At 39.7% G+C, this 57671-nt stretch carries 48 protein-coding genes and 1 tRNA gene (1 of these 49 running past the window's edge); 12 read left to right on the top strand and 37 right to left on the bottom strand.

Translation table 11 applies throughout. The annotated features are described in order from the left end of the window. On the top strand, positions 1-171 hold the 3' portion of the coding sequence (locus BVC88_RS18390) for an agmatine deiminase family protein (protein ID WP_075352195.1). It extends 903 nt beyond the left edge of the window; 171 of the gene's 1074 nt are visible here — the last part of the coding sequence; its start codon lies beyond the left edge, outside the window; its stop codon occupies positions 169-171. A gap of 96 nt (positions 172-267) precedes the next feature. Here BVC88_RS18390 and BVC88_RS18385 read toward each other — a convergent pair whose 3' ends face one another. Genes BVC88_RS18385 through BVC88_RS18375 form a run of 3 tightly spaced genes read right to left on the bottom strand, consistent with a single transcriptional unit; the run spans position 268 to position 3325 of the window. Next, on the bottom strand, positions 268-960 hold the full coding sequence (locus BVC88_RS18385) for an ABC transporter ATP-binding protein (RefSeq protein ID WP_075352194.1): 693 nt from the start codon (positions 958-960) through the stop codon (positions 268-270). Then, a complete protein-coding gene (locus tag BVC88_RS18380) occupies positions 957-2213 on the bottom strand; it encodes an ABC transporter permease (RefSeq protein WP_075352193.1) in 1257 nt (418 codons plus the stop codon). Before BVC88_RS18380 ends, BVC88_RS18385 begins: the two co-directional genes overlap by 4 nt. Continuing rightward, positions 2210-3325 (bottom strand): efflux RND transporter periplasmic adaptor subunit, encoded by a 1116-nt coding sequence (locus BVC88_RS18375; RefSeq protein ID WP_075352192.1) that lies wholly within the window; start codon positions 3323-3325, stop codon positions 2210-2212. Before BVC88_RS18375 ends, BVC88_RS18380 begins: the two co-directional genes overlap by 4 nt. Positions 3326-3465: 140 nt before the next feature. On the opposite strand from BVC88_RS18375, the gene BVC88_RS18370 reads away from it, so the two are divergent. Beyond that, entirely contained in the window at positions 3466-4314 is an 849-nt protein-coding gene (locus BVC88_RS18370; RefSeq protein WP_075352191.1) for an alpha/beta hydrolase, read from the top strand. Between the two features lie 36 nt (positions 4315-4350). Here BVC88_RS18370 and BVC88_RS18365 read toward each other — a convergent pair whose 3' ends face one another. The 7 genes from BVC88_RS18365 to BVC88_RS18335 all read right to left on the bottom strand — a co-directional run bounded on the left by BVC88_RS18365 (position 4351) and on the right by BVC88_RS18335 (position 12711). Continuing rightward, positions 4351-5391 carry a serine hydrolase domain-containing protein gene (locus BVC88_RS18365; RefSeq protein WP_075352271.1) on the bottom strand — a complete coding sequence of 347 codons (1041 nt, stop codon included), beginning with the start codon at positions 5389-5391 and terminating at the stop codon, positions 4351-4353. A gap of 30 nt (positions 5392-5421) precedes the next feature. After that, on the bottom strand, positions 5422-5826 hold the full coding sequence (locus BVC88_RS18360; protein WP_175574448.1) for a type II toxin-antitoxin system VapC family toxin: 405 nt from the start codon (positions 5824-5826) through the stop codon (positions 5422-5424). A gap of 1 nt (position 5827) precedes the next feature. Continuing rightward, the gene (locus BVC88_RS18355) at positions 5828-6094 is read right to left on the bottom strand and encodes a DUF6364 family protein (protein WP_075352189.1); all 267 of its coding nucleotides are present in this window, start codon (positions 6092-6094) and stop codon (positions 5828-5830) included. A 221-nt stretch (positions 6095-6315) separates the two neighbouring features. Next, positions 6316-8835 (bottom strand): replication restart helicase PriA, encoded by a 2520-nt coding sequence (priA, locus tag BVC88_RS18350; protein ID WP_075352188.1) that lies wholly within the window; start codon positions 8833-8835, stop codon positions 6316-6318. 5 nt (positions 8836-8840) lie between these two features. Then, positions 8841-10868: a thioredoxin domain-containing protein gene (locus tag BVC88_RS18345; RefSeq protein ID WP_075352187.1), complete on the bottom strand. Its 2028-nt coding sequence runs from the start codon at positions 10866-10868 to the stop codon at positions 8841-8843. Positions 10869-10921: 53 nt separating this feature from the next. Further along, positions 10922-11908, bottom strand: coding sequence for a GSCFA domain-containing protein (locus BVC88_RS18340; protein ID WP_075352186.1), 987 nt, complete (start codon positions 11906-11908; stop codon positions 10922-10924). Between the two features lie 47 nt (positions 11909-11955). Continuing rightward, positions 11956-12711: a hypothetical protein gene (locus BVC88_RS18335; RefSeq protein WP_075352185.1), complete on the bottom strand. Its 756-nt coding sequence runs from the start codon at positions 12709-12711 to the stop codon at positions 11956-11958. 725 nt (positions 12712-13436) lie between these two features. On the opposite strand from BVC88_RS18335, the gene BVC88_RS18330 reads away from it, so the two are divergent. Together BVC88_RS18330 and BVC88_RS18325 are read left to right on the top strand one after the other, a co-directional pair. Continuing rightward, entirely contained in the window at positions 13437-16571 is a 3135-nt protein-coding gene (locus tag BVC88_RS18330; RefSeq protein ID WP_075352184.1) for a SusC/RagA family TonB-linked outer membrane protein, read from the top strand. Positions 16572-16583: 12 nt separating this feature from the next. Beyond that, the gene (locus BVC88_RS18325) at positions 16584-18074 is read left to right on the top strand and encodes a RagB/SusD family nutrient uptake outer membrane protein (protein WP_075352183.1); all 1491 of its coding nucleotides are present in this window, start codon (positions 16584-16586) and stop codon (positions 18072-18074) included. A gap of 223 nt (positions 18075-18297) precedes the next feature. Here the strand turns inward: BVC88_RS18325 and gloA2 are convergent, their stop codons facing one another. The 7 genes from gloA2 to BVC88_RS18285 all read right to left on the bottom strand — a co-directional run bounded on the left by gloA2 (position 18298) and on the right by BVC88_RS18285 (position 30426). Further along, positions 18298-18687, bottom strand: coding sequence for an SMU1112c/YaeR family gloxylase I-like metalloprotein (gloA2, locus tag BVC88_RS18315; protein ID WP_075352181.1), 390 nt, complete (start codon positions 18685-18687; stop codon positions 18298-18300). After that, a complete protein-coding gene (locus BVC88_RS18310) occupies positions 18687-20756 on the bottom strand; it encodes a S9 family peptidase (RefSeq protein ID WP_075352180.1) in 2070 nt (689 codons plus the stop codon). Before BVC88_RS18310 ends, gloA2 begins: the two co-directional genes overlap by 1 nt. A gap of 102 nt (positions 20757-20858) precedes the next feature. Then, positions 20859-21893: a PDDEXK nuclease domain-containing protein gene (locus BVC88_RS18305; RefSeq protein ID WP_217694773.1), complete on the bottom strand. Its 1035-nt coding sequence runs from the start codon at positions 21891-21893 to the stop codon at positions 20859-20861. Then, positions 21880-23184, bottom strand: a complete 1305-nt coding sequence (locus BVC88_RS18300) for a D-alanyl-D-alanine carboxypeptidase (protein WP_075352179.1) — start codon at positions 23182-23184, stop codon at positions 21880-21882. Before BVC88_RS18300 ends, BVC88_RS18305 begins: the two co-directional genes overlap by 14 nt. A gap of 61 nt (positions 23185-23245) precedes the next feature. Next, positions 23246-24658 carry a SusD/RagB family nutrient-binding outer membrane lipoprotein gene (locus BVC88_RS18295; RefSeq protein ID WP_075352178.1) on the bottom strand — a complete coding sequence of 471 codons (1413 nt, stop codon included), beginning with the start codon at positions 24656-24658 and terminating at the stop codon, positions 23246-23248. 19 nt (positions 24659-24677) lie between these two features. Continuing rightward, entirely contained in the window at positions 24678-27764 is a 3087-nt protein-coding gene (locus BVC88_RS18290; protein WP_075352177.1) for a SusC/RagA family TonB-linked outer membrane protein, read from the bottom strand. A gap of 454 nt (positions 27765-28218) precedes the next feature. After that, a complete protein-coding gene (locus BVC88_RS18285; protein ID WP_075352176.1) occupies positions 28219-30426 on the bottom strand; it encodes a sodium-translocating pyrophosphatase in 2208 nt (735 codons plus the stop codon). Between the two features lie 295 nt (positions 30427-30721). On the opposite strand from BVC88_RS18285, the gene BVC88_RS18280 reads away from it, so the two are divergent. The 3 genes from BVC88_RS18280 to BVC88_RS18270 all read left to right on the top strand — a co-directional run bounded on the left by BVC88_RS18280 (position 30722) and on the right by BVC88_RS18270 (position 33053). After that, on the top strand, positions 30722-31420 hold the full coding sequence (locus BVC88_RS18280; RefSeq protein ID WP_075352175.1) for a response regulator transcription factor: 699 nt from the start codon (positions 30722-30724) through the stop codon (positions 31418-31420). A 9-nt stretch (positions 31421-31429) separates the two neighbouring features. Continuing rightward, the gene (locus BVC88_RS18275; RefSeq protein WP_075352174.1) at positions 31430-32881 is read left to right on the top strand and encodes a sensor histidine kinase; all 1452 of its coding nucleotides are present in this window, start codon (positions 31430-31432) and stop codon (positions 32879-32881) included. Positions 32882-32976: 95 nt separating this feature from the next. Next, positions 32977-33053, top strand: a tRNA-Pro gene (locus BVC88_RS18270). Between the two features lie 61 nt (positions 33054-33114). On the opposite strand, the gene BVC88_RS18265 is transcribed toward BVC88_RS18270, so the two are convergent. Genes BVC88_RS18265 through BVC88_RS18250 form a run of 4 tightly spaced genes read right to left on the bottom strand, consistent with a single transcriptional unit; the run spans position 33115 to position 35549 of the window. Next, the gene (locus tag BVC88_RS18265; RefSeq protein WP_075352173.1) at positions 33115-33573 is read right to left on the bottom strand and encodes a hypothetical protein; all 459 of its coding nucleotides are present in this window, start codon (positions 33571-33573) and stop codon (positions 33115-33117) included. A gap of 4 nt (positions 33574-33577) precedes the next feature. Continuing rightward, a complete protein-coding gene (locus BVC88_RS18260) occupies positions 33578-34207 on the bottom strand; it encodes a Crp/Fnr family transcriptional regulator (protein WP_075352172.1) in 630 nt (209 codons plus the stop codon). Positions 34208-34210: 3 nt separating this feature from the next. Then, complete coding sequence (locus tag BVC88_RS18255; RefSeq protein ID WP_075352171.1) at positions 34211-35098, bottom strand: hypothetical protein; 888 nt, start codon at positions 35096-35098, stop codon at positions 34211-34213. A 1-nt stretch (position 35099) separates the two neighbouring features. Then, a complete protein-coding gene (locus BVC88_RS18250; RefSeq protein WP_075352170.1) occupies positions 35100-35549 on the bottom strand; it encodes a DM13 domain-containing protein in 450 nt (149 codons plus the stop codon). Positions 35550-35673: 124 nt separating this feature from the next. Between BVC88_RS18250 and BVC88_RS18245 the strand changes: the two genes are divergently transcribed. The 3 genes from BVC88_RS18245 to BVC88_RS18235 all read left to right on the top strand — a co-directional run bounded on the left by BVC88_RS18245 (position 35674) and on the right by BVC88_RS18235 (position 36736). Then, positions 35674-35958 carry a hypothetical protein gene (locus BVC88_RS18245; RefSeq protein WP_075352169.1) on the top strand — a complete coding sequence of 95 codons (285 nt, stop codon included), beginning with the start codon at positions 35674-35676 and terminating at the stop codon, positions 35956-35958. Between the two features lie 33 nt (positions 35959-35991). Continuing rightward, positions 35992-36396, top strand: a complete 405-nt coding sequence (locus tag BVC88_RS18240; RefSeq protein WP_075352168.1) for a DUF4174 domain-containing protein — start codon at positions 35992-35994, stop codon at positions 36394-36396. 106 nt (positions 36397-36502) lie between these two features. Next, the gene (locus BVC88_RS18235; protein ID WP_075352167.1) at positions 36503-36736 is read left to right on the top strand and encodes a hypothetical protein; all 234 of its coding nucleotides are present in this window, start codon (positions 36503-36505) and stop codon (positions 36734-36736) included. A 191-nt stretch (positions 36737-36927) separates the two neighbouring features. Here the strand turns inward: BVC88_RS18235 and BVC88_RS18230 are convergent, their stop codons facing one another. The 6 genes from BVC88_RS18230 to BVC88_RS18205 form a co-directional block, all read right to left on the bottom strand. Continuing rightward, positions 36928-38211 carry a cation:proton antiporter domain-containing protein gene (locus BVC88_RS18230; RefSeq protein WP_075352166.1) on the bottom strand — a complete coding sequence of 428 codons (1284 nt, stop codon included), beginning with the start codon at positions 38209-38211 and terminating at the stop codon, positions 36928-36930. Beyond that, complete coding sequence (locus tag BVC88_RS18225) at positions 38211-38909, bottom strand: hypothetical protein (protein ID WP_139316607.1); 699 nt, start codon at positions 38907-38909, stop codon at positions 38211-38213. Before BVC88_RS18225 ends, BVC88_RS18230 begins: the two co-directional genes overlap by 1 nt. A 15-nt stretch (positions 38910-38924) precedes the next feature. Beyond that, entirely contained in the window at positions 38925-41315 is a 2391-nt protein-coding gene (locus BVC88_RS18220; RefSeq protein WP_075352164.1) for a hypothetical protein, read from the bottom strand. A 106-nt stretch (positions 41316-41421) separates the two neighbouring features. Further along, positions 41422-42009, bottom strand: a complete 588-nt coding sequence (locus tag BVC88_RS18215; protein ID WP_075352163.1) for a hypothetical protein — start codon at positions 42007-42009, stop codon at positions 41422-41424. Between the two features lie 57 nt (positions 42010-42066). Continuing rightward, positions 42067-42438 (bottom strand): hypothetical protein, encoded by a 372-nt coding sequence (locus BVC88_RS18210; RefSeq protein WP_075352162.1) that lies wholly within the window; start codon positions 42436-42438, stop codon positions 42067-42069. 59 nt (positions 42439-42497) lie between these two features. After that, complete coding sequence (locus tag BVC88_RS18205; RefSeq protein WP_075352161.1) at positions 42498-43070, bottom strand: TlpA family protein disulfide reductase; 573 nt, start codon at positions 43068-43070, stop codon at positions 42498-42500. 296 nt (positions 43071-43366) lie between these two features. Between BVC88_RS18205 and BVC88_RS18200 the strand changes: the two genes are divergently transcribed. Further along, a complete protein-coding gene (locus tag BVC88_RS18200) occupies positions 43367-45613 on the top strand; it encodes a Tex family protein (RefSeq protein ID WP_075352160.1) in 2247 nt (748 codons plus the stop codon). A 217-nt stretch (positions 45614-45830) separates the two neighbouring features. On the opposite strand, the gene BVC88_RS18195 is transcribed toward BVC88_RS18200, so the two are convergent. The 8 genes from BVC88_RS18195 to BVC88_RS18160 form a co-directional block, all read right to left on the bottom strand. Further along, positions 45831-46655: a CHAD domain-containing protein gene (locus tag BVC88_RS18195; protein WP_139316606.1), complete on the bottom strand. Its 825-nt coding sequence runs from the start codon at positions 46653-46655 to the stop codon at positions 45831-45833. Positions 46656-46729: 74 nt separating this feature from the next. After that, positions 46730-47542 carry a non-homologous end-joining DNA ligase gene (ligD, locus tag BVC88_RS18190; protein WP_075352158.1) on the bottom strand — a complete coding sequence of 271 codons (813 nt, stop codon included), beginning with the start codon at positions 47540-47542 and terminating at the stop codon, positions 46730-46732. Next, on the bottom strand, positions 47539-48132 hold the full coding sequence (locus tag BVC88_RS18185; RefSeq protein ID WP_075352157.1) for a DNA polymerase ligase N-terminal domain-containing protein: 594 nt from the start codon (positions 48130-48132) through the stop codon (positions 47539-47541). The genes ligD and BVC88_RS18185 overlap by 4 nt, the downstream gene beginning before the upstream one ends. A 17-nt stretch (positions 48133-48149) precedes the next feature. After that, positions 48150-49448, bottom strand: a complete 1299-nt coding sequence (locus tag BVC88_RS18180) for an erythromycin esterase family protein (RefSeq protein WP_075352156.1) — start codon at positions 49446-49448, stop codon at positions 48150-48152. Positions 49449-49860: 412 nt separating this feature from the next. Then, positions 49861-50847 carry a HupE/UreJ family protein gene (locus BVC88_RS18175; protein WP_075352155.1) on the bottom strand — a complete coding sequence of 329 codons (987 nt, stop codon included), beginning with the start codon at positions 50845-50847 and terminating at the stop codon, positions 49861-49863. Next, complete coding sequence (locus BVC88_RS18170) at positions 50844-51704, bottom strand: peptidyl-prolyl cis-trans isomerase (protein WP_075352154.1); 861 nt, start codon at positions 51702-51704, stop codon at positions 50844-50846. Before BVC88_RS18170 ends, BVC88_RS18175 begins: the two co-directional genes overlap by 4 nt. A 5-nt stretch (positions 51705-51709) precedes the next feature. Next, positions 51710-53566 carry a DUF3604 domain-containing protein gene (locus tag BVC88_RS18165; protein WP_075352269.1) on the bottom strand — a complete coding sequence of 619 codons (1857 nt, stop codon included), beginning with the start codon at positions 53564-53566 and terminating at the stop codon, positions 51710-51712. Between the two features lie 669 nt (positions 53567-54235). Then, positions 54236-54652, bottom strand: coding sequence for a hypothetical protein (locus BVC88_RS18160; RefSeq protein ID WP_175574447.1), 417 nt, complete (start codon positions 54650-54652; stop codon positions 54236-54238). Between the two features lie 576 nt (positions 54653-55228). Here BVC88_RS18160 and BVC88_RS18150 point away from each other — a divergent pair. Next, complete coding sequence (locus BVC88_RS18150) at positions 55229-55414, top strand: hypothetical protein (RefSeq protein ID WP_075352152.1); 186 nt, start codon at positions 55229-55231, stop codon at positions 55412-55414. 446 nt (positions 55415-55860) lie between these two features. Here BVC88_RS18150 and BVC88_RS18145 read toward each other — a convergent pair whose 3' ends face one another. Further along, the gene (locus tag BVC88_RS18145) at positions 55861-56589 is read right to left on the bottom strand and encodes a DUF6090 family protein (RefSeq protein WP_075352151.1); all 729 of its coding nucleotides are present in this window, start codon (positions 56587-56589) and stop codon (positions 55861-55863) included. A 171-nt stretch (positions 56590-56760) separates the two neighbouring features. Further along, the gene (locus tag BVC88_RS18140; protein ID WP_075352150.1) at positions 56761-57519 is read right to left on the bottom strand and encodes a DUF6090 family protein; all 759 of its coding nucleotides are present in this window, start codon (positions 57517-57519) and stop codon (positions 56761-56763) included. Positions 57520-57671 lie beyond the last annotated feature (152 nt).

Genomic DNA, 57671 nt, shown 5'->3' with positions numbered 1-57671 from the left:
GCAAACGAATCGGTGATTGTACCCACTTTCCGAGATAAGAATGATCAAAAGGCTTTGGATATTCTTACGAATTGTTTCCCAAACAGAAGAGTTGTAGGAATCGATAGTACGGATATTATTTGGGGGTTGGGAAGCTTTCATTGCTTGAGTCAACAGGAACCAGCGGTTTAACGTCATTGCGAGGAACGAAGCAATCTGTTAAAGTTCAGGAGATTGCTTCGTCGTTCCTCCTCGCAATGACGAAGACACTGCCCACTGTAATACTGCCTACTGCCCACTGATCACTCTCCCATCTTCCATCTCAATGATTCGATCAGTACCGTCAGCAAATTCAGGGTCGTGAGTCACTATCAGAATCGTTTGATGAAATTCAGTAGTTAATTCTTTGAAGATATTGAATACAATATCCGCGTTTTTCTTGTCCAGATTCCCGGTTGGTTCGTCTCCCATAATCAGCAACGGATCATTGATTAGGGCTCTGGCAATCGCTACACGTTGTTTCTGGCCTCCAGAAAGTTGATTCGCTTTTTTCAGCGCATGATCTTGCATATCAAAAATCTTAAGCTTTTCCATTGCCCGATGCTCCAATTCTTCTCTTGAAAATTTCCCCAACTTTAACCCGGGGATCAGGACATTTTCCAGGACAGAAAATTCGTTGAGCAAATAGTGAAACTGGAAGACGAAACCGATTTTTTCATTTCTAAGCCGTGAGAGGTAATTCGCATGTTTTCCAGTTATAATCTGTTCATCAATCAATAGCTCGCCTTTGTAATCGGTATCCATGGTAGAGAGGATGTAAAGCAAAGTAGATTTGCCGCAGCCACTTTTACCGACTACCGAGACGAATTCTCCACGATTAATCCTGAAACTCACATTCTTCAATACCTGAGTTTCGATAGGATTGTAGAAAAACTTATCGATATTTTTCGCTTCTAGAACGGGTTGATTTGTCTTTGTCATTTCCCTCTGATTATATCTACCGGATCCACACTGCTAGCTTTTCTTGCCGGGAAAAAACCTGCCAGGTAAGTAGTCACCAAGCTAAAAACACCTCCAATAAAGTAGTATTTGGAACTGAAATCAATAGGGTAGGTTTTCACCGTCGGCAGCGCATCTGTTTCAAATGGGATTCGCTCAATTCCCAGGCAGCTCAAATAACCTAAGAGCAATCCCAAGGCGCCGCCAATAAAACCAATCGATAAAGCAATCGTGATAAAAATGCGCTTGACATCTGAACTATTGAAACCAATGGCTTTGAGGATTGCGATGGTATCCAATTTCTCATAAATCATCATATTAAGGATATTATAAATCCCAAAGCCTGATACCACCAATAAAGTAATACCTACAGCATAACTAATCAGTGTTCGAATGCTTGATCCTGTTTCAAACTGCGCATTGACGGTCTGTATATCGTCTGCTTCTATTTCAAAAATATCTCGATATTCATTCGCAAATTCTGGAGCCTGATTAAAGTCATATAGCTTTACCTGAATATCCGTCAAGTAAGAAGCAGGTTCTCCCATCATTTTTTGGACGGTATTGATGGAAGCAAAACTATTCGCATTGTCAAAATCGGCCAAGCCTGACTGATAATAGCCGACTACCTTTAGCTGTGCTTTATTTCCCTGTGCGGTAGTAACTTGGATTACATCTCCAATATCGGCAAGCATTCTGTCCGCAGCTCCTTTTCCCAAAATAATACTGTTTGTTTGGAGTAAATCAGCCGGATTTCCCACGGTAACATAATCCTGAAAGGCAAATAACTCAGTTTCCTTTTCAGGATCTATTCCATTGACCACTCCGGTCAAATCAATACTGCCGACATTATAAAATACTTGGGAAGCTATTTTAGCACTGACACCTCTTACTCGTGGATCTTCGTTTAGCGTTTTTAAAATAGGTTCTGAGTTATAGATTGCCAATCTCGAATTACTAGGCTTAATGGATCGAATGACATTGATTCCAGTGCCAAACTCAGAAGAAAGATCAATGGGCTGGTTCGGGTTTGGCTTAATCTGATTGTAAAAACGGATATGTGGGGTCCTGTTAAGTACCAGTCCATCCAATAGCGTATTTAGGCCATTCATAAATCCAAGCAGCGCTACAAACATGGTGATACTGAATGTTACTCCGATAGCCGCGACCAGTGTCTGTTTGATTCGAGCAAACATAAGCGCTCTGGCTAATTCTAAAATTAGCGACCATTTCATAAGCCTGGCTTTAAGATTTTGGTCGAGGTATCCAGACCTCTTAGAATTTCGGCAGATTGGTAGTTTTTAATTCCAACTTCCACCCGGATGGAATCCCCATTTTCATTCAGAACATATTGGTCATCGATCAGAAAAGCTCTAGGGATAATTATGGTTTGGGCTTTTTCTGAAAGTACGATATTCGCCTCTAAGGTGAGGTTGGGATAAAGTTGCGGAGGTGCTTTTGTGAATTCGGCTTCTATGGTAAAGCTTTTGGTATTGCTATCCATAATCGGATAGATCCTTGTGACTTCAGCAGTAAAAGTTTCTCCCTTATAACTATCCATTGATACTACTAGTGGCTGCCCAATCTTGACTTTAGCTATATCATATTCGTCGACCTGAAGCTCCAGAAGAAATTCATCAGCACTTCCCAACACTGCCAAAGCAACCTGTGGAGTGACCATTTCTCCTTTTTCCTTGGGAAGAGAATAGACCTTTCCGTTTATTTTACTTTTCAGGACATATTCACTCTCCAGAACTCGGCTGATAGCCAGACTTTTCCCAGCAGTTTTTTCATTGAATTGAATTTCTTTTTTGAGATCCTCATAGCGAAGCAAAGCTGTTTCGTAGGCTGTTTTAGAATTTTGAAAAGTGAGTTGTCTTTGTTCCAGTTCCACCTCCGTGCCTATATTTTGCTTCCAAAGATTTTGTTGTCGATGGTATAAAAGAGAATCATTCAGCATTTTACTTTTTGCAAAGTCGATGTTTAGCTGCAGGTCTCTAAGTTTACTTTGATTGGTCTGGAGATCAGCATAGGCTCTGGCGATTTCCGCATTTTCCCGGCTTAATTTTTCACGCTCAGAATACACAGCCAGAATGGGAGTTCCTTCCTGAACCAAGTCGCCTTCCTGAACAAAAATTTCCTGGATTGGGCCGGAAGCACTGGTGAAAGCTTCGTATTGATTGACTGCTTTGATTTGGCCGGAGGCATATACAGATTCTGAAATGGCTCCCATCGTGGGGAAAATTGCATTTTCATCCTCTTCCCGACAAGAAAGCAAGATCAGGAAAGGAAGGCTCAGCAGGTAGTAGAAAAAGCGGAAGGAATATGGATTGTATTCGTATTTCATGATTAAGCTTTGTACAAATTAGTCATTCTCTCAGAAAAATTTCGATGACAAATATCATATTGCGGTTTGATTTGGGATTTGAGCCCCAAAAATTAAAACAATTGACAGCCTTTTTATTTTCTATTGGAAATCTACTTTGAATGAAAGTTAAAATATTTACCCTTTTTATTATCCTGGGACTGAGTAGTTGTGCCTTTCAGTCCATCCATCGCTCTAAGAATATCACGTATCTCGAAGCAGATTCGGTACAAAATTTACCCCAAAAGCAATTAAATGTTTTCTACCAGAAAAAAGGACAGGATCTTCCAGTGATGATTTTTATCCACGGGGGGAGTTGGAATAAAGGACGAAAAGAGATTTATGATTTTATGGGAAGTCGATTGGCTCGAAGGGATGTGGTCACCGTCATTATTGACTATCCGCTGGCTCCAGATTACCAGCTTCCAACAATGGAACTCGCATCGGTGAAAGCGGTAAAGTGGGTTTATGAAAACATTGAAAACTACGGAGGGGATAAGGACAATATCTTTATTTCTGGGCATTCTGCCGGGGGACATTTGGCAGCTTTGGCTGCAATTAAAAAAGAGCCTTATGAGAAATTAGGCTTTACCAACCCATTAAAAGGAGCGATTCTCAACGATCCAGCTGGTTTGGATTGGTACTGGTTTCTCAATGAGCGAAAAGGGGAGCCTGATGGGAAGGATAATTACGATGCTTTTACGGACGATCCAGCTGTATGGAAGGAATATTCCCCGATTTACTTTATGGACGGAAATGAGATTCCAATGCTGATCATGGAGGGTGAGCAAACTTATCCAGGAATCAGACTGACTATAGATCGATTTAGGAAGCGTGCAGTGGAGACAGAAACTGAATTGGATTATTCACTTTATAAAAAAACCAAACACATTCCGATGGTAACCCAATTTTTCTGGACTTGGAGCAAGGGGTATGATGACGTGTTGAATTTTATTGAAGCAGAGAAATAATAGGAATCTAATCTAGAGCTGGTGGTTCTTTGGTAGTCAGGAGCTTTTTTTCCTTCTAATTATTTTCAAGATCCGGCTGTTAAAGATTTCTGCCAGGTTCCACTCATATCCATTAAAGTTGGTCGTATTATTAAATTGAATAACTATCGTATCTATGTCTTTGTGGTATTTTGCAATGCTTTGATAGCCAGGAAGTAGACCAGTATGTTCATATTCGTAAATAGAGGAATAGATTTCCTGTTCGCCCTCGTTGAATACCGATCCATCATTTAATGCCCTCAAGAATATACCCACATCTTCTGCTGTTGCGAGCATTAAACCGGTATTTTCTGTCTTGAAATCCTTCTCAATGCCTACATAATACCCGCTCATTACCTCGTCTATATTTACTTCATCGAGCGAACCGTAGGTGTTGTTCAACCCAAGTGGAATCAATATTTCTTCCTTAATATATTGCTGATGGGGATAACCCAGCACCTTATCTATAAGGTCAGAGATCAGCATGTAATTCGTGTTTGAATAGCCATAATTTTCTCCGGGTTCAAAATCAGCTGGTAAATCCAAGGCGTAGTCAAGTGTCTCTTGTTTGTTTTTTGGAGGATTTATCCAATAGTCAGGGTGATCCACAAAATTCGGGATCCCACTTCGATGTTGTACCATCATTTTCAGTGTGATTTTTTCCGCATTTTCGATTCTTCCTACAAGCTCTGGAAAGTAATCAGCAAGTGTTTTATCTAACGAAAGGCGCCCTTGTTTAACTAGTTTTGTGGTGGCTACAGCGACGTATAGTTTGGTGATACTCGCTATCTTGAATAAGGCTTGTGGGTAGGCAGGGATTTTGTTTTTTCGATCATGCCAGCCTGCAGCATAAAACTCTGCGGGCTTCCCACCTTGGTCCACATATACAATCATCCCATCAAATCCTTGGTCTATAGCCTCATCCAATTGTTCTTGAATGGTATCAGGGAGAGGCAAAATCCAAGCCTTCACCAAAGGCCAGGGCACAAAGTAAAGTGAGCTTATGCTTGCAAGAATAAAGACTATTCTAACTAATTTTTTTAGTTGTTCCTTTTTCATGCTTTTTAAGTCCATGCTAATACTTTCAAACTACTTTATTTTAATCCAATCCGCTAAATCCACTGGAGAAAGAATGGGGAGGTAAGGTTTGCTAAGCTTCAAAAAATTTTTGTCTGAGGTGAGGATGGCGTCCATGTGATTTTCAAGGGCTATTTGATAAAATATTGCATCCTCGATATCTGGAAGATTCATTTTTAATGCATTAAATACATGTGTTTTTTTTCCTTCCAAAAATTCAAAATTTGGAATTAGTGTTTCTAAAACCTCTTTTGTCTTTTGATACTTCAGGTATTTCAGTAAAAAGTAAGAAGTCGTTTGAACAATCCCCGTTGTAATGAAAGGGACTATTTTACCTGCTTCAATTTGATCTAATATAAAAAGGTTTGCTTCTGGATTCTCCATCTTTTTGATTGCGAGTTCCAGGACTATGTTCACATCAAAAAAGATTTTCAACGCCGTATTTTTTTGCCTTTGCTTTATAATATTCTTCTTTCCAATCGTAATCTTCCGGAAATTTTACCTTTGGAAGGGATTGCATGTATTCGACCAAGGACATTCCTCCAGGTATTTTTGCCTTTGGCTTAGTCAACGCCTCAAAATGCTCTTCTACCAAAGCCGAAAGGCTAGTTCCGTGCTCCTCAGCGTATTTTTTGATCTTTTCTAGCAGTTGTTCTTCGACGGTAATATTTAGACGCTTTTTCATTTTATGCGCATGTTAAAGAATTGATGCGTATAAGTTACGGATTTGATTTCAAAAAAGTTAAGGAACGAGAGGGGAATTGGGGAGTAAGTCGTTTTAGGAGCTTTATCAGGACACTTATCATTTAATTAGTCTATCCAATTAAGCCTGATTTGAAAAGCCAAACACCTTTTTACTAAAGTCTTCTATCTAAATCTTCTATCTAAAATCTCATATCCTAAATCTCAAGACGGGTCCACATCTACAATAAAACGTACGGATCTGAATTCAGGCCTGGAGTTTAGCTCTTCAAAAATCACGGAAAGTTGCTGTTTAAAAACAGCTTGGGAGTTGCCGGATTTATCCAGTTTGATCAAACTTTCAAATTGATATTGATTTTTTATTCGAGCAATGATTCCTTTTTCAGGACCCAAAACGATTTTTTTCACCGCGATCTCTGACATTCCATGGTGTAGATGAAGCGCTGCTTTTTCGGCGATTTTGAAGTCAGTATGTCTTGTGGTGATCTTGATGAGCTTGACATAGGGAGGATAGTAAAAGTTTTTTCGATCCATCATTTCCTGTCGGAAAAACTCTTTGTAATCTCCTTTGATTACCTGCTCGTAAAGATGGGTTTCGGGATTACGGGTTTGGATGATCACCTGCCCTTGTTTCTCTCTTCTTCCTGCTCGGCCAGCGACTTGGGTGATTTGTTGATAGGCTCTTTCTCCGGCTCGGAAATCCGGGAAATTCAAAATCCGATCTCCATCCCATATTCCTACTACTGTCACTCTTCCAAAATCCAAGCCTTTGGTAATCATTTGCGTGCCTACCAGAATGTCCAGATTTCCAGCGCCAAACTCATCCAAAAGACGCTGGTAGCCATATTTATTCCGAGTCGTATCCAGGTCCATTCTTCCCATCCTTGCTTCTGGGAAAAGTAGACCCAACGTTTCTTCTATTCGTTCTGTTCCCATTCCCATTGTAGTGAGTTGGGTGCTTCCGCAGGCAGGGCAGGAGCTAGGTACTTTCTCCTTGTAGCCGCAATAATGACATCGGAGTTCCTCTGAATATTGATGGTAGGTAAGACTGACATCACATTGTACGCACTGACCTGTCCAACCGCAATCTTCGCACTGTATATAGGGTGAGTAGCCTCGGCGATTCTGGAAAATCAGTACTTGTTCTTGATTATCCAAAGCTTCCTGAATCCGTTCCCGCATCATTCGTGTCGAGTCTAGTTTTAGGAGGTTTTTCCGCTTATCCGCTGCCAAGTCTGCTAGATGATAGTTTGGCATACTGGCATCCCCAAAGCGGTGTGATAATTCTACGTAGCCATATTTTCCCTGCTGGGCATTGAAAAATGATTCAAATGAAGGTGTGGCTGAACCCAAAAGTGTTTTAGCCTGATGAAAATAGGCAAGCATAATAGCTGCATCTCTGGCCTGAAATCTCGGAGCCGGATCAAATTGCTTGAAGCTGGACTCATGCTCTTCATCAATGATAATCAGCCCTAAGCTATCGAAGGGAAGAAAAATGGATGATCTGACTCCGACCACAAATGAAAACCGCCCACTCAGTACTCCATTCCAAACCTCGACACGTTCATTGTCCGAATACTTGGAATGGTAAACTCCCATTTGACTGCCAAAAACTTTTTTTAATCGGCTGACGATTTGGGTGGTCAAAGCAATCTCAGGTAAAAGTAAAAGCACCTGAGAACCACTTCCCAATACTTCTTGAATCAGCTGAATATAGATTTCAGTTTTTCCAGATCCGGTCACTCCATGCAAAAGTACTGTCTGCTTTTCTTCAAATTGAGACTTTAAGTCAGTGAATGCAGCTTCTTGGGAAGATGAAAGTTTGGCGGCTTCTTTTTCTGGCTCCTCTTCAGCAATTCGATTGACTACCACTTTGAAGGATTCGAAAATCCCATTTTTGATGAGTGTTTTCAAAGAAGATTCAGAATCGCCCTCTTCCAAAATAGTCGTCTTGTCTACGCCTTTTTCATTTAGGTGAAGTTTTTGGAATACCGGTACATCCCGGAGATATTTCATCAGGATTGATTCCTGTTTTGGCTTCGAAGCGAGGATAGTAAATACTTCTTCCAGCGCAGTTTTGCTTTCAGCAATTTCCTTCACAAGCCGAATTCTTGTCTCGACTTTAGGCGTGTATTTTTCTTGTACCTTTTCAAATATCAAGATGGCCTCTTTGGTTACCAGACTTTTTAGAATCGGGTGAATCGTTTTCACCCCAAGTACTTTTTCGCAGTCTTCGTAGCTGAGTTCTGCGGAGGCTTCGAGTGCTTCTAAGATTTTCTCTTCCCGTTCATCCAGCGGATACTTGCTGGTTTCCCGATCAAAATTAGGATTAAGCTGAACTTTACTCTCGCTACTGAGCCTCAAGCCTGAGGGTAGCGCCGCATGCATTACTTCACCAATATGACAGCAGTAATATTCTGCCATCCAAACCCAAAACCGAATCTGAAGTGGGTTTACACTGGGTTGAACATCTAAAACTTCTAATATTGGCTTGGCTTCGTAAGCCTGAGGAGCCTTGTTGTGTACTTTTCCGATGATCCCTGTCAGTACTTTTTTCTTCCCAAACTGTACAATCACCCGAGAACCAAGATTGATCTCCGATTTTAAGGATTTGGGAATTTTATAAGTAAACATCCTTGGGATCGGCACCGGCAAGATGATGTCAGCGAAATTATTTCCGCTTTCGGCAGGGTATAAATCTTGATCTCCAAAAAGGCTTTCCAATGGTTTTAGGCTAAATAAGGAAGTTGTGAAATTGCATCTTCGATGCTGCTAACCGGTCTCCGGCAGGCATGATCGAAGCAAACATAAATTAAGGCATTTCCATCTGAATCTGCTGTTTTCCCAGAAAGTATCGGGGCAGTTTCTGTCAATTCTTCCGAATATGCGATTACAGAATTTGGAACATAGCTTTTTTGAAATTCTAAAGCTTTCGCTTCGGCTCCTTTTCCGACAATGGCTATTTCTGCAGTTGGGATTAGCATTTCCAGAAACAGTGATCCCCAATTGGAAAGGAATCCGGGATCTTTTAAAATAAGATCTTTCATCCCGCCAAGCATTTTGGAGGAGATTTCCTGAAACTTGCTTTCATAAGTAACTAGTGAAAGGCGATGGAGATTTCTGGCCATTACTGAGTTGGAAGCAGGGATGACGTTGTCGAATAATTCCTTTTTGTTAGCAATAAGTTTTTCTGCTTTTGGATTATTGAAAAAGAAGAAACCATCTGATTCATCGTAAAACTCTTTTATGCAGAATTCTGTAAGTTGCTGTGCAAAATTTAGCCAGTGAGAATCCCCACTTGCTTCAAAGGCCATCAAACTTGCTCTTATTACATTAGCATAGTCCTCCAGAAAACCTGGAGTATAAGCTTCTCCATTTTTATAGGATCGATGCAAAACGCCATCGAGATAAAGCTTTTCTTCCAAAAACTTCAGATTATTCAAAGCTAAGTCGAGCATTCGTTTTTCACCAGTAGCAAAAAAGGCCTGAATTAATCCAGCAGACATGAGTCCGTTCCAACCGCTGAGAATTTTATCGTCTTTACCAGGGAAAATCCGAAGATTTCGAACTTCAATCAGTTTGCCTTTTACCTTATTCAGTTTATCGATAAGTTCAGTTTCTGAGTATCCAAATTCCAAAGCGATTTCAGAATAGGGTTTGGTCTGGAATAGAATATTGACGCCATCTTCCCAGTTTCCTTCAGATTTGAGGTTATAAAGTTTACTCAGCCAAGGCATTTCATCTGGAAGGATGTCGGCGAGCTCTCGATAAGTCCAAGTGTAAAATTTCCCTTCGACGCCTTCCGAATCCGCGTCCTGAGCCGAATGAAACCCTCCCTCTTCCTGAAGCATTTCTGATTCCAGCCAGGCAATGGTTTCATTTACTTTTTCCAGAAAGAATTTATCGCCGCTGGTTTGATAAGCTTTTGCATAGAGTTCCAGCAATTGACCATTATCGTAAAGCATCTTTTCGAAATGAGGGGCAAACCATTCGCCATCTACGGAATATCTTGCAAAACCACCCCGGATTTGATCGTAGATTCCACCCATTCCGATTTTCCAGAGCGTAAAAAAGACTTTTTCCTGAAGGGCTTTATTTCGTGAAAGCAGACTATAATCCAACGCAAAAGACCAGATTGCCGGCATCGGGAATTTTGGAATTCGATTCATTCCTCCCCATTCCGGATCAAATTGTGCGCTGAGCTTCGCCATCACCTCGGCAAGTTCATCGGGATCTAATTCTTGATCTCCGGCAGTAATTCCATATTTCTCGGTCTCTTTTTTATTCAGGGAGTTTCCAAATCCTTCAGCACTTTCTGCCAGTTGATCTTCATGCTTTGCAAAGGCATCTGCAATGTTTGCGAGCAAATTTTTCCATTGCGCATTTGGGAAATAGGTCCCGCCGTAAAATGGTTTTTGATTGGGCATCAGAAATACATTCAGTGGCCAACCACCTTGTAATCCCATCGCTTGAACAGCATCCATGTATATATTATCGATATCCGGACGCTCTTCACGGTCTATTTTGATACAGACAAAACTCTCATTCATCAGGTCCGCGGTGATTTCATCTTCGAAGCTTTCGCGCTCCATTACATGGCACCAATGGCAAGCGGAATAGCCTATTGAAACTAGAATTGGTTTATTTTCCACTTCAGCTTTTCGTAGCGCTTCAGGTCCCCAAGGGTACCAATCCACGGGATTGTGTGCGTGCTGGAGAAGGTATGGGCTTTTGGAAGAAATGAGTCGGTTGGACATGGATGATTGGAATATTATAAGATTGGAAGATTGAAAAATTTCATCAAATGGAATTATTCCTTAGCTCGGGATTCAAAGTTGGTTTTTATTTGAGCTATTTCATTTGAAAAATCGAATTCGGAGTTCAATCGTTCCAGTTTTTGAATAAGTTTTTCAAGGAATTTATGATGGGAATCACTTGTGGGGTTCAGTGGCCGATGAGCAAGTTCTAAATTCACTTTTCGGATTTCTTCCGTTTTGATAATTGTTTCTGAATCAAAATGAGAGGTTTGCCACTTTTGCCAAATGTAGTTTTCTGCTTCTTCACTCGGATGAATCAGATCCGATTTATAGAATCGGTAATCTCGCAATTCATCCATCATGATCTCATAGGCTGGGAAATAGTTGACTGATGCGATACGTTTTTCTAGATTAGCACAAAGAACTCTAAGGAGACTTTTACTAAGCTGATTTTCTGAAATCCCATCTTTGATATGCCGTACAGGGCTGACTGTAAGGATAACTTTGAGATCGGGGTAGCGTCTGGAAAAATTATCAAAAAGGAGTAAAAGCTTTGATTCCATTTCTTCCAGAGTCAATAATCTCTTCTGAAATAGTTCTCCCGGCTGCTTGTGGCAGTTTGCTACAGTTCCAAAATCTTCCAAATCATAAACCCAAGCGCTGCCTAAAGTCAAAATCAGGTGAGTTCCTTGTTCTAAATAGGCTTTTGTCTCTTCACGTTTTGCTTGGAGTTTTTCAAATAACTCTGTTTTGGTTTTACCCCAAAGGTCTGAATGGGCATAATAGTGAAAGTAAAGGCCATCCCGCTCACAGATGAGCGAATCTTCAAAGTGGTCTTCAAAAAGGGCTGCTTCCAGTAAAATTCCCAATGATAAGGGATTGAAGATGGTTCCGAAAGGATTGACCAAACAATCAAATTTGGCAGCTATCATTTTTTGACCAATCGTCTGTGCAAAGCAAGAACCCACGCTCAGAATTTTACTTTGATGGCTGATTGGAAAAGGATAAGTGGGGATTCGGAAATCGATAGACCATTTCATTCCCGAAAATAAGGATTGAATAGGGAAATTGCTGTCTTGCCCAACTACTAATTATCCGAATTCTCCTTTTGTACTTCTTCCCAAAGTCTTCTGGTGATCAGATCTCCGTAACCATAAATGGGGTGGCGCCGCTGAAATTCCCTGAATATATATTTGAATTCATCGGTTTCTAATTTTTCAGCAATGGCCTTTAACTCAGCTTTTGGTTTACCCGGATAATCTCCCTTTGGCATGGATTCTTCCCAAGCCTGAACCGCAGGTGTCAAAAAAGGAAGTTCTGTTTCCAAAGTCCAGGCAAGACGCTTCGCTTCCTCTGGTTTTTTCTTTTGGAATAAAATCCAGAGTCGGCTCAGAATACTTCTTTCATTTTTGCTTAATAACCGTGGATTCCGATAGGCTTCCAAGAGTTCATCTTCATTTAAGTCAGCAAATCCATTCTCCAAGGTCATTTCCGGTAAAACCAATGCTATTTCTCCTTCATGGTCATCCAGAAGGAAAATGGAGTACCAAAGATTCACCTGACAAAAAAGATCAGCTTCAAACCAGCAATAAATACGATCCGAATCTGAGCAGGTCATGATTTTTTCAAGTTCTTCTGAGACATGTGGGATGTAAGGTTTCTCTTGAGCACCAGGATAAGTTTTTGCTAAATATTCACTTCTTCCGAGGATCAATCCCTCAAAGGAGTCGAAATCAACAGGGCCATCTACAAGACATTCCCTAAAAATTATTTTTTCACCGGGAATTGAGCTGGGGAATTTAGCGAAAAGGGCATCACCGTTTAAAATATGCGTGTTTTTCATTGGGTTTTCTTTTTTTGATTCGACAGACTTTAATTTAAAAGAATAAATTTATTAAAAGTCTGATTTGCCTTAGTTTTCTACTTTTTGTTTGAAGCGAGATTTATTTCTTGAATTATCCTTCTGAGAATACTCCATTCGAAACCAATTATTTAACTGTATTATTACTGCATGTTTCGGAGCATAAGTTGGTTTTAAGTTCGGCCATGGAATGATTATTAGCTGAAATTTCAGACGGTATTACATGTTTTTTTGAAATGAAATAAAAATGCTATAGTAGTTAGAATTACAAAATAAAATGTTGATTAATATTATTTATATGTTTAAAAAAGCAAGTTTTTTGTATCTAAAAAGAAATATAATACTGACATTATTATTGGTTAATTGGTTAATAAAAGGGATTAGTGGGTGCTAATATTGTGTTTTTAGGGCTTTTATTTGTCTTACAATTATTAACAAGTATTCTAATAAAGAGTGTTTATATAGAATCAATTATTAGTTCGGTTTCAGGCAAAATTCGATTTTGTTCGATTTAGAACATTTTTTATACGCTTAATCCAATTAAATGGCTTTTATCCCATTTAAATTATTTTTTAAAAATTTTTAACAAAAAAGAATTCAAATCAACTTTAAATACTAATATTGAAATTCCAAATATTTTTATTTGGTGAAGTCTGCTATTTCAGGAGACTTTATTTATCAATTCATTTATTAAACCAACAAAATTTATGAGAAAAGCCTTACTAAGCTTGCTCTTGGGATTTATGGTAACTGCCGCTTCGTTTGCACAAACTCGAACGATTACCGGTAGAATCACATCTCCTGACGAGCCAGAGGGACTCATCGGAGTCAACGTATTGGTAAAAGGTACCACAACAGGTGTGGTGACAGACTTGGACGGAAATTATACGCTTCAAGTCCCACAGGGAGCCACTGCTTTATTGTTTAGCTACATAGGCTACTTGAGCAAAGAGGAAGTTATCGGCAATCGATCAGTGATCGATGTAGTTCTTTCTCCAGATACTCAAAACCTAGAAGAGGTTATCATTACAGCTTATGGTACTGCAGATAAAGGAAACTTTACAGGTGCTGCAATTGCGATTAAATCTGATCAAATCGCAAATCGTCCAATCAACAACGTAGCTAATGCCCTTGAAGGACAGGCTGCTGGTGTGATCACAACTTCTGCAAGCGGTCAGCCGGGTTCTACTCCTGCGGTTCGTATCAGAGGTATTGGTTCGGTAAACTCATCAAGTGCTCCTCTATATGTAGTGGATGGAGTTCCTTATGATGCAGCTATTGGAAACTTGAATCCAGATGATATCGAGGATATCACTGTATTAAAAGATGCTTCTTCTGCCGCACTTTATGGATCAAGAGCTGCAAATGGTGTAATCATGATCACCACAAAGAAAGGAAGAAAAAATAAGCCTACGTTCAATCTGAAAATCCAGCAAGGAACTGCTTCAAGAGCACTTCCTGAGTATGATCGAGTGAATGCAGAGCAGTATTACCCATTGACTTGGGAATCTCTTCGTAACGGTCAATTGACTCAAGGAATTGAGCCTTCAGTTGCTAACCAATATGCAAGCACTAACTTGATTCCTACTTTGGGATATAATGTGTACAATGTGCCTAACAATCAGGTAGTAGGTACTGACGGTCTATTGAATTCAAATGCTGTTAATAATTTCGTAGGAACAGATTGGTTCGACGAATTACAACGTACTGGAAATAGATCAGAGTACAATCTTACTTATTCAGGTGCTGATGGAAATACAGATTACTATGCTTCTTTCGGTTATCTAGACGAAAAAGGATTTATCCTTAATTCAGACTTTGAAAGATTCGCAGGTCGATTGAATATGAATACATCACCGACCAAATGGTTAAAAACCGGAATCAACCTTTCTGCTACAATGTCCGAAGGAAATAATGCGAGAGATGGTGGTTCAAACAGCTTTGTGAACCCATTCTTTACTGCAAGATCTGTAGGTCCTATCTATCCGGTATTTGCTCAAAATATGCAAACAGGTGGGTTTATTTTGGATGAGTTTGGAAATAAAATCTACGATACTGGTGATTTGGTAAGCTTAGGTCTTCCATTTAGAGGAGCTGGATCTTTCCCTGGACGTCACGTGGTACAGGAGACTATTCTGAATGTTGATTCTTTTGACAGAGATGTAATTTCTGGAAGAGCATATGCTGAAGTATCTTTCTTGAAGAATTTCACTTTAAGAACCAATATTTCTCAGGACATGACTTCGCTATTGAATCTTGGCTATGATAACACAATCGTAGGTGATGGTGCTCCAGCTGGACGTACTCGAAGAGAAAATATCAGAATCAATAGTACAACTTTTAACCAGATTCTGTCTTATGCAAATACAATCAACGAAAAGCATTTTATTGATGCGTTAGTTGCCCATGAGAATTACAGCTACACTGCTACACGTCAATTTATCTCTAAGCAAGATCAGATTCTTGCTGGAAATATTGAGCCGGACAACTTTGTGACTATCAATACTGCTTCTGGTCGTACAGATTTAGACAGAATTGAGTCTTACTTCTCAAGATTCAACTATGTATATGATGATAAGTACTCCTTGTCAGCATCAATCCGTACGGATGGTTCCTCAAGATTCTTCAAAGATGTAAGATGGGGTACTTTCTGGTCAGTAGGTGCAGCATGGAATATCGACAAAGAGAATTTCTTTAGTTCTGATTTCTTTGACATGTTGAAGTTGAGAGCTTCTTACGGTCAAGTTGGTAATAATAACGTCGGTAGTTTCTATCCTTGGCAAGCACTTTATGATCTTGGTTTCAACAATGCATCGGAGCCAGGAATTCTTCAAGCTAGCTTAGCAGCACAGGATTTGGTTTGGGAGTCAAACAATACCTATGATATCGGATTAGACTTTGCTTTTGGTAAAAGATTCTCTGGATCATTGGAGTATTTCTACAGAGAGTCTCAAAACCTATTGTTCAATGTTCCACTTTCTTTAACAACTGGGTTAGAAGATAGAATACAAAACATTGGAACGATGTCAAACAATGGTATTGAATTCAGCATCCAAGGAGAAGTAATTCGTACTAATGACTTTACTTGGACTTCCAGCTTAAACGTCTCTACATTTAGCAATGAGTTCAAGAAGCTTCCTTTCGAAGAGCAGATCGTTGGAACCAAAAAATTCGTAGTAGGCAGATCAATCTATGACTTCTGGTTGAGAGACTGGGTAGGGGTAGATTCTGAGACCGGTGAAGGTCTATACAGAGCTGAAGAATATGATGCTGATGATGCTTCTACCAAAATTGTAGGATCTGACACTTTGACTACCAACTTCCAGAATGCAAGATTCCACTTTGCTGGACAGTCTATTCCGGATTTCTTCGGTGGATGGAGTAACAGCTTCAGCTACAAAGGATTTACTTTGAGCGCACTAGTTTCATTCTCAGTAGGTGGTGATTTCTATGATGGAATCTACGCTGGATTAATGTCAGCTGATCCTGATGGGGGTGCTTTACACACAGACATTTTGAATAGATGGCAAAAGCCAGGTGATATCACAAGTGTTCCAAAAATGGATAATGTGGCATCTAATCAAACAAACGTCGCTTCCGACAGATGGCTTACTGATGGCTCTTGGTTGAACTTTAGATCAATTAATTTGAGCTATAATTTCTCAAGAGAAATGCTTCAGAAAATGAGACTAAGAGGAGCTTCTGTTTACCTAGCGGGTGAAAATTTAGGCTGGTTGTCTTCAAGAAAAGGAATGTTTGTTTCTGAAAGTTTCGGAGGAACTTCATCTAACACATTTACACCTGCACGTACGTTCACTTTGGGTATAAATGTCAACTTCTAATCTGAACCAATTATGAAAAAGATATTAAATAAAATAGCAATACTGGCTCTAGTGATGAGCTTTGGTTGCGCAGACGATTACCTGGACACGGTGCCTACAGATGCAGTATCCGAATCTTTGGTTTTCACCACAACTCAAAATGCATTTTCTGCATTGAATGGTATCCACCGTTCGATGTTTATCAGATACGATAGCCAGGGTCAGCCTGGAGAAGGTGGCGTGATGATCATGAGAGAAGTCTTGGCAGAAGACGTAGTAATGACTGGTAGAGCAAATAACTGGTTTGTAACTACTTCACAATGGTTGACACACCGAAATGAAAATGCTGGAGACGTTCGTTTTGTTTGGAGATTTTATTACAAAATAATCGGAAACGCGAACTTGATCATTGCTAACATTGATAATGCAGTGGGACCTCAAGCGGAAAAAGATGAGATCAAAGGTCAGGCATTAGCTTACAGAGCTTGGGCTCATTTCAACTTGGTTCAGCTATTTGCTGAGCGATACAATGCGGGTGGAAATAACAGCCAATTGGGTGTTCCGATCGTATTAGAGCCAATCACTGAAGGTGGTGCAAGAAATACCGTAGAGGAAGTTTATGCTCAAGTAAATACTGACATTGATGCTGCGATTGCACTTCTTGATGTAAACAGAAATGCAAAGTCTCATATCAATATCAATGTAGCTAAGGGGATCAAAGCTAGAGTTGCATTGACTCAAGGTAATTGGGCTGCTGCAGCATCTCTTGCAAAAGAGGCTCGCGATGGATTTGAATTGATGAGCGCTAGTCAACTTTATGAGGGTTTTAACAATGTGTCTAATCCGGAGTGGATTTGGGGAAGTCAGCAAATTGATGATCAGCAGACTTTCTTCGCATCCTTCTTTGCTTACATGTCGTTGAACTTCAGTTCTACCAATATTAGAGGTAATCCTAAAGCAATCAATAGATTGCTTTATGACAAAATCTCTGATACAGATGCAAGAAAAGGTCTTTGGGATCCAAATGCTGCAAATGCTGCTCTTAGAGATCCTTTTATTGACGAGGTTACTTTGAGCAATTTTGCAAAGAGAAATTATATGAATCGTAAATTCGTTGCATCAGGTAATGCTTCTTCAGTAGGAGATGTACCTTACATGAGAGCTTCAGAAATGTACGTTATTGAGGCAGAAGCCTTAGCTCGTGCTAATAATTTCACAGCAGCGGCTGACGTTTTGTTTGAGTTTGCTTCACAAAGAGATCCTGAGTATGTTCTTTCTACCAATACTGGTGATGCTTTGATCGAAGAGATCATGACTCAAAGAAGAATCGAACTTTGGGGTGAAGGCTTTAGATTCTACGATTTGAAGAGACTTAATCTTCCTATGGATAGAAATGGTGCCAATCACGTTGATGCTGTTGTAAATGGAAAGTATGATGAGCCTGCTGGTTCAATCAACTGGCAATGGCAAATCCCGATTTCTGAGCTTAATGCGAATGAAAACATGGTTCAAAACCCATCTTAATTCATTCAAAATAGCTGGTAAAATTGAAAGCCTGAGGAATTTTCCTCGGGCTTTCTTATTTAATAATGGAGATTATTTTTCTAAATTTTTAACTCAGATTTTTTTCGATAAATGGATTAACCTTTTAGAGAATGAGGTCAAAACTGATTTTGGGCATCTCCTATTTCTTGTCTTCTAGCTTGAAGAGCAAAGAGAATAAGCTTACTGGCATTATTTCAGTTAATCATATTTCATAAAACTCAATCGGGAGATCATCAGGATCTGCGATGAAAGTAAACCGCTTTCCGGTAGTATCATCTACTCGAATTGGCTCTACTATTACATCTTTGGAATTAAGGAAAGAAACGCAGTAATTCAAATCTTCTACCGAAAATGCCAAATGCCTCAAACCAGCAGCTTCAGGTCTGGAGACTCGCTGGGGTGGATTAGGAAAGGAAAAAAGTTCAATTAGATATTTCCCGTTCAATGCCAAATCAAGCTTGTAAGAATCACGCTCTTCCCGAAAAACTTCCTGGATTATTTCCAATCCGAGAATATCTGTATAGAATTTTTTCGACCGTTCGTAGTCCGAACAGATAATTGCAATATGATGGAGGTCCTGTAGCTTCAGCATTAATTCATCAGATGTTTTTTAAGGAAATCTGCTGTAGCCTGATCTACACGAACCATATTTTCCCATTTCATCCAGTGATGGGTATCTCCAGGGATTAGTATGGATTCGTATGGTTTTTTGAGTTCCTCAAATCTCCGGATCAAATCTGCTGTTTGGCTTACATTGACATTACGATCATCGTCTGAATGGATAAACAAAACCGGCGACGTCCAAGTAGCTAAATCCGAAATGGGAGAGGAATCCCAAGCGACTTTCTTCGCTTTTTCATAGTCAGGGGCTACCTCATACGTTTCAGGCAAGTCATATCTTCCATCCAAATCATGCACTCCATGAATATCCACTCCGACTTTAAATAAATCTGAATCTCTGGCCAAAGCAAGTGCCGTCAGAAATCCACCATAACTTCCTCCGTATATCCCGATTTTTTCACCATCTACCTGAGCTAGATTGGCGAGATATTCTCCTCCCGCCTTGATGTCCTGATACTCCACCGCTCCTTGGTAATAGCCGTTTGCAGGTCTGTGAAACTCATAGCCATAGCCTATCCCTAATCGGTAGTTGACTGATAAGACTACGAAACCTAATTCTGCTAAATACTGATTGATGGCATAAGTATTTGAATAATAATCCATATAACTCCAGCCCAAAAGCATCTGGCGCTGTGGGCCACCATGAGCGAAGATCACTCCTGGTTTTTTCGAAGCTCCTCCTTCTTTTTCAAATAACTGACCATACACGGTGGTCCCATCGGGCGCCTTAAAGCTTACTTGCTTTGGAGTCACCAAACTATTTTGTGGAAAATCAGCAGGAATTATATCCTCTTGCAAGAGTTTGGAAGTAGTCCCATCCTTTATGGCGATTAAATGGGATCGCTGAGGCGTGGCGCTAAAAAAGGCCATTTTACCGGAATTTCCAATCCAAACCGGGTAAGCCTCTATTCCAGTCCCGGAGGTTTCCCAAGTTAATTTGTTGCTGGCAAGATCAACAGAACCGATATGCCTTCGATCCAGATCTTCGGGTGTTTCACCGGTATTTGCAGAAAAAATCAAACTTTGTCCATCTGCACTCAATTTAATTTGTTCCACCATGAAATCGCCCGGGGTAAGCAGAGTTGATTTTTGATCTGAAACAGAAAGTGAATACAAGTGCTGCCAGCCATCTTCATAGGATTGATAGACGATTTTGTCATTAGTGGCAAAAGCGAAAAAGGGATTGGGATAGGATCCTCGAAGTGTCTCCGGGGCTTTCCAAAGTTTTTTACCTTTTCCAGATGCTGCATCAGCAACCCAGATTTCCCAAGGGTTGTGACGAGGTTCCAAAAGTGGGAATGCTGCACCTTTTCCTCCCAATGTGCGAATAAATGCAATAGATCTTCCATCAGGCGACCATTGAGGATTGGCATCTCGGTGAAATGAAGGCTCAATCCATCGGATAGGAGTGTTGGTGTCTTGATAAATCCCCATAATTGAATGGCTTCCCCGGTTTACTGTGAAGGCTAATTGTTTTCCATCGGGAGAAAATTGCATTCCGTTTACTGAGCCTTTCACTTCAAATAACTGCTTAGGCTTTTCAGTGCTATTTAAATCCGTTTCCCAGATTTGTCCACCTTTCAAAAAGATCAATCGTGCAGGAAATCCAAATTGAGGGTAATCGGCCTCTATTACCGGAAGTAAAAGCCTGGTCGATAAATTCATTTTCCAGATTTCTACTTTTGGGAGTTCAAGTAGATTTTCCGCGTTTACAGTCGAGGATGCATTTCCGCCTCCATGATCGCCCCCTCTGACGAAAACTAACCAGTTTCCATCTGGGCTAAACTGTAAACTGCTGATTTCCTGCCCATCATCCTTGATAAATGGAGTTAGTTTTTTAGGCTGAAAGTCAGGTGCTTCTGCCAGATAGATATTCCGTTTTCCTTGTTCGTTCATTACCCAAGCAATTTTTTCGCCCGTTTGGGAAGAAGTCAACTCAGAAGGAAAGCTGAATTTGGCTACTTGCTCCATCGTAAAGGACTGTGCGAAAAGTCCGATCGGAAGCAGTAAAATGAATAGAAGTGAAAGAGTTCGTTTCATATGATTATGATTTGATTTTTAAAGGTCATATCTGCATGCCTGCCGGCAGAATCTCGCAGAATATAATCATCCCGTTGTGTGACTTTTTAATCATGCTAGATTTCAAGGGTTATAGTTGGAGGTTAAAAGTTTTTCGAGTTCGTGAGCAAGTTCAGCTTTATCGGGAAGATAGAATTGATATTTACTTACAAAGAGTTGATTACTGATGTTTTCAGTGGCGTATTCTACCAGAATTTGATCTTTATATGCGCCAAGTATTATCCCAATTGGTGGGTTATCACCTTCTGTATTTTCTTCTTTTCGAAAATAATTGAGGTATAAATTCATCTGGCCTATGTCCTGATGATCAATCTCTCCGCGTTTCAAATCAATAAGGACAAAACATTTTAGAATGCGATGATAAAATACCAAATCCACGAAAAAATGTCTGTTCCCCAGCGAAATACGATATTGTCTTCCAATGAATGCAAAACCTTTCCCAAGCTCAAGTAGGAAGTTTTGGAGATTTTCAATGAGGCTTGTTTCTAATTCATTTTCTGAATAAGTATTAGAAGTTTTTAGACCAAGAAATTCAAATACATAAGGGTCTTTGAGGATGTCCTGAGGTTTATGGATCTCACTTCCTTTTTCAGCTAATTTTAAAACGGATTCTTTGTCCTTGCTCAATGCCAAACGATGAAAAAGCATACTCTTCATCTGACGTTTCAACTCACGGACCGACCATTTCTCTTTTTCACATTCTTTGGAGTAGAAGCTAATTTCTAACTTATTATCGCATTTAATTATTTCACAGTAATGACTCCAAGACAATTGTCCAGACAGTGTCTGGACTTTTTGAAATTTCAAAAAGAAGGATCGTATTTGAAATAAATTTGATCTTGAAAATCCTTTTCCATATTCTAAGCTTAAGTCCTTTGAAAGGCGGTCTAGAATAGCAGTTCCATAATCTGCTTTTTCTTTCCCCTTTTGCTCAAATTCGACGATATGTCTCCCAATCTGCCAATAGGTTTGGACTAGGATATTATTTACAGCTTGGCTGGCCTGAGATCTTCCTGTTAGAAGTAATTCTGAAATTTGAGACTTCAGCGAATCATATTCGGGATTTGGAGCGAGTGGATTCATTTTAATAGCGATCATGGATCAGGTAAAGGATCTTTTCCACTTCCTTTTTCAATTCACTCGAAGGCTTGGCATAGTTATTCATCATACAGGAGAAGTGGAGGACTTTTCCGCTTTTGGTGATTAAATATCCGCTGAGCGCATTGCTCATGGAGAGCGTACCTGTCTTGGCATAGATATAGGCAGGTTGGCCCTCATCCGCTTTGTACCAATTCCGGATCGTTCCTGATTCACCGCCAGCAGGGAAATAGGCCTTTATCTTTTCGAGCGGAACTTCTGTTCTGATCTTTCCCAAAAGATCGATTATACTTCTTGGAGTGAACATGTTGCGCGCCGAAAGTCCTGAGCCATCGTACCATATTGGCTCGTCAGGAAGATCTGCCAATAGATTTTCTTTGGCGTATGAGATAGCATCAGAAGTACTCAATTTGTTATTTAATTGATCAGACACCAAAAGCAGTAATTGCTCCGCTAGAAAATTATCGCTGATTTTCATCATCTGTGCATAGATGCTATCGGCAGGGGCAGTTTGGAGTTTTTTAGGGTCAGAGTTAAGATAATTTTGATTGTGGATAAGAGTCACCTTTTTTTCGAGTGCTTCAGAAAGCATGATACTTGTCTGCTCCGCTGAGGTCACAAAAGGGATATCTGTCTCAAATGTCCCTTCCCATTTATCGGGAATCTGATAGGTGAATAGGTTGTCAAATCGATCTCTCTGGAAATTGTACCCTTCCCAGTTTTCTGTTTTTTCTGCCTTTAATAGATTCTTGAAGCGAGATGGGATTATCTCAAAAATTGAATTTTCTTCCTTTTTATCAAATCGGACGACATTGCCATAGATTGGAAATGCCGATCGCTCCGTGGCAAAATAATAATTGTACCAATCCCAAGACCAGCCCGTACCGAATGCGGCTACCTGATCAAAATTATCCAAGAGGTAAAGCTGTTTATTGGAATTTTTTAGAAAATCAAAAGCCACTTGATTTTTTAGATCAGGATGTAAAAAGCTTGGGTCTCCGGTTCCCCAAAAAATCAACGAATCACCTCTTTCCAGGTAATTCAGGCCATTCACCAACTCATCTCCCAGAACGGTATAGGCCGTATAGAATGTGAAAAGTTTGGTGTTAGAGGCGGGAATAAAATATTTATCTGAATTGATATCTACCAATACTTTTCCTTTATCCGGATCCAAAAGAATAAATCCCAAATGACCTTGTTCAAATACATCGGTTTTGGTAAATGATTTATTGATTTTTTGGACTGTACAGGAGCTGAGAAAGATGACAAGTCCGAGAAGAATATTTTTCATACGATTAATATAAAAAAAGTCTCCTGCTTTAGGGCAGGAGACTTTAAGGATGAAAGAAATATTACTGATCCCACCAGATTCGATCTAGTAGTGTCACTGAAGGGACATTCTGTCCATTTCTACTGATTTCACTATCCGGATAGGCGAGACGCCTGATTAGATTCCCTCCCAGATTAGGGTTCAGGTTGGCTGGAGGACTAAAGTTTTTATAACCATAATCAAATCTTCTGGCATCATTCCAGCTTTCCGGATGAAGGAACATGGCTATCCATTTCTCCTTGAAAATCAAATCTAAGGTCAAATCTGCCGCACCTACGTTGACGCTTGGATCAGAGAGGTAAGTGGCTTTGTCAGCAGCAGCTACACCTAACATATCCATATGCGCCTCGATTCCTGCCATATATGCGTCGAAAGCTCTCGCCTTATCTGTATCCAATGCGGCTTCAGCTTCAATAAACTTTAGCTCAGCATATGTTGCTATTAAGACAGGGGAGAGGGTCGAAGTATAATACTGGCCTGGGATCAAAGTAGATCTTGCACCTTGTTCAGGTGCATCCCCTCTTCCTGCTCCATTTACAGTACCGATAAACTCACCATCGTCGGTAGTTCCCACCATAAGACCCAATCTTGGATCCACTGCAGGATAAGATGTTCCGTCGAGTGCTTCTATAAATTGTTCGGAGATCCATCCGCCAAGCAACAAGTTAGAGTTGTTGATAGCCACTTGAGCCCAAGGGTTAAAGCGCTGTTCAAAGAAAATCACTTCAGCATTGTCAGCATTGGAGGAAAAGCCTGCTGCTGTGGCTGCTAAAACTTCTGCAGCACTAAAGCCCGAGCCACCTCTGGAATGAATCAGATACCTTGCTTTTAAGGTATTCGCAAATTTGATCCAAGTGGCCACATCTCCTCCATAGATAAAGTCGTCATTTCCAATTGAAATCGAAGTTGTGCCTTGAAGGTTTGCTATCCCTTGATCGAGTAAACTGATGATGTTTCCATAAAGAGTTTGATCATCGTCATATTTAGGCGTTACAGTTGTAAAGTTGAAACTTTCTGAAAAAGGGACGTCACCAAATAAATCCACCGTCATTCCCAAATTCAAAGCCATTAAGACTTGGCCTGCGCCTAGGTAATGAAGCGAACCAGCTTCTTCAGCTTTTTTATTCATTTCATTTAAGTCTGTCATGACATTGTACAAACTGAACCAAGTCCCGCTAAAATCTAATGGTTCCATGGTATCCGAACCACTGTCTGGATTTGGAGAGGCCAGGTATTGCACGTAGTTACTTACTGCGCTTCCTGATCTGAAGACGTTGAGAGAGGTCTCATACGTGATGTTTGTCATCAACCCAGAAATAGGTGCATCTTCTGGATTGTTTGGGTTTTCGTTGACATCCAGAAAGCTTTCACAAGCCGAAGCTGAAAGGATCAAGGAGGCACCCATTATTGCTCTTATCTTATTATGTAATTTCATGTTTCTGATTTTTAGAGGTTTATAGTCCCAAATTCAAGGTGAAGAAGAAGCTCTGCACACCCGGGAATCCAAGTCCGGTAAATCCTACAGCGTTTCCGCCTGCACCAGCTGAGAATGACTCAGGATCAAACCCATCCCATGGAGTAGAAAGGATGATATTATTCGCTGCCACGGAGAATCTTGCTGTTCTGAATGGAGTTCGCTCCAATACAGTTGGGCTTAAATTGTAAGCAAGGGTTATATTTCTCAGTTTGATAAAGCTTGCATCATTTACAAAATTCTCAGAAATACCTCTGTAAGAGTTTCTCCAATAACCCGCTCCATAATTCACCCCGTCAGGGCCTACGCCTTGGCCAAGCCATACTGGCTTTGCATTTTGTGAACCATCAGCCAAAACACCAGGGAATACAACCGTGTCATTTCTTCTATTGGAGTCTTCCTGCTTACCAAAAGCAGAAAGGAAGTTGCCAAACTGATCATACTGCTCCAATCCAGAGCGGAAGTCAATCAGGAAGGAAAATTCAATTCCTTTATAGCTGAATTGGTTTCGGATACCTCCAAACAATTTTGGAACAGCATTCCCCAGAATCAATTGACTACCAGTCCTTACAGGAAATCCATTGGCACCAATTAACTGAGGAAGATCTCGGTCTAAAGTTTCAGTGCCTTCTGCGGCTCCCGGTCTTACATAAGAACTACCATAAATATTCCCATAAGCTTGACCTTCCTTTAGAATCATAGTAACTGTGGAACCAGCATATCCAAATTGAGAACCTACCACAATCTGATCTATGCCCTCACGGATTCCCTTTACTTCATTCCTGTTTGTTGTAATGTTTGCACTTACATCCCAACGGAAATCCCCACTTTCTATAGGAGTGCCTCCAACGACGATTTCCCATCCTCTATTTTCGATTTGACCAGCATTGGTGATGTAAGAGGAGAAACCTGTTGCATCAGAAATCGGAACTGGAATAATTTGATCTTTTGAGTTTGACTTGTAATAAGTCACATCCAGATTTGCTCTGTTATTAAAGAAGGCGAACTGAGTACCAAATTCAATCGAAGTCGTCAGTTCAGGTTTTAAGTTTGGATCACCAAATACTGAGTTTTTAGAGAATCCTACTTGACCATTCAGAGGAAAAACTGAAGGAGAGACAAACGTGGCTCCCAGGATATGTGGATTGGTATCCTTACCTACTTGCGCCCAGGAAGCTCTAAGTTTCCCGAAAGTAATCCAACTAGGCAATTCAAAATTTTCACTAAATACATAACCCAAATTCACCGAAGGGTAGAAGAATGAGTTATTGTTGGTAGGAAGAGTAGAAGAGATGTCATTTCTACCTGTTACGTTCAGGAAAAGGAAGTTTTTGTAATCGACCATCAAATCACCATAAAAACCAACCAACCGTCGGATTGATTTACCCTGACTGGCAAAAATCTGAGTCGTATTACTCAAGTTATAAAAGCCAGGAATTACAAAGTTGGACCCAGTGGCAGTGACTCTGTCAAACCTTCTCTCGAATACGTCATTTCCTAATCTTAACTGAGTGTTCCAGTTTTCATTCCACTGTTTTTTTAGCGTAATGTAGAAGTTTGAGGTCAGGTCACGGCTGTTGATTCTGGTTTCCTCTATAAATCCTGTAGAACTTAAAGCAACTTCACCATCAATTCCCATTGGGCCAGGAGTAATTTCTTCTCTGCTGTCACTGTAGAAATCTGTTCCCAATCTATAGGAGAGCATCAACCAATCAGTAGGGCTATAATTGAAATTAATGTTTCCAATCACACGGTTTACGTCATCTTCATAGGTAGCAAATCTTGCATCATAGATAGGATTTGTATTCCCATAGGTTTTCATGGTACCATCTTCATTGATGTAATCTCGTACATCTGTGGTCTCAGACCAATACATCATTCGCTCCAAGAATCGATCATGTGGGACACGATTACCTCCTGAATTGGTAAAATTGATTGACCCTGAAAAATTAAATTTCTCGCTGGCAGTCACTGTTCCGGAAAGCTTAGCTGTGGTTCTATTCCACGAAGAAAACGGGATTATACCATCTTGTTCTAATCGACCAAATGATCCGTAGAAAGTTGCTTTTTCATTACCTCCAGAGACACTTAAACTGTTGTCAAACTGTACACCAGTATCAAATGCCCTATTCCAATTATCTTGGTACACATAGTTTGGATCATTTTCTTCCGCAATACTAGCTCCCCAAGATGGCCAGAAACTGGAATCATCTCTTTCACCGCTAAATCCCTGACCATACTGATCCTGAAGCTTTGGAAGCTTGACTAAATTGTCAAAACCTAGAGAACTATTGAAGTTTATTTGAACCACTCCTGATTTACCTTTCTTGGTGGTGATAATCACTGCGCCATTCGCAGCACGAACACCATAAAGAGCAGTTGCTGCAGCACCTTTTAGAACAGACATGGTTTCGATATCATTTGGGTTGATATCTGCTATTCTATTTGTCATCCCTCGAGGCGTTCCGTTTGATTCGATGGTAGAATTATCCACCGGTACACCATCCACTACGAAGAGTGGCTGATTATCAGCAGACGGATCCAGGGAGTTTATCCCCCGGATAATAATTCTAGCAGATTGACCAGGGGCACCACCTGAGTTTGTGACTTGTACACCTGCTACCTGACCTTGTAATGCATTTACCACATTTTGCTGTCTAGAGGTAGTGATTGCTTCAGAATCAATACTTTGTGCTGCATATCCCAATGATTTTTTTTCTTGAGAAATACCAAAAGCGGTGACTATAAATTCATCCAATTCGGATGCCTCCGTGGCCAACACCACATCGATGGTGGATGAATTCCCAACGGTTATGCTTTTAGTTGAAAATCCTATAAAGGAATACACTAATACAGACTGTGGGCCGGGTACAGAAATCGAATAGTTCCCGTCCAAATCCGTCACAGCTCCAGTTGTGGTGCCTTGGATAACGATACTCACGCCAGGAAGAGGATTCCCATCCTCCTCGGCCGTGACTTTTCCTTTTATATTCTGTTGAGCGTAAGTTGGAACGCTGACCAGAAAACCAAAAAGGAAAAGCAATGATAAAGCGTAGCTTTTCTTCATGTGATTTTAGTTTAGATTATTGAATTGGTTTTAGTTTTTTTCAGGTGGTTAGATCATTGCTTGTTTTTTCAGCTTTTCCTAAGTCTAATATAGATTCTGCATTATTTTTCGAGAATTACCTTTAGATCATCGATCAAGAATCCTCTAGATACTTTAAAATAAACAAAATCAATCTCTTCAGTAGAGGCTAAAAAAACGTCCCAAAACCGGACGATCAGCAAATTATTCTTATACCTGTTGCTTAAATTAATAAGAAAGGTTCATTTCTTTATAAAAATTAAATTTTTTTTCATCAGAAATCTAGATTTTATGTTAATAAAAAATATTATTCGTTATTGCTGATTTGTGCGGTATTTTGTTTTTAAAAAAGCAACAATTAGCAAATTTTAAAAAATTGGCAAAAAAAAGAGCTGCGACTTTCGTTGCAGCTCTTTGTATGGGAAAAACAGTCTTTTTACTTAGTTACTGTTTTGGTCTCAGTTGTGATTTTCTTTCCGTCCTCATATCGGATTTCTTTTTTGATCTCTATTTTCTCAGCCATTGGTTCACCGTGGGTTCCCTCAGAAATATGAGGAGCTATAACAAGAGCTACAATTGACATCAATTTGATCAAAATATTCATGGATGGGCCAGAAGTATCCTTGAAAGGATCTCCTACTGTATCACCAGTTACAGAAGCTTTATGAGGCTCTGATTTCTTATAATAAATTTCGCCATCGATTTCTACACCTTTTTCAAAAGATTTCTTGGCATTATCCCATGCACCACCGGCATTGGATTGGAACATCCCCATCAATACGCCAGATACAGTTACACCTGCCAACAAACCTCCCAATACTTCTGGGCCAAATGCAAATCCTACAATAATAGGAGTAATCAATGCAATTGCACCTGGGGCGATCATCTCTCGGATGGAAGCTTTTGTAGAGATTTCAACACACTTCTCATATTCAGGCTTTGCTTTGTATTCCATGATTCCCGGAATCTCTCTGAATTGACGTCTTACCTCATTCACCATATCCATCGCAGCACGTCCTACGGCAGCAATTGCGAGCGAAGAAAAAATAAATGGAATCATACCTCCCACGAATAGACCCGCAAGGACATCCGCTTTGTAAATATCAATTGCATCGATTCCTGCAATTCCTACGAATGCTGCAAATAATGCTAATGAAGTTAATGCTGCAGAAGCAATAGCAAATCCTTTTCCAGTAGCAGCTGTAGTATTTCCTACTGCATCCAAAATATCAGTTCTTCCTCTTACTTCCTCAGGTAGCTGGCTCATCTCAGCAATACCGCCCGCATTATCTGCGATTGGACCGAAGGCATCAATTGCCAACTGCATTGCTGTAGTCGCCATCATACCTGCTGCAGCGATTGCTACACCGTATAGACCGGCAAACTCATATGCTCCATAAATACCGCCTGCCAAAACCAATGTCGGAAGAACCGTAGATTCCATTCCTACAGAAAGACCACCGATAATATTGGTTGCATGACCAGTAGCAGACTGCTTAATAATAGACATTACTGGGCGCTTGCCCATTGCTGTGTAATATTCTGTGATGATAGACATCAAAGTACCTACGACTAATCCTAAAATGATCGCATAGAACACGTCCATATTGGTGAATTCATATCCTCTGATGGATAGCGTCTCTGGCATCATATATTGAACGATAAAGAACGATGCAATTCCAGTGAATACGATTGAAGACCAGTTACCCATATTAAGGGCTTTCTGAACATCACCTTTTTCATCTTTGATCGTCACGAAGGCCATTCCCATGATGGAGAATACAATTCCTAAACCTGCCAAAACCATTGGAAGTAGGATAGGAGCAATACCCCCAAAATTATCTACTGAAACGATTTCTCTACCCAAAACCATGGTAGCCAAAATTGTTGCCACATAGGATCCGAACAAATCAGCTCCCATCCCGGCAACGTCACCTACGTTATCACCTACGTTATCGGCAATTGTTGCAGGGTTTCTTACATCATCCTCAGGGATTCCGGCTTCCACTTTACCTACTAGATCGGCTCCTACGTCAGCCGCTTTAGTGTAAATACCGCCGCCAACTCGGGCAAAAAGTGCAATTGATTCAGCTCCCAGAGAGAAGCCTGCTAATACTTCAAGTGCTTTTTCCATTTCAACACCATTTACCCCTGCACCTACACTTTGTACATATACTTGGTAAAAGATGATAAACAAAGAACCAAGTCCCAATACTGCTAGTCCAGCTACACCAAGACCCATTACAGATCCTCCTGTGAATGACACTTTTAAGGCAGCTTTTAAACTAGTTCTTGCAGCTTGAGTAGTTCGGACGTTCGCTTTGGTAGCGATATTCATTCCCATATACCCAGCTAAGGCAGAGAAAAATGCTCCGATTAGAAAAGAGATTGCGATTACAGGGCTTGAAGTCTCTACAGACATTCCTGACCAAGCCAAAAGAATTACTGCGATGATTGCAAAGTAAGAAAGTACTTTCCACTCTGCTTTCAAAAATGCCATAGCACCGTCTGCAATGTATCCTGCCAATTCATTCATTTTCTCATCACCGGTGGGCTGCTTAGTCACCCAAGCAGACTTGATCGCCATTGCAACCAAACCAAGGATTCCCAACATCGGGACTCCGTAAATCAGAACCTGTTCCATACAATTATATTATTCCTTTGATTTTTTTAAATAATAATTGCGCAAAGATAGAATTTCTAAGCAAGCAGCCAACTTGTATCAATAATGCAGAGTTTCAAGTAATTGTCCCTTTTTAGTTTAGATTAATGAGCAGAACTTAGTTTTAATTGAATTTTTCACTGGATTTTTCCTGAATTATTGAAAAATCATTCAAAATTAATTTTTGTTCAAGTGTTTACTTTTGGTGCTCAAATCTAGTTTGTGATAGTTTCGTGAGATCTAGGGACTAAATTTCAGAATCAATTTTAATTGTCTCATGAAAAAAGTACTTGTTGTAGAAGATGATCCTAATATCTCAGATTTGATTCAAATTCATTTGAAGGATTTGGGTTATGAAATCCAGGTCCAAAATAATGGAAAGAAGGGTTTTGAGGAGGCCCACAAGAATCAGTTTGATTTGATTATTCTTGACATAATGCTTCCGGAGATGGATGGAATAGCAATCTGTCAACGTTTAAGAGCTTTGGATAATTACACTCCTATATTAATGATCACTGCCAAATCAGAGGAAATTGACAAGGTGATCGGTTTGGAATCTGGTGCGGATGATTACATCACCAAACCATTTAAAATCAGAGAGTTTATTGCCCGTGTCAAAGCCATTATCCGAAGACAGGATCAGTTTGCACTTTTGGCAGAAAAAGATGTAGGATCGCTTCGGTTTAGTTCTTTGGAAATTGATGAAAAAAAACGAAAAGTAATTCTAGATCAAAAACGAGTGGAGCTTACTCCAAAGGAATTCGATCTTTTGATGCTCTTGGCAAGGAATCCAGGACGAAGTTACTCTCGGGGAGAATTACTCGAACTTATCTGGGGCTATGATTTTAGTGGATACGAGCACACGGTAAATGCACATATCAATCGGCTTCGGTCTAAAGTGGAGCAGGATCCTAATTCACCGAATTACATCCTTACCACCTGGGGTGTAGGGTACCGATTTAACGATGAACTTTAACGATATTTTATGAAAAGTCTTTTTTGGAGAATCTCCCTCAGTTTCTTTGCGGTGCTATTGATTGTCGGTTTCTCCTATATATTTATTACTGCTACTACTGCTCAGCGGTATTTTCAGGAAACTACTCAACGGCTCAACGCATCTGTAGCGGACTACCTGATCAAGGAAGTAAATCCGTTCCAGGACGGGAAAGTCAATGAGGAAGCACTTGGGATTATCATGCATTCGATGATGGCAGTTAACCCAGGGATCGAGGTTTACTTATTGGATCCAAATGGCGAGATTATTTCGTTTGTGGTATTGGATCAAAAAGTGAAGTTGAAACGGGTAGAGCTTGAGCCGATTCAAAAGTTTATTGCTGAGGGAGGAAATAATTTTATACTTGGAGATGATCCTAGAAATCCGGGACAAGAATCTGTCTTTTCTGCAACTTCAGTATATGAAGATAATCAGCTTTTGGGCTATGTCTATATTACATTGGCAAGTGAGAAATATGAAACTATCGCTAGTAGCCTGCTAGGGAGTTTCTGGATGCAATTGACCTTTAATTCCATTTTAATTACACTGGTTGTAGCCTTTTTGATCGGGTTGGTTTTGATCAGTTGGCTTACAAGACACTTGAGGGAGATTGTACGAACTGTAGAGAAGTTTAAGGATGGTGATTTGGAAGCAAGAGTTTCGGAATCTGATTCTAAATCAGAATTAGCCGTCTTAGGCAATACCTTTAACCATATGGCAGATACAATCTTAAATAATATAGAGGAACTCAAGAAAGTAGATAGTCTAAGAAGAGAGTTAATTGCAAATGTCTCCCATGACTTGCGAAATCCACTTGCAATTATAAATGGCTATATCGAAACACTTCAAATCAAAGGAGAAAATCTTTCGAAGGAAGAAAAAGAGAAATATCTAAAAATCATCAGTGACTCTACTGATCGATTGACCAAATTAGTTGCTGATCTTTTTGATCTTTCCAAACTTGAATCTGGTCAAATGCATGTGAAGCTAGAACGATTGAAGGTTCAGGAACTCTTATTTGACTCTGCCTTGAAATATGAGCTTCTTGCACAAACCAAAGGCATAGAGATTAAATCTCAGATTTGTCAGAATTTACCAATAGTCAAAGCAGATTTATACTTGATTGATCGGGTGATCCAGAATTTACTCGATAATGCAGTCAAATACACACCCAATCAAGGCGAGATCCTTATCGATGCATGTGAAGTGCCACATGGGGGAGTTTGTATCAAAATTCGAAATTCCGGAAATGGAATCCCCCAAGGGGAATTACAATCCCTATTTGATCGGTATTATATGATCGATAAAAATCAACAAGGTGTACAGGGCTCAGGATTGGGATTGGCTATTGTCAAGCATATTCTGGAAATTCACGGAAGTAAAATCAAGATTCATTCAGATTCCAAGAGTTTTACCGAGTTTGAGTTTGAATTGACCAATTAGGTTTTCGAGGACTTTTGAAATCGTTGTTTTAAATTTTTCACAATTTCATTTTTGAATAATTTACCAATTAATAAATTTGGTTTCAAATTAAGAATCGGGGTGTAGCGCAGCCCGGTAGCGTACACGTCTGGGGGGCGTGTGGTCGCAGGTTCAAATCCTGTCACCCCGACCAAAAAGAAAGGAGCCATTGCAAATTTGCAATGGCTCCTTTCTTTTTTAATTGATATAAAGACTTAATTCAATGGTGCAAAGCCAAATGGAATTGCCGCTGCCCCACACCAAATTATCCCATGAGTAAACTTGCCATCAGGGGCGCCGGATAATGGAAAAAAATGTTCTCCCGCTTTTCCTACGATAGAGACTAGCTGAAACGACCCTGAGGTGCTGAGCTGAAGTCGATCTGAAGTAGATAAATATACTGTTACCGTCCCGGTACTGAATTTAGTAGTGAAATCCTCTGTAAGTCTTACAAAGTATTTTCCCTCAGCGTTGGTGACTACTTGGAACATACCCCTAGTATTGGTATTACTCTGGGCATTTAATGTCCCGGTTTTCAAAACTGTAACAGGCCCAGTCACTTCGACTTGGTCGGCCGGTTTCATCTTGTCTGCGTCTTTCATCGAGCCACTGTCACAGCTTGATAGAATAAGAACAATACTATAGAAAAGGCTGATATTGAATAATCTTTTCATGTTTTTATGAGTTAAAGGTTGCAAGATTTCTAAATAGTATTCGGTTTCTTGAGTAAGTGATTACCCCTTCTTTTTTTAAAGCAGAAAATGTTTTGGTTACTGTCTGTCGACTGGAATCCGTTAGCTTGGCAAACTCATCATGTGTGAGATTTAATTTTAAAAGCGTCTCATCACCATACCGTTTTCCCAGCTTTTGAGCAAGATCATGTAAAGTGAATTTGATCCTCCCTTCGGCATCCATCCAATTTAACCGCTCTAAGCGCTGTACAATTTCTAAATTTGAACACAAGAGTTTATCATACAATTGCGGACCAACAGTAGGTTCTAACAAGTTTCTACTCGTGATTTTTTGAATTAAAGTTCCATCCTCCAGTGCTTCAGCAAAGGTGTTATTTCTTTTAGCCGAGGTTTCTTTTGATTTTCCTTCTCCGAATATTTCTCCGGGTGTGACAATTTTCAGAATATACTGTGTACCGTTTGGAAGCGTTTTTTGAAGTTTAACACTACCATGTTTGAGTAAATAAAAGCCCTCAGAAATCTCGCCTTGACGATAAATATTTCCTCGCTTTGGATAGTTTTTGAAACTGGGAAAACTGATTTGATTTGCTTCCCAATTTGAATTTGAGGTTTGCATCGTTTATTTCCTTTCGTAGTATACTCCGACACTGACCACGCCCGAAGAGTACAGGTTTTTCCGGTCAAATATCAGGTCATTAAAATTCCTGTAATTCAGATTCAGGTGCAGCTTCTTGTACACAGGCACACTTGCTCCAAAGCTAAAGCTGGTATATTCCGTACCATCTCCACGAACAAAGTCAGTAGCCACAAGCACATCGCCAACAGTTGCCAGAGCATTCAAACGGGCATTGATCCAGACTTTTTTAGCGATTTGGTAGCCGACCTCTGCTCCTAATGCATATTGATCACTAAATTGAATTCCTTCGTATTCGGTTCGGACATTGTAGGCCCCGAAAATACTTCCGTAGAACGGCGCGTTTGGAAGTGAAAAAGAAGTCGATAAAGTGGACCAAACATTAAACTCCCCATCACCGGAGGGTAGATTAATCTGCTCAAAGTCATTGATTGTACTTTTAGCAAAATTGTTGGCTTTTCCTATTGGCAACTCGGGAGCTATCGAAATAGTCAGCGGTAAGTATTTTTTCAAAATTGCATGCTTAAACTCCAGCCTTAAATCTCCCAATCCACTTACTTTCTCAGTGTTTTCAAACCCATTCCAGGTTTGAAGTGGTAGATTTGCGATGATCGTGAATCGATCCGTCACCCCATATTCCCCATAAAAAACCAAGGACTGCTGGGAAAACTGATTGGTCTCGAGTAGCTCACCGCCCAATGTGTAATAATCTTTGGATACCAGGGATTGATAGCTCAATTGATAAAAGCCCTCTTTTTTCCCTTTGGTCCAGCCACTTTGGCCAACAGCTACTGAGGAGCACAAAAGACTCAACCCCAGGCAGAACGCCAGGGGAAGAGAGGTGAAAAAACAACTTTTCTTAATTCCAGACATCCTATCGCAATTGTGCATTACCAAATGGAATCCCAACCGAACCACACCATAAAATGACATGCGTGTATTTTGATGTGCTTTGGCCGGATGGAATTGCAAAGAAGTTTTCTCCGGAGTTTCTTACCGGGCCAAGAGGTAATAGATTTGGGTTACCATTTCCCGGATCTGCCATAAAAGTTGCTGAAGTAGAAAGAAATACGGTAACAGTTCCTGTAGCCAAGGCAGTATTGAATGCTTGGTTAAACTGCAAAAATTCTTTTCCCTGTGAATCTGTTCCAAGTGCTGCGGTTCCTGTGGAGCCTGCACCATTTTGATCTACAAAGCTTCCTGATCGCAATACATTTAATGAGCCAGTTGGTCTAGTAGGATCAATCGTTATTGGATCGGGATCATCTGAGCAGCTCACTAAGCCTAAGAAGGCAACATAAAATAGAATTAGTACTTTTTTCATTGTTTTATTGGTTTTGTTTGAGACAAATTTGGACTTAGGATATCACGAAAAAGTCACGGAAGGTTAAACCTTTTCGAGAAGTTGTTTTCTTTACCATGGAATTGAAACATAAAAGAGTAAACCAATGACAGTGATCGAGGAATTTTTAAAAAAGGATTTGATAAATGAAAATGCCTCAGCAGTATTACTGGCATTATGGTATGATGGAAATGGAGATTGGGAAAAAGCACATGATCAAGTAGATCAGTTGGCGGGAAAAGATGCAGCACGAATTCATGCCTATTTACATCGTAAAGAGGGAGATCAATGGAATGCAGAATATTGGTACCGTCGTTCGGGGGTGGCTGTTTACCAAGGTACGCTTGAAGAAGAATGGCGAGATCTATTGAATAATTATTTGAGAAAATGATAAACCTATTGAATATTAAAGAGTTGAAAGAAGATGAAGTTCATCATCATTTTTGCTTTCATGCTGTTTTCAATACCTTCTTCAAAAAAACAATTGAGTGACTTCAAATGGGAAAATCGCTTAGTTGTCACTTTTGATATTCAGGCAAAAGATTTTGAAACAGTAAAGCCATCTGATCTGAAAGAGAGAAAGTTGTTGTTTTTTGCTTTTGAATCCGGTAACCTAATAAACTCGAATTTTGAAGGGGAAATAGATCAAAGTGAATTTTTAAAACTGCGTAAAAATTATAAAGCTGACTTCTTTTTAATTGGGCTTGATGGTGGAGTAAAAGCTTACGGTCAATCAGATGATTTCTCACTGGAAAAATTGATAAAGCAAATTGATTCCATGCCAATGCGGCAATCTGAAATGAGAAAGAAAACAGGCGGAAATAATTAGTTTCTTCCTACTAAATGTTTAAAATATCTGAAATATACCCATAAGTGGGTATTTTTTCCGGTAATTTCATTCGGTATTTTTGGAGACTCAATAGACTTTTTTCCAAATGAAATTTTATTACTTAGCAACTACTCCCAATTCTGAAGGGAAATTTGAGGTTCATGAAAGAGATTGTGAATTGATTCCATCTGCTTATGACCGAGATTATTTAGGCCCCTTTAATAGTGGACAGGAAGCACTTCGGAAAGGGCAAAAGTTAAATGAAAAAGCAGTTGTTTGTTCGAGATGCGTATCTAATAAACCCATTCCTGTTGTAATTCGATCTAGAAAGAGTAATTAAGGCACTTCTTAAGATGTTTTTTATAAAACACTAAAAATGCGGATTGAATTAGGTGGTATATTTTGATCCTGACTCATTTTGGGATTTTTTTAAATAGAAAGTCAGCAGTAAAAAGACTCCTTTAGAATTTCACAAGTAGCAGATTACTAGAGCAGTTTTAGGATATTATTTTCTGGCTTTAATGGTGTTTTTTACTTTTTATCGCCATTTCCTCCATTATCCAACACACTCGGAACTTTCCATTTAACCGATCCAACAGTCCTACTTTCGGCTATTTGTAGGGCTTTGGAGCTTCTACGTTTTTCATAGATCATCGCAAAAGTCATTATCACACTGGTCCCAATAATCACAAATAGCAAAATTCCAGGTTCGAAGCTTTTTACTTGGGCTTCCACTGGAATCGCATAAAATAACAATACTGTAATCAATCCTCTTGGAGCGATAAAGGCTTGAGGGATGATATCTTTTCCTTCGAAAATCAACAGTAAAACAATTCTGATTCCATAGATAGACCCGATCAGGAGACAACTGATCAAGGCTACCTGCAAGTCAAATAAGGACGTGATTGCTATTGTCAAACCAAAAATCACAAAGAAGAGAGTTCTAACCACAAAGGCCGTCTCAGCTGTAATCGTATGCAGTTCATGATAGATCTGATGAGCTTTGGCGTAATCCAGTAAGCTGGAAAGCTTGCCTTTGAAAAACAGCTTCATATTGGCGATAACCAATCCGAAAATTAGAATAATAATCAAAGAGGAGAGGTGCATTTTTTTTCCCAATGCATAAAGTAGGAGTAGTACCGCAATGAGTAGAAAGAGCTTCACATTGCTTTTGATTTTCTGAAAAACCAAGATGATCGCATAGCTCGCCACAAGGGAAATAACAACCGTTAACAAGAAATTTCCGCCAAAACCAACCAATCCTGAATCTTCTGCTGGATTGAGCTTTCCGGTAAGGAAGTAAAAAAGCATAATCCCCAATATGTCAGAAAAAGTACTCTCATAGATATGAAATTCCTTCTTTTTGCTTTTCAAACCGGAAACACTGGGTATGATAATCGCGCTCGACAGGATCGATAATGGAGTAGCGTATAGCCATGCAGACTGCATGGACATCTCGGGAATGTAGTAATAAAGAATACTTGCTGCAGCCCAGGTGGAGGCCATCAATCCAATCAGTGCAATTCCCATTGATTTGAGAATGGGAAGAAGTTTTTCTCGTTTTAGTTCTAGCTCAAGGGCTGCTTCAAGCACGATCATAATCAAGCCAACAATGCCTAATACTTCCAGAATAGGGAAAAAATCGATCGAATCAGTGGTAAAATATTCCAGGATGTATTGGAGCATCAATCCCAAAGCGATCAGCATTAGGACTGCCGGAATATTAGTCTTTTTTGAAAGACCGTTGAAAAGGAAGGATAAAATGATGATCACTGAAAACTCAATGATCAGGTTATAGGAAGATATAAGTTCCATTAGGATTCAAATTTTTCAGTTTGATTGGTCATGACCTCATTGTCATGCAAATAGTTGATAAAGTCTTCGTGCTGCGCACCTCTTACCAAGGTATAATGTAGTAAATAGGTGTTTTCACTTTCGAGTGCCTTTAAATTGCTTGCCTTACCCAAAGCCAATATAGGATGATCAAAAATCAAATTAAGAAGGCTTTCTTTTGTGAGTTCAGTTTTAAGGTAGATCGCACGTTGTTGGACATTGGTCTGATTTGAGATCAATGTGAAACCTGCTCTATCAAATGATCTATACCAAACCCAACGCTCTCCTTGATCGGTACCTAGGACCATTCCCAAACTCCCGATCCGATTGATTCTCCCTCGGATTTTCCCTGCCTGGACCAAAGTGCCAGCGACTACCATTGAGCTGGACCGAATAAAAAGCCCACTGATGTAATTTCCTAATTGCCGATAGCCAAAACCTGCAATCAGCAAAATCACTAAGCCATGAGTAATCGGATCCAAAGAGATAAATCCGGCTATCACGATCATCCAAGCTATAGGCTTATAGAAAAGCCTCATTTTTTTGATTAAAGCAAAATAACGGTCATTGATCCGTTTTTTCTTGAGATAGCGGGTAATCAGGAAAAAACAAAAGGAAAGGACAAGGTAGATCGCAAAGACGATTAGAATTAATGCGAAAAGATCATTCCAGTTGTTCATATCAAATAGAGCCAATTAGGCGAGTAATTCACGGTATTTTAAAATAGAATAAATATCCTGCCTGACAGAGTTTTTCACGATAAGGAAGCCACTGTTATCTCGATCCAAAACACCAATATTGAGTAGTTTTCGAACGGCGGGCTTATACTCCGACTCATAGCGATCGGTAAATAAGTTTTTAAGTTCTAGATCACTGCAATAGCCAAAGAGCAGGCAGTTCTTTAGAATCAACATTTCTTTGGTAGAGAGGAAGTCATTTAAATGTGTTTCTTTTTCGGTGAAACGGATTGAACTGTCGGGTTCAATATCTGTGCAGAAAATCCAAGCCTGCAATACCGCTCCGATATTGTAGTCAAATTTCTTTGCCAACCAGCTTATTTTTTTTCGAAGTTGCGGCTCATACATTAAAGTATCCTCCTTTTCAAAAATAGCTCGATGTGATGCGCCGTGTCGGAGCATGACTGCTTTGTAGATTTCTTCAAGGGTAGCTGTATTCGTATCTAGAATATTGGTGAATGCTTGAGAAAACGGCATACGTGTATCCAAATGCAATCGCAGAGAATTCGTGATTCCGACAATGACAAACACTTTTGAGGCATTGGAACTGATAAAATCAATTAGAGCAGTGGTGTTTGCTATAAGCGAAGAATCCTTATCGCGCCAGAGATGAAGATCATCTATGACAAGAATGGGTTTGGTATTGCTGATGGATCGCTTTACAAAATTTAGGGCTTCCCCCAGATCTTTGCTGGTTTTGAATTTTCTTCCTTCAATACTGATATCTCCGCCCGGTACCAAATAATGGACATCCTTGGACTTGAAAAGATGGGTTCCAAATTCCAATAAAGTGGATTTACCACTTAGCGGATCTCCTAGTACCACCAATGATCTATTTTGGCCTTTTTTCCAAAAGTCGACCACTTTCTCCAGTGCTTCTTCCTGGTTGCTTCGTTTGACCAAAAAGAGATCACCGATGAAATTCTTATTTAGGAAAAGGGAATGGTAATGATCAGGAGTTTCCTTTTCATTTCTGGTCTCAAGAATTTCCAATGCGATCTCAAGTTTCTGATGAGGTGTTTTTTCTTTTACATCCTTGACTTGTTTCCCTACATTTTTAAAGAGCTGGGAGATTTTAGCTGTGATTAAACTTAGATTCCCCTGTTTGCTATTAGTTAATCTGGTGAAATTAGTTTGAAGTGGAACTTTGAGGTATTCGTCTTGGGTAAAAACTTCGGTTACTTTGAATTTCTTTTCGAGTTCGTTTTCAATATGTGCTACAAGTTCCTGACTCGTGGAAATATCATTCTTCTGTTCTTGCCAGATGGAATCTAATGAGGCCGTCTCAGCATTAAAACCGATGTGGTTTTGGGTTTTTTTAGCTACAAGAAGACTACTTTTGATCTGGGTTACGACATGCATCATGTGCGAAAAAGTAGCCTCCTGCCCATCCCAAAGATCGATTAAATAGGGCAAAATCTCGTAATCCATCCATTTTTGGGTGGCTTTTCTGAAGTCAACTTTTTTCAAAATCAGAAATCCTTCCTGAGTATTTACAGGGATTGAAAGTGAAGGAAGCTTATCGACAGAGTCTTCGAGATTTCGCATGGTACTTTCAGAGCGAATCTCTTGGCCTATACCCAAGTTGATCAGTTCATCAAAAGATTTAATGGTTTGATCAAGGTTATCTTTATCAGTAATCCCCTTCAGGTCTTCTAAGCATTTTTCAACCTTATTAGCAAAAAGGTCATTGATTTTGAGGACATCTCCTCGCATTTGAATAACTAGTTCGCTGATCTGTCGAAATTGTACGACGGTTTGTTCAAGCCGATTATCATTGAGATCTATTTCTTTGAGCTGTTCGGAAAGCATTTCAAACTGCGCTTGATAGGTTTTCCAGGGATTTGAGAAATGCTTAACTGATTCAAGTTTTCGCTTTAGAACTTCAGGTTTGGCTTGCATGGTTTCTCGCTCCAGTCTAAAGTAATTCAGGCATTTCTCTGATTCTGTGGTCAAAAGTAGTTTTGACTCTTCAAAGTGTGCGATCACTTCTGCTTCGGATACCAAGTTTTCCAAAGCACGAAGTTTGGCAATACTGAGCTGAAGCACGATGTCACGTACTAATAAGAATACTGTTTTGAAGCGATCAGGAAATGAGAAATGAAGGAGGTAGAGATCAGGGTCTGTTACTTCCGAGTTTAAACCCACTATCTCTAGGGCTTTATCACCAGTTTTACAATAAGCATCCAGTAATTTTGCGCCATCGCTACAGAGATAGGTGTAAAGTTGTGTGGGGGAGTTTTGGGCTGCCACACCGCTATTGAAACTGTGAAATTCTTTCAGAAAGGAATCCACGACCTCATTTTTATCTACACTAGCTTCTTTTACCGTGGGATTGTTTTCGCTCATAGGGACTCAAAAGATGGTTCAAATTAAAAGAAAAAAGAAGTTATAACAGCCCAATAGCTTGAAGATTGGCTTTTTTTCTTTTTGAACTGGGGGATATGAGCTAAAATCAGTTTCTAGGAGGAGTAATCATGATGTGGGCGCGGTGAGTTCCCGGGTCCATGATCCAAGGCATTCCAGGTGCATAGGCTTTAAGCGGAAGTCCTGTAGATTCGGAAGTGGCCCAAGGAATATAGACTACATATCTCAAGTAGGTGTCTTTCACATCTCCGGTTTGAGGATTGTAATTTTCAGCTTCTGCAGTCAAAACATAAAGGGTAGACCCATCTTTTGGGAGTTTTAGCTTTCCGCTTTTTCCTTCAGACTCCCGAGTATCAAAAATCTCCTGAAAGCCTTTCCCTTCCTTTTTCAATTGACGGCCTCGCTCCATAAATGGTTCTGCGCTGTCGTGGTAGCAAGCCACGCTAAAACCCTTACCAGCAGGATCATCTGTAATACAAATCAAGTCATTAGTTCCTTTGCGAAGCACGGTCCATTCTCCTGATGAGGTATAGCCATAAACCATCGCACCAGCTTTCTTTTCATCAGGTGCAGCCATCAATGCAGTTTTGATTTGGATAGCGGAGGATGGGATTTCTTGTGCAAAAGACGTAAAGCTAGCAAGTAGCAAAATCGAAAATCCGAGTAAATTTTTCATGGCTATGGGTTTTGAATCCCTTTAATTTAGTGGATTTAGCTGAAAAAATTCAATTTTTCATATCAAGCCTTTTTCACCATAAAGCAATACCCCATGACTGATCATTTTTAAAAACTCATTTTGGAGCTCAAAATCAAGCTTTTTAAAGTGGAAACAACTTTTGCCTTTGAGGCATTTTTTCATTGCCGGGGAAATCCATTCGAATTCCTCAGGATTTGTGTAAATCGGGAAAAAGTAGAATCGGACATCCTTTGGTTTTGGGATGACAGAGGCAAAGTATAAGCCTGAAACCAGCTGTTTTCCTTGCATCGTTTCTTTGGTTCCTGCCACCTCGAAAAGCATGGCTTCATTTTTTCTTACCTGAAGGGGTGGGCAAAAAGTCAGAAGACTTTTTTCAAAAAATGCCCGGAGCTGTATTAAATCTTCCATGAGTTATTCGGTTATTGATTTCCAAATAGCTCATTTTTAAGTTTTAATCTAATTATGGTTTACAGATTTTTTAAAAAATTCCGAAATTCAGCAGAATTGAAATTGCTCATTCCTTCTTGGTAAAATACGATTTTTCCTTCCGGGCTGACTACCAAAGTGGTAGGAATAGACTGACTTTGGAGCGATGAATTCAATCCAAAACTGGCATGAGCTGTGGGGAAAGTCCAGCTTTTTCCATCGAGGAAATTTCTGCTTTTCTCAATATCATTATCCAATCCCACCAACAGAAATTCAATATTCGGTTCATTCTCCAATGATTTATACAACTCTGAAATATGCGGCATCTCTGCACGGCAAGGGCCGCACCAAGAAGCCCAGAGGTTGATAAATAGCGTTTTGCCACGGTAAGATTCCAGCAAAATTTCATTTCCCTCAAAGTCTAAAAATCTACCTCGATAATTAAAATCTTGATTTGACAAATCCACAAGCTCCAGTTTTGGTTTGATCAATCCTGTCGAAAGTAAAACCGATTGGATGGCACCCTGTATCACAGGCAGAAGTCCTGTGAAATATAAAAAGGCAAACAGGCTGAGGATCAATCCCCAAGATTTAATTTCTTTTTTCCAATTCATTTTTAGGTGTCATTTACTAAGTATGTTTTACGAGATTTTTGGAAATCAAACTCCGATTTATTTACTGATTTTGATCTGCTGTGCTTCCAGAGGAGCTAGAGTATAGAACATTTCTTTGATACTGCTCCGCTAGACACTATTAGCTTTTTCAATTTTCAAATCTTCCAATTTTTCAAATAATAATTCTTTCAATTTTACAATCTTAAAATCAGACCCTTAGTGACAGGAAGCACATTTCTCGTTTTTCGATTCAAAATGAGGCTTAACTTGCAGTTCAATTTTACCCTATAGTACCCATGAATTACGAGTTACAGATTGCCCAAGAATTGCAAATTCGCCCAAATCAAGTCAAAGCTACCCTGGAATTATTGGATGGTGGAGGTACCGTTCCTTTTATCTCCAGATATCGAAAGGAAGCTACGGGAGAGTTGGATGAGGTCCAAGTGGCAGGAATCCGTGATCGGGTGGAGCAGTTGCGAGAGTTGGATAAACGAAAGGAAGCCATCTTGAAATCCATTCAGGAACAAGGGAAACTAACTCCCGAGTTGGAAGGTAAAGTGAAGGGAGCAGAAACCATGTCCAAGCTGGAGGATATCTATTTGCCATACAAGCCGAAGCGACGAACCAAAGGTATGATAGCTAAGGAAAAAGGATTAGAGCCTTTGGCAGAATTGATTTTCTCCCAAAAGTCAATCGATCTCGATTCGGAAGCCAGTAATTATTTGGATGCTGAAAAGGAAGTCAATTCTATCGAAGAGGCGCTTCAAGGTGCTCGGGATATTATTTCGGAGTGGGTGAATGAAAACGCGGAATTGCGCGAAAAAATGAGAAAACTCTTCTTGACGGAAGGGAATTTTACTTCAAGAGTAATCCCCGGAAAAGAAGCAGAAGCGATCAAATACAAGGATTATTTCGAATGGTCTGAACCGATCAAAACAGCTCCCTCGCATCGGGTTTTGGCCATGCGAAGAGGGGAGAAGGAGCTTTTTTTACTATTGGACACTGTTCCAGAGGAAGCTGCAGCAATTCATTTGATGGAAAAGGAAATCTTAGCAGATTCCTCAAATAGCTCTGTAGATCAAGTTAGATTGGCGATCAAAGATGCTTATAAGAGACTACTCAAACCAAGCATGGAAACTGAAGTCAGGCTTATCACTAAGAAAAAAGCGGACGAAGAAGCAATCAAAGTTTTTACAGAAAATCTCAAGCAGCTATTGCTTGGTGCTCCCTTGGGAGAAAAGTCAGTGATGGCAATTGACCCAGGATTCCGAACAGGTTGCAAGCTAGTCTGTCTAGGCCCTCAGGGACAGTTTTTGCATTACGAAGCTATTTTCCCACATGAAGCTAATCGTCGAAGTCAGGAAGCCGCGATGAATGTTAAAGGTCTCGTGGAAAAGTTTGGTATACAAGCCATAGCAATCGGGAATGGTACCGCAGGTCGCGAGACAGAGGCTTTTGTCAAAAGTCTGGGTTTATCCAAGTCTGTTATCGTCACAATGGTGAATGAGGCTGGAGCATCGATTTATTCGGCATCCGATGTGGCGAGGGAAGAGTTTCCGGATTTGGATCTGACTGTAAGAGGAGCGGTCTCGATCGGGCGAAGACTCATGGATCCCTTGGCGGAATTGGTGAAGATCGATCCAAAATCCATCGGTGTGGGACAATACCAACATGATGTGGACCAATATGCCTTGAAAAATGCCTTGGATGATACCGTGATTTCTGCAGTAAATGGAGTAGGGGTGGACTTGAACACTGCCTCCAAACAATTGCTTACCTACGTATCAGGACTTGGGCCGGTGCTGGCACAAAATATCGTAGACTTTAGAAATGAAAATGGGCCTTTTGCCAGCCGGGCTCAATTGAAGAAAGTGCCTAGACTTGGCGAAAAGGCATTCGAACAAGCCGCGGGATTCCTTCGAATCAATCATGCCAAACAACTTTTAGATCGATCTGCTGTGCATCCGGAGCGCTATGCTTTGGTCGCTCAAATGGCAAAAGATGTGAATGCTTCGGTGGAGGAATTGATGGGTTCTGACGAACTTAGAGATCGAATCAATCTTAAAAAATATGTTTCCGATACGGTGGGTTTACCTACACTTCAGGATATCCTGGCGGAATTAGCCAAGCCTGGAAGAGATCCTAGGGCTAATTTTGAGGTTTTTGCTTTTGAGGAAAGTGTCAATAGCATGTCCGATTTGAAAGTGGGAATGAAGCTTCCTGGTGTGGTTACCAATATCACAGCCTTTGGTGCTTTTGTGGATGTGGGAGTTCATCAGGACGGACTGGTCCACTTGAGTCACTTGGCGGACCGGTTTATTAAAGATCCGAATGAGGTCGTATCCGTAAATCAGAAAGTACAGGTAACCGTCATGGAAGTAGATATTGCCCGCAAGCGGATTGGGCTGAGTATGAAAGCCGATCCATTTGCCGAGCGTGGAAAAAAGATGGAAAAACAAGACTCCAAGCCAGTAGTAAAAGAAAAAGAAGGCTCGATGGCAGATAAGCTGGCGATGCTCAAGGGGAAATTTGGGGGTAGGTAAAACGTTTATAATGTTATAGTTACCTCCTGTTGGACCTTGGTATTATTTATTGTTTTGTGATTGGAGTGTAATATTGTGTTCCCTAAGAATTCGGAAATTTCGATTTGAAAAACTGTTTTTCGGAAGTGATTTTGAAACTTATCTCAAGTGTTCATTTGATCACTAAACAGCAGCTTTTAGGTAGTTCGATTTTAAGATGGTAGCCTAACCTCCTCTTTCATTTCCGCTTCTTTATCAAGGTTGTGAGCAATTTATCAAATCGTCTTTTTTCTTTGGCTTTCAACTTAAAAACATATTCAGTTGTCTTGAGAGGTAAGGGTCTACTAGAAAGAAAATGAATTGCGGAATAAGTGTCGTGCCAATCGCCCAGCTTCTTTTGCTGTTTGGTAATTCCTGCTTCATTCAGATCAATTTTATTTTGTATTCTTTTAGGTAGGGCATTATAGACATAAACCATTTTCTTTATTTTTTTTCGGTATTCATGCATACCTTCTCGGTCTATGTTTTGGAGTATTTTAGTTGTTTTTTTCTGCTCCTTTTCAAAAAATTTTATGATTCTTTTCTTTCCCCACCGTATTTCAGGAAAACAAATTCCCCCTTTAAAATCCTTTACAAGCTTGATATATCCTGAACCATTTTCAATAAACTGTTGAGTGAGAATATTTTTTTCCTTCTTCAACTGATTAATAAGTCTTTTGGGAGGTTGGGGAGCTGAACTCAACAAGTGAATGTTTAGATGCATTTCCCTTATTTCTCCTGCTTTCCGAAATAGTGGCTTAAGCTTAGTTGCATCATATTTTTCTTGATTCATATACTCAGCACAGGAAAGCAAGGCTTTTATTTTTTTAATGTCCAATCTAAGACGGTGGAGGCTTTCGGGATTTTGGTCTGTTAGAAAGGCAGAAAGATTCTGCTCCAGGGAATCAAGGAGATCGAAAAGATAATCATTGAATAAACTGTTTTCCATTAACCTTTTGTCTCTGATATTGGTAAAGGCATGATTAGTCTGCCTTGCTTGGATTCGGCTTTGAAGCTTGTTCACCAGAAAGTGATTTTACTCTTGCCCTATGAATTTACGGAATAAAAATCCGATTGAATTTGGAGATCCTACTTGGGTTAATCTGTTTGCTCCAGCCTTCTGAAAAGATTTTCAAGAGTAAACTGATCCGGTTTTTTGATTTTTGACAATTCATCCCAGTCCAAAGGAGTTGCCACTCCGCAAGAGGATATGGGGCGAAGTGAATAAGGACAAACGGAGGTCTGCCCATATGCATTTCGCAGGTAATCAATAAAAACTTTATTCTCCCTTTTGTTTTTACGAACGGCGGTGGTCAGAATATCGGGATATTTTTCTTCCATTTTAATCGCAAGTGCTTTCACTTCCTCCCTGCGATCATCGAAGTTTTTGTCGCGTCTTACTGGATACCAGATGTGAAATCCGCTTTTTCCGCTTGTCATCAACTTTGGTGCTATGCCTTCTTTACGAAGGAAGTCCCCGATTTTTTCAGCGGCATCCTTTACGCTTTCAAAAGCATCTTTTGGTGGATCCAAATCAAATACCACTTTATCTGGCTTATGTAAATCGTCCTTTTTCGCCAGCCAGATATGAAAGGTTACCGTTCCTAGATTAGCCAAATAAATGAGAGTTTTTTTGTTATTGCAGATCACCTGAGTGTTGGTTCCTTCTTCTGTTTCTATTGCAATGGTTTCAATATATTCTGGGAAATAATCTGAAGCATTTTTTTGGTAAAAGCCGTCTTGATCAATTCCATCCGGGAAGCGCTGAAGGGTCAAGGGTCGATCTTTTAGAAAAGGCAACATTTTATCAGCAATCTTATCATAATATTTCACCATATCCAGCTTGGTGATTTTCTTATCTGGAAAAATCAATTTGTCAGGATTCGATATTTCAACGTCCTCTATTTTCATTCTGGGTCTTCCTTTTTTATTTCTTCCAAGCTACGTCCTGTTATCACGCTTTTCTTTTCCGTATTGATTGGATTTCGACGGGCATCCGCCTTATCGTCTTCCATTTTTATCAGCAACCAGTTTCCTTTCATAGTCCCGCTTTTCATTTTGATCAGGGCATATCCGCCTTGGAGCTTTTCTCCTTTTAAATAAATTTCTACGGTTCCTTCTTCAAAAGATTTTTTGAGCGACATCGGCTTTCCCTTGTCATCTTTCTTCAGGTTTTTAAAAGTCCCCTTATCCCAAATCATCACTGTTCCTCCTCCATATTGTCCTTCAGGGATCACCCCTTCGAAGTCAGCATATTCCAAAGGATGGTCTTCGGTGGGAACAGCCAATCGCTTTTCGCTGGGATCTGTACTCGGTCCTTTAGGAACAGACCAGGATTTCAACGTGCCATCTATTTCAATTCTAAAGTCATAATGAAGATGGCTGGCATCGTGCTTTTGTATTACGAAAATCGGTTCGTGATTCTCACTTTTTCCGTTAGCTCCTTTAGGCTCGTCGGTTTTACTGAAATCGCGTTTTTCTTTATATTCTTTATTTTTCATACGACAGCTTACTTTAATTAAACCCCAAAAGGGAAAGTCTCTGGTGTCTTCGCCAATTCCACAGAAATATCGATTTGATGCAAAGCCTGTGTTTCGTTGAAGAACAAAAAATGATCGTAGCGCTCTGGAATAACTGTCGGAACGTAGTTTCCATAACGTTCAAGCTTTGGATTATAGACTACACCTACAGCACGATGGGGGATTCTTCGTTGGAGTGCGGAACTTAACTTAAGATCCTCACAGTTAATATAGAATTGATCTCCTGCTTGATGACACAAATCTTCCCAACTGTTTTCAGGAGCTGGAGGTAAATACATTTTTTCAGCAACTGATCCCCAAGATCTTCCTGCCAAAACACTTCCGTGATAACTTCCTAAGCCAATAAGTGAGACTGTATCTTTTCCATATTCCTGACGGCCAAGTTCACCTAGGTTATACAGACCTTTGTCTCCCATGTCCGTGAAAGATGCATCACCAATATGGGTATTGTGAGCCCAGACGATTCCTTTTGAGGCTTTTCCATGAAATTCCATCAGGCGGTTCAAAGTGTCCATCATGTGTTTGTCGCGCATGTTCCAGGTTGAATCACTGCCAGATGCCATGATCCGGTAATACTTTTCGGCATTTTTGATGACAATCGCATTCTGTTGGGCGCTGAAAGCATGCTCTCGATCTGAATTGTAATTTGGTGCATTCCTCCTGATTTCAGAGAGTAGTTGGCTGACTTCATCACTGCATCCCTTGGGTACTAATCTTGTCGATAATGCATATTTCTGTCCGTCTCCGCCCCGAAAAGGTTCAAAACAGCGCATGGCTGTTGTAGCAATCTCGAAAGCTGAATGATCTTCTTTTTTCAGATAATCCATTATAGCCTCAAGCGATTCCCAGAGGCTATACACATCTAATCCATAAAAGCCTTTCCGCTCATTTAAGGGCAAATCTTTGTTGAATTCCCGGAGCCATTCGGCCCATTCATAGACCTCCCAGTTTGCCCACATCCAAGAGGGCCATCTTCCAAATTGCCTAAACACTTTTGGGGTCGCTACTTCGGCGTCTTCGTAATTTTTCACATGCCGGTTGAGTTCATAACACGGCGGCCAATCTCCTTCCACAGCTACAAAGTCAAAGCCATGCTCTCCCATCAATATTTTGGAGATTTTAGCTCTCCATTTGTAATATTCATGAGTGCCATGTGAGGCTTCGCCAATCATTACAATCCTCTTGTCTTTTATTTCCTCGATTAAGGGTTGTAAATCATCCGTGTTTTTAAAATCATTTTTGTGATGCTGCAGGGTTGTAATAATTGAATCGTTCATTGCTGTATTTTTAAAAATTTTACGAATGTTCTTAAAAATTCTTACGCAAATTTCAGGCTGCTTACCAGCTAGCCTGCCACCAAGAAACCTATCCCGCAGGGCATATTTTCTCAGGTTCTCTGCTTGCCCAGAGTGGGCATCAGTTACATAAGTTATTAAATAATTTACTAGGATAAAATGACTTTGCCTAAGTCATAAAAAACCCTTTCAAAATAGATCTGAAAGGGTCGGTAAACTTTGCGACATTATGTTTTCGTATAAAACCGATCGTGAACGGTCTAGGATATTCTTAGTCCTGTTTTCGAAGCAATTCATTGTCCGCGTACCGCAAAATTTATTAGGAATAAAAAAACGCTGATTTTAAAACTTTCCGCTTGAATACGCTAACACAGAGTTTTAGAAAGTTTTTATTCTAAAATCCAGCAATCCGTTCGATCAACCAAAATGCAGCCATTGAGCCTATTGCATAAGGAACAAGTTTTTCACTCCAACTTTTAGATGGAAGAATAGATTGGGTAAATCTAATGATCAGCAAAACAACCAAGACAAACAGGATTTGACCTAATTCCACACCGACATTGAAGGTAGCTAATGCCAAGGTTATCTCATTTTGGGGTAGACCAATATCTTGTAAGGCTCCTGCGAATCCAAATCCATGGAGCAGGCCAAAAGAAAAGGCAACAATCCAAGGCTTCTGACTTGTTAGCGTGGTATGCCCTTGCTGGATTTTTAGGATTTCTAAGGCAAGAAAAACTATGCTCAAGGCAATCACAGCTTCGACCGGAAGTCCGGGCAGATTTGCAATCCCCAAGGCTGAAAAACTCAAAGTGATACTATGTGCCAGTGTAAATGCTGTAATAGTCTTCAACAGTTTTTTAAAACCCTTGGTGATTAATACTAATGCTAAAACAAAAAGTAAATGATCAAATCCCAGTAAGATATGTTCAACTCCTAGTATTACATAGGTTTTTGCTACGTTCGATTTATTTGAGGTTTCGGGGACAAGGATAGAATTTTTGGTTGGCCGCAAAAGAAAACTATGGTGCTGGCCATTCAGTAATTGAATGTCGACCAACACATCGGTGCCTGTGGTATTGAGCTGATAGATAGAAAGTTGGGTGTTTGCTATACTTTGCTCTCCCTCCAGCTGGTAGCTGTACAATACAAAAGCCTCTAATATCCGGGGAGGAACTGTTTCTGTAAGCGTAAAGCTTTTCTCAAATTCAGGTTGAATATTTAAAACCTTATCGACTGTTCGAGGCACTTTCCACAACACAGAATAGGTATTGTGTGTCTGTTCATGAATCTGCAAATAAGCAGGGCGTACTTCATGCGCATATGAGAAGTGACAACTCAGAACTAACAAATCGATCAAAAGAATCTTTACAAATAGCCTCATTGGTTATTAAAGCTTTCTTTGACACTATCCGGTACCTTTTCCGATGTGATTTTTACACCATATTTTTCAAGTAAGTCAAGATAAATCTTTTCTTGAGTTCTAAGTTCGGACTGGTACTCAAATTCATTAAGGACATAGGGTTTGATGTCTTCAAAATCGGCTGTTTCAGCATTGTCCTTTTTAGATATAAAAACCAAATGTTGGCCAAATCCTGAAGCAATAGGACCCACCCATTGGTTGTTGGGGATACTATCCAATGCGAGGGCAAAATCATCCCCAAAGGCTTTACTTATTTCTGCTAGAGAACTGTTGTCCCATTGATTAGCAAGTGATAGCTTAAGTTTTCTAGAATCAGGAATTTCTTCGCCTTCGTTCAGTGCAATCTTGTTGATTTCCATTTGCGCGGATAGATTTTCTTCACTTGCTAAAAATAAAACCTGCTGAAAGGTAAAGCTCGGAGGCAATTGGAAAAGATCTGGGTTTGAAGCAAAAAATGATTTCAATTCCTCGTCAGTAGGAGGATTCATCATGAAATTCAAATCATTGGAAACTGCTTCCATCTTTTGCGCCAAACGTCTTTTGACGATGATGTCATTGTGATCCAAATTCAGTGCAAGGGCTTCCTTGTAAAACACTTCTTGCCGAAGGTATTGGTCCAAAAAAGCCTTAATGTCATCCTCATTTGGCTCTCGCTGCCATTGGTTTTTCCACAAACTCAGTAGGTAATCGTACTCGGCATCATCAATGAGAATGGCCGCCTCAGCATCCTCTATATCATTTGTAAGATAGTAGTACCCAAAGATCATGGTTCCTAATAGCATGAAATGCAACAAAGGTTCTTTTAAGAATTTCTTCATATACTTCAGTTACCTGGCTCAATCCAGATTGGAGAAGCCCATGCTCGCTCTTGGATTACCCTTTTGGTGTCTTCCGGATAGTGGACATCTGGATTTCTAATCTCATCCCATAAACTATATCTAGCAGTGGGGAGCTGAATAACCCTGACATAGTAATAGGCATTTTGATTGGGATCGTATGAAGGATCTTTCCATACAGCCATTAATTCTGGAGCCCCTTTTTCCTTGTTGAACTCTCCTGTTTTCATGTTCACAGGTGCATCGATTGGAGTCACTGTCCCATCGGATTTCAGCCGATTTTCTGATGCAGCGACATTATAGATCGTGTCTTTCATTTCGCCATTTTCAACCCAACCTTTGATGATCTGTATCCGGTCTAAATTTGGTGCAATTGGGTCTTTGATTGCCCATACCAAAAACTCAGGAGCACCGCTACCTTCGTAATTTTGTCCCATGGGAACGCCTTTGGCATAGCCATCTTTGACCATTTCTTCATAGGAGTTATAAGAGGATTGGTAACCATTCCCTGCAAAAAATCGAACTTTAATTCTTGGCCCTGAAGTGGCAAATGACTCGCGATTGTGCATTCCGTCCCAAATGGCTTCCCGCGTATTGGAAGTAGCCCAAACCCCTGTTAATCCCCCTGGGTTCATATCACGGTTATACATTTCTCCATCCTGTTCATTTCTTGAGCGGTCCAATGCTGTTTCGTCAGCCATACCATGGTGGCCCACATAGTTGAATTCTTCCACATTGGACATGACACCATTGTGGCTATCCGTTCCTCCGACAAATCCATATTTGAATGGGTTCACTCCTAATTCTTCCTTGTATTTCACCCCTCTGGTCAATCCATATCGGATAAAATTATGCTTCTCAAAGACTCTTCCGTTGTACTCCTGAAGTGAAACAGCATTTTCGAAATCCGCAAATTCATCATTCGGCCAGAAATTAGGAACTACTTCTGAATTCCCCTTCGTTTGCATCATTTCTAGGTTTCTCTCGAAATGTTGGCGGGTTTCTGCATAAGTTTTATCAATGGGTTTGTTGTTCATCGCTACCTCAGGAAACAACATGCCTTTACTCTCATTCGGGTTATGAGGATTAGCGAATACCTTAACTCCATTTTTTTCCTGAGCGATCATCCAGTCCCAAAGTTCTTGAGGAGAAGGGCCTTCATTGGATGAAAAGGGCATATCTGGCAAATTAGTATCTCTAAAAAATACATTCCGATGTAAGTTGGCAGTGTTGGGAGCCGAACTCCATTCATAAGCATGGATTGTGGTAAACTTTCCGGGTTTATAGTTTTTTTCGGTGGCATCAATGTTTTTCTGCCATTGAGATTTCACGGCTTCATACCCTTGCCAAAAGTCCGGATGCGCATTTCCTCCAGCCAAGGCATCGAGGACATATTTTTTATAAACTGTTAAAGCTGTTTTTAGATCCGGGGCATCTCTCATTGCCTTTGCGGCTTCGCTATCATGACCAGGAGCATCAGAGTTTAAAAGCGAATAAGCTTCTCCCAAAAATTCGGCATGATCGGTTACTGCTGCCCAGTCTAATGCTCTGTGAATTTTATGAGGCTTTCCATTGACCAATACTTCTTCTCCTTGTGCAAAACGATAGGCATCATCAGGAGTAAGCCGAGTTCCTGCAATAAAGGCATCCATCGAGGCCGCAGTGTGTAAGTGCTGTTCTCCAAAATAAGCCTCCTTTAATTTATTTTCAGTGATATCATAGCTGATTCCATTATGGACATACCCCTCTTTTTGATTGGAATCTGACGTTTCAGACTCATTCGTTTTGGTATTGCATGAAGCAAGAATTCCTATCAAGATAAAAAGCTTCAAATATGATTTCATATTTTTTGGATTTATGATGCTACAACTTTTTGCCACTTCTGCAAAACGGCTTTGGATACCCAGAATGGGCATCAGGTATTTAAGTTAAAAAATATTTCAGAGTATGAAAAGCCTGTGCAAAAGTATTCGGGCATCCCCTCTAGGTGGCTTGGTGACGGCTCTTGGTAAGTGGCAAATCTTGTCATGGTAAAATGATTACTTCTTCATTACTATTCATTTACTTTTTAAAAAATCAAAAGGATCGGGCTGGGAAGGCTTAGCCCAAGCCATGAAAAAACCTTTCAAAATAGATCTAAAAGGATAGGTAAACTTTCTGACATTATTTTTTTATTTAAAACTGATAGCTACCGGGGGGATGAGGTAACACCTCATGCCGAAGTCCTAAGCTCTGGAAACAGAGATAAGCTAAAATAGTAGATAGCGCAGCAATAGGTGCAAGGATATCCTCCTTACCGAAAGGAATGAGCGTTAAGAAAACTTCCTGTGTAAGTTTTAGCGAAGAGCAGGGCTTTAGCGCAGAAAGACGTCTGGAACGTCTAAGAGAAGTCAGTTGAAGTCACAGTAACTCTGGGGAACGAGACAAAAGAATATCTTGATCGGTAGCTTGTAAGGCGCACCGTGAGCTTCAAGCTCACGATCGTCCACTCAATTTCACATAGTTTTAAACTATTAACTAACTATTTTCTGTGTACTGTTTAAGTATATAAACACAACTAAGTAAAACAAAAAGAAGAACCAATCATTGGGCCCATAAATGGTATAGAAAATACCAGCCATGGTATCTTGCTCATATACACTTGAAAGGTCGTTATTCAACAACCAATTTGTCCAGACAAAACCGTAAATGAATTTCTCAATAGCAAATGCTCCAATAAGCCATTTAAGCTTTTCCCATTTAGGAGCCATTGCTATAAATGCCAAACCCCATACAGTTATCATGAGCAAGCCAAAATTAGACATGACAACAGGGTCAGCTTCATTAATAACCGTATTACTGTAAAATTTAGAAAAGAGTAATACGCCAACGATGTTCGATATCCCCGATAGGTACATCCCCTTTTTGATAAGTCCTTTCTTCAATTTCATTATTGTTTATTTTAATTGTTTAAAAAGTTCCGTGGATAAAGTCATAGCACCCCGCAAAATGCTATGCATTATACATATTGTTGCACTAAACCTACGGTAGTTTCAAGAGCTATCAGAAGTCCGGAATTTTTTAGATCATTCATTAACTCCCTTTAATCATAAAAAAAGAAAATCTCCTCCAGACCGCATGTTCCAATGTAGCAGGTTTTGCGGAACTGCTTGCCAGGTTTGAGCAAAAAGTTACCATAGCAGCCAAAAGCCAAAGTACCCTGACCAATTATTCCCGCCTTCTGCCGAAACTGAAGATCCATTTCAATGAAAATTGTCCACAGCGGTTGAAACCTCTGCACCGGGTATAATCCGGTACTGTTGACGGGAGTAATTACACCCTCTGATCCTTTCCAATTTACTTTTTGCAGAAGCGATCCATCCCTTTTTTTCTGCATAAATCAGGGCACTGGAATAGAGGTATTCTTCTGGACTTTCTACTATTGCCTAACTGTGGAAAGCGAAACCCTTCAAGTTATTCTTACTGGCATGATTGTGGGCAACATTGAGCTGTAATATTTCTTACTTATGAACTTAAAAAGAATTTTCGGAGCCATACTTACAGTTTTGGGTATAGCAGGACTTATTTATTCCGCGGTCACATTTGCCAATGGATCAGCGGATATTAAACAAATGATTGTCTTTGGTTCATTGGGCCTATTATTTTTTATAGCTGGCATTGGCCTAGTCAAAACCACCAAGGATGAGGGCTGAAAAGTAATAGTTGGTAAAAAATCAGTTGACTCTTGTGAATGATGAAGTTCATTTTCACACTGATTGCAGTTGATTTAGTAGAATATTTGGTTTAACGTCTTTCACTTCAAAACAAAAATAAATCAACCTATTGAAACGAGGTTTTAAGATCTTCCTCATTACTATTCAATTACTTTTAAAAAATCAAAAGGATCGGGCTGGAAAGGCTTTGCCGAAGTCATAAAAAAAACCTTTCAAAATAGATCTGAAAGGGTAGGAAGACTTTCCGACATTATGTTTTTGTTTAAACTCAGCGCTAATGTCTCAGCTATGAGTTTTGCCTGGGTTAGTACTTAACTTTGCAAACCTAAAGGCCGGCAGGCAAGTACACACAAAACTGAAAATACGTAAGGGTTTTCAGAAGTAAGCGAGAATAAGCAATTAATTATAGCTTTTGTTGGGATTTCTTATTTTTTAATCTCTTGATTAATTAGTTTAATAATCTTTTCTAATTCTTGTTTTAATTCACGTTCTTCTTTCAATCCACCGGTTCGTACCCAGAAAAAATATAAATTAGCGTAAAGCCTAAATGCTTCACTATCATACCTTTGTTTTGGATTATACGAAATAATTTTACCATCCTTTTTTTCGTATGCCCCCAGAAAGGACTCGTGCATTAATGTTGGTCTTTCCCTCTGTATAGCATGAGTATCTTCAAAAGCATCAACTGTCGATTCTTTGAATGAGGCTAATAAATATTTGAGTTCCTTGTTAGAAAATAAACTTAAACGCCCTGAATTAATTAAGGAATTAAGAATTCCGCTTTGAGGATCGTAGGTAGAGTTTTTTTCCATCCTGCCACAAAGTTCCGCAAATGTTTCTTCTGGCATTTTATTGAAAGCATCTCTGTCGTCAAAGAGTTTTCTTATTTCTTCTGCGGCCTTTAATGATTCTTCATGTTGCGTAATGACAGTTTCTAATGATTTTAGATTTAACTCCATTTCTTGTTTTAAGTCCTTTAGAAGAGATTGTTCTTCATTAGCTAGCTTTCTGTCTTCATTCCAGCCATTAATGGATACTGCAATGAGTATCCCTATTATCACCAATAAAATTTCGCCAATAGCATACTTAAAATACTTTCCAGTCTTGTTTTCCATAAGCAGATTTTGACGAATTTTTCTAAAGAATTTTATCATTGGTTAGCGGTTAGTGCCGATAGCTATCGGGATGAAGCACAACGGTTTCGGTTATGAGTAGCTGCGTTGTTTGGTACTTAACTTTGCAAGTACACACAAAGCTGAAAATCCGCAAGGATTTTCAGAAGTAGGCGAGAACGAGCAATTACTTATAGCCATTGTTGGGCTTTCTTATTTTCTATTTAATTCAGAATCTATAATCTGAATCATTCTTTTGATTTTATCTATTAAATCTTGTTCATCTAAAACATTCTCTTTTTTCCAACTAAATATATTGGCTGTTAAATCTTCCATTTCACGATTATTGAAGAACCATTCATAATCTGAAGAGTAAGTTCCTTTTGGGAATTCTTGGTACCTTTCTGAAGAGGATATGCTATTTAAAGCACTTAATTTACCATCTGTAGCCGGCCAAAAACGTTCATTTAGTAGTTTTCTTACATATCCATCTTCTTGATTTGCATCTATTACCATAGACTCGAAAGAGGAAATATAAGATTTCAATTCAGAGTTTTGTAAATAATCAATTTTGTTTGATGCAATAAGTGATTTGATATATCCATCTTTTGCTTCAAAAGAAAATCCAGAAAAAGCGTTATAAATTAGTGAATCCAACTTTGATTCAGAAACATTGGAAACATCAGTTCCAAACAGTTTTAAAATGAAAATGCCATCTTCAAGTTCCGATTTATGTTGTCTATTTATATTTTCAAGGTCTTCAATATTATATTTTAATTCAGTTTTCAGGTTTTGAAGAATTTCTATTTCTGCATTTTTAATCTTTCTTTTCTCATTCCAATTATTAATCTGAAGAGCAATTAAAATTCCAATAACAACAAGGACAATCTCTCCAATGGCATATTTAAAATACTTTCCAGTTTTTCCTTCTGAAAGCAAATTTTGTCGAATTTTTATAAAGAATTTTATCATTGGTTAGCGGGATTGATGCGGAGAACCAAACTTTGATTAACATCAAATGTATCTGCGGTCCCGATATTCTTATGGATCAGGCAAGGTTTGGTTGATAATTTTTTTCGTGTTTTCTATTATCACGGATTAAGGCAAAAATCCGGTTGATCAAT

It is taken from the genome of Algoriphagus marinus (assembly GCF_001936475.1).
Lineage (GTDB): Bacteria > Bacteroidota > Bacteroidia > Cytophagales > Cyclobacteriaceae > Algoriphagus > Algoriphagus marinus.
Note: the sequence above shows the minus strand (reverse complement) of the source record. Positions and strands in the feature narration are given on the sequence as shown.

What these genes read in the sequence shown, in the direction of transcription:
- BVC88_RS18385 (WP_075352194.1), bottom strand. Translation starts at nt 960, where the DNA reads ATGACAAAGACAAATCAACCCGTTCTAGAAGCGAAAAATATCGATAAG.
- BVC88_RS18380 (WP_075352193.1), bottom strand. Translation starts at nt 2,213, where the DNA reads ATGAAATGGTCGCTAATTTTAGAATTAGCCAGAGCGCTTATGTTTGCT.
- BVC88_RS18375 (WP_075352192.1), bottom strand. Translation starts at nt 3,325, where the DNA reads ATGAAATACGAATACAATCCATATTCCTTCCGCTTTTTCTACTACCTG.
- BVC88_RS18370 (WP_075352191.1), top strand. Translation starts at nt 3,466, where the DNA reads ATGAAAGTTAAAATATTTACCCTTTTTATTATCCTGGGACTGAGTAGT.
- BVC88_RS18365 (WP_075352271.1), bottom strand. Translation starts at nt 5,391, where the DNA reads ATGAAAAAGGAACAACTAAAAAAATTAGTTAGAATAGTCTTTATTCTT.
- BVC88_RS18355 (WP_075352189.1), bottom strand. Translation starts at nt 6,094, where the DNA reads ATGAAAAAGCGTCTAAATATTACCGTCGAAGAACAACTGCTAGAAAAG.
- BVC88_RS18345 (WP_075352187.1), bottom strand. Translation starts at nt 10,868, where the DNA reads ATGTCCAACCGACTCATTTCTTCCAAAAGCCCATACCTTCTCCAGCAC.
- BVC88_RS18340 (WP_075352186.1), bottom strand. Translation starts at nt 11,908, where the DNA reads ATGAAATGGTCTATCGATTTCCGAATCCCCACTTATCCTTTTCCAATC.
- BVC88_RS18335 (WP_075352185.1), bottom strand. Translation starts at nt 12,711, where the DNA reads ATGAAAAACACGCATATTTTAAACGGTGATGCCCTTTTCGCTAAATTC.
- BVC88_RS18330 (WP_075352184.1), top strand. Translation starts at nt 13,437, where the DNA reads ATGAGAAAAGCCTTACTAAGCTTGCTCTTGGGATTTATGGTAACTGCC.
- BVC88_RS18325 (WP_075352183.1), top strand. Translation starts at nt 16,584, where the DNA reads ATGAAAAAGATATTAAATAAAATAGCAATACTGGCTCTAGTGATGAGC.
- gloA2 (WP_075352181.1), bottom strand. Translation starts at nt 18,687, where the DNA reads ATGCTGAAGCTACAGGACCTCCATCATATTGCAATTATCTGTTCGGAC.
- BVC88_RS18310 (WP_075352180.1), bottom strand. Translation starts at nt 20,756, where the DNA reads ATGAAACGAACTCTTTCACTTCTATTCATTTTACTGCTTCCGATCGGA.
- BVC88_RS18305 (WP_217694773.1), bottom strand. Translation starts at nt 21,893, where the DNA reads ATGATCGCTATTAAAATGAATCCACTCGCTCCAAATCCCGAATATGAT.
- BVC88_RS18300 (WP_075352179.1), bottom strand. Translation starts at nt 23,184, where the DNA reads ATGAAAAATATTCTTCTCGGACTTGTCATCTTTCTCAGCTCCTGTACA.
- BVC88_RS18295 (WP_075352178.1), bottom strand. Translation starts at nt 24,658, where the DNA reads ATGAAATTACATAATAAGATAAGAGCAATAATGGGTGCCTCCTTGATC.
- BVC88_RS18290 (WP_075352177.1), bottom strand. Translation starts at nt 27,764, where the DNA reads ATGAAGAAAAGCTACGCTTTATCATTGCTTTTCCTTTTTGGTTTTCTG.
- BVC88_RS18285 (WP_075352176.1), bottom strand. Translation starts at nt 30,426, where the DNA reads ATGGAACAGGTTCTGATTTACGGAGTCCCGATGTTGGGAATCCTTGGT.
- BVC88_RS18280 (WP_075352175.1), top strand. Translation starts at nt 30,722, where the DNA reads ATGAAAAAAGTACTTGTTGTAGAAGATGATCCTAATATCTCAGATTTG.
- BVC88_RS18275 (WP_075352174.1), top strand. Translation starts at nt 31,430, where the DNA reads ATGAAAAGTCTTTTTTGGAGAATCTCCCTCAGTTTCTTTGCGGTGCTA.
- BVC88_RS18265 (WP_075352173.1), bottom strand. Translation starts at nt 33,573, where the DNA reads ATGAAAAGATTATTCAATATCAGCCTTTTCTATAGTATTGTTCTTATT.
- BVC88_RS18260 (WP_075352172.1), bottom strand. Translation starts at nt 34,207, where the DNA reads ATGCAAACCTCAAATTCAAATTGGGAAGCAAATCAAATCAGTTTTCCC.
- BVC88_RS18255 (WP_075352171.1), bottom strand. Translation starts at nt 35,098, where the DNA reads ATGTCTGGAATTAAGAAAAGTTGTTTTTTCACCTCTCTTCCCCTGGCG.
- BVC88_RS18250 (WP_075352170.1), bottom strand. Translation starts at nt 35,549, where the DNA reads ATGAAAAAAGTACTAATTCTATTTTATGTTGCCTTCTTAGGCTTAGTG.
- BVC88_RS18245 (WP_075352169.1), top strand. Translation starts at nt 35,674, where the DNA reads ATGACAGTGATCGAGGAATTTTTAAAAAAGGATTTGATAAATGAAAAT.
- BVC88_RS18240 (WP_075352168.1), top strand. Translation starts at nt 35,992, where the DNA reads ATGAAGTTCATCATCATTTTTGCTTTCATGCTGTTTTCAATACCTTCT.
- BVC88_RS18235 (WP_075352167.1), top strand. Translation starts at nt 36,503, where the DNA reads ATGAAATTTTATTACTTAGCAACTACTCCCAATTCTGAAGGGAAATTT.
- BVC88_RS18230 (WP_075352166.1), bottom strand. Translation starts at nt 38,211, where the DNA reads ATGGAACTTATATCTTCCTATAACCTGATCATTGAGTTTTCAGTGATC.
- BVC88_RS18225 (WP_139316607.1), bottom strand. Translation starts at nt 38,909, where the DNA reads ATGAACAACTGGAATGATCTTTTCGCATTAATTCTAATCGTCTTTGCG.
- BVC88_RS18220 (WP_075352164.1), bottom strand. Translation starts at nt 41,315, where the DNA reads ATGAGCGAAAACAATCCCACGGTAAAAGAAGCTAGTGTAGATAAAAAT.
- BVC88_RS18215 (WP_075352163.1), bottom strand. Translation starts at nt 42,009, where the DNA reads ATGAAAAATTTACTCGGATTTTCGATTTTGCTACTTGCTAGCTTTACG.
- BVC88_RS18210 (WP_075352162.1), bottom strand. Translation starts at nt 42,438, where the DNA reads ATGGAAGATTTAATACAGCTCCGGGCATTTTTTGAAAAAAGTCTTCTG.
- BVC88_RS18205 (WP_075352161.1), bottom strand. Translation starts at nt 43,070, where the DNA reads ATGAATTGGAAAAAAGAAATTAAATCTTGGGGATTGATCCTCAGCCTG.
- BVC88_RS18200 (WP_075352160.1), top strand. Translation starts at nt 43,367, where the DNA reads ATGAATTACGAGTTACAGATTGCCCAAGAATTGCAAATTCGCCCAAAT.
- ligD (WP_075352158.1), bottom strand. Translation starts at nt 47,542, where the DNA reads ATGAAAATAGAGGACGTTGAAATATCGAATCCTGACAAATTGATTTTT.
- BVC88_RS18185 (WP_075352157.1), bottom strand. Translation starts at nt 48,132, where the DNA reads ATGAAAAATAAAGAATATAAAGAAAAACGCGATTTCAGTAAAACCGAC.
- BVC88_RS18180 (WP_075352156.1), bottom strand. Translation starts at nt 49,448, where the DNA reads ATGAACGATTCAATTATTACAACCCTGCAGCATCACAAAAATGATTTT.
- BVC88_RS18175 (WP_075352155.1), bottom strand. Translation starts at nt 50,847, where the DNA reads ATGAGGCTATTTGTAAAGATTCTTTTGATCGATTTGTTAGTTCTGAGT.
- BVC88_RS18170 (WP_075352154.1), bottom strand. Translation starts at nt 51,704, where the DNA reads ATGAAGAAATTCTTAAAAGAACCTTTGTTGCATTTCATGCTATTAGGA.
- BVC88_RS18165 (WP_075352269.1), bottom strand. Translation starts at nt 53,566, where the DNA reads ATGAAATCATATTTGAAGCTTTTTATCTTGATAGGAATTCTTGCTTCA.
- BVC88_RS18160 (WP_175574447.1), bottom strand. Translation starts at nt 54,652, where the DNA reads ATGAAATTGAAGAAAGGACTTATCAAAAAGGGGATGTACCTATCGGGG.
- BVC88_RS18150 (WP_075352152.1), top strand. Translation starts at nt 55,229, where the DNA reads ATGAACTTAAAAAGAATTTTCGGAGCCATACTTACAGTTTTGGGTATA.
- BVC88_RS18145 (WP_075352151.1), bottom strand. Translation starts at nt 56,589, where the DNA reads ATGATAAAATTCTTTAGAAAAATTCGTCAAAATCTGCTTATGGAAAAC.
- BVC88_RS18140 (WP_075352150.1), bottom strand. Translation starts at nt 57,519, where the DNA reads ATGATAAAATTCTTTATAAAAATTCGACAAAATTTGCTTTCAGAAGGA.